Here is a 57,051-nt window from a genome sequence, read left to right as displayed (position 1 = left end):
ACGGAGGACGACGAACTGCTCCGGGAGGCCCTCCTGGAGAACCTCCATCGGCAGCAGCTCAACCCGTTGGAGGAGGCCGCCGCCTACCAGCAGATGCTGGACGACTTCGGCACGACCCAGGCGGAGCTCGCCCAGCAGGTCGGTAAGTCGCGTCCCTACATCGCCAATATGCTGCGTCTGCTCAACCTTTCACCGAAGGTGCAGACGAGGGTCGCGGCCGGTGTGCTCAGCGCCGGACACGCACGCGCACTCCTGTCGATCGACGATCCCGAGGCTCAGGATCGCCTGGCCCAACGGGTGATCAACGAGGGCCTGTCGGTGCGCTCCCTGGAGGAGATCGTCTCCCTGCGGGAGATCCCGGAGGAGGAGAAGCCGCGCCGGGTCCAGGCGGGGAGGATGGAGAATCCTCCTCAGGTCGAGGAGTGGGCGACCCGGTTCGGCGACCGACTCGACACCACGGTGAAGGTGGACATCGGCCGGCGCAAGGGCAAGATCGTCGTGGAGTTCGCGACGGTCGAGGACCTGGAACGGATCATCCGCCAGATCGAGAACTGAGGACGCGAGGCTCGATGTTTCACGTGGAACATCCGGGCCGAGAACGGCGAAGGGCCCGCGGGGTGATCCCCGCGGGCCCTTCGTGTGCTTCCGGCCTCCCGGTCACAGGAACTCGGCGAGCTCCTTCTCCAGGACGCGCTTGGGCTTGGCGCCGATGAGCTGCTTGACGACCTGGCCGTCCTTGTAGACGTTCATGGTCGGCAGCGACATGACGTTGTACTCACGGGGCGTCTGCGGGTTCTGGTCGGTGTTGAGCTTGACGACCTTGAGCTTGGCGCCGTGCTCCTCGGCCAGCTTGTCCAGAACCGGGGCCATCTGCTTGCAGGGGCCGCACCAGTCGGCCCAGAAGTCCACCAGGACCGGAAGGTCGCTGGAGAGGACCTCTTCCTTGAAGTCGGCATCGGTGACGGTCTTGACGGTCGACACTGCTCGGTTCTCCTTGGATCGACGGAAAAGGGTGGGAGGTGGGGGTCAGTTGCCGTGCTCGGCGAGGAAGCGCTCGGCGTCCAGGGCGGCCGAGCAGCCGGTGCCCGCGGCGGTGATCGCCTGACGGTACTGGTGGTCGACCACGTCGCCGGCGGCGAAGACGCCTTCGAGGTTGGTACGGGTGGACGGGAACTCCACCTGGACGTAGCCCTCCTCGTCGAGGTCGATCTGGTCCTTGAAGAGCTCCACGCGCGGGTCGTGGCCGATCGCGACGAACAGCCCGGTGACGTCCAGGGTGTCGCCCTCGCCGGTACGGGTGTTGCGCAGCTTCAGGCCGCTGACGCGGTCCTCGCCCAGGACCTCGGTGACCTCGGTGTCCCAGAGGAAGGAGATCTTGTCGTTGGCGAAGGCACGGTCGGCCATGATCTTGCTGGCGCGCAGCTCGTCACGGCGGTGGATGACCGTCACGGACTTGGCGAAGCGGGTGAGGAAGAGGGCCTCCTCCATCGCGGTGTCGCCGCCGCCGACGACCGCGATGTCCTGGTCACGGAAGAAGAAACCGTCACAGGTGGCGCACCAGGAGGTGCCGCGGCCGGAGAGCTCCTTCTCGCCGGGCACGCCCAGCTCGCGGTAGCCCGAACCGGTGGCCAGGATGACGGTGTGCGCGAGGAAGGTCTCGTCGCCCGCGGTGACCTCCTTGACCGGCTTGGTCAGGTCCACCGAGGTGACGTCCTCGGGGACGAGCTCGGCACCGAAGCGCTCGGCCTGCTTGCGCATGCTGTCCATGAGGTCGGGGCCCATGATCGCGTCGGGGAAGCCGGGGAAGTTCTCCACCTCGGTGGTGTTCATCAGAGCGCCGCCGGCGGTGATGGACCCTTCGAAGACCAGGGGGCGCAGTTCTGCGCGCGCGGCGTACACGGCGGCGGTGTAACCCGCCGGACCGGAACCGATGATGATCACATTACGGACGTCACTCACGCTCGTAGGCCCTTCACAGTCGTTGCCCTGGCCACGGTGGCGTGACCGGAGGGGAAAGATGGTTAGCACAACCGATGGTAGAGGCCCCGCATTCCCGGTCCGACATCCCCGCGGCTTACCCAGGAGGGGTATACCCCTCAGGGGTGGTGGGCACCGCGGTCGAGCGCCGCGCGCGCCACCAGGGCGAGCAGCCCGGCAAGGGCGCCCCAGAGGGCGTTCACGGCCAGGACCGAGACCGGCGCGAAGGGGTGGGTGAGCGGCCCTTGGAGCTCCCCTTGGAGGAGCGGTGACAGTATGGCGCTCGACACGACGGCGAACACCCCGTAGGCCAGCCCGGCGTGGACGAGGGTGAGAAGGGGGCGGGGGACCCGGGCCACCACCACCGCGGTCACCCATACCGCGGTGATCACCACGGTCGTCACCACGGGGATGGTCGGGCCGGGGGAGAGCGCGTCGGCGATCCCCGTGACGTTCAGCAAAGGACGGATCAGCGCCAAGGCTCCGAGCCCCAGCACGAGCGGCCAGGGGATCTCGGACCACGGGCCTCGCGAAGTGGACGGTGTCCGTTCTCCCACGGCTACCTCCCGGGACGGGCGTCGTGACGACGCGATCGGTTCGATGTCGACGACGCTAGGTCGCGGTCTCGACGTCGGCGTCGGATCCCGGGCGCTCACCATTACGTCCGAACGCGTACCGACGCGCGCTCGAAGGCCGGTGGAGCGGACACCCCCGCTTCGTAGAATCGGCGCATGACGGAGCCGCCGCCGGAGCAGTCCACCCGCCACGCCCTCGTCGTCGACCTGCTGTTCGGTTTCGCGGTCTTCGCCGTGGTGGCGATCGCGGTCGGCGCGGATGTCAGCGGGAGGGGGAACCAGCCGCTCGGATACGGGCTGGCGGTGGTCCTCGGCGCCCTCATGCTCGTCCGACGCCGTCGGCCGCTCTTCGTCCTGGCGGCCACCTGTGTCCTGGTCGTCGCCAACTACGTGATCGACCTGCCCACGATCGGCCTCGCGGTCCCCCTGGCCGGGGCGTTGTACTCGGCGGCGGAGGCCGGGCACACCCGGTGGGCGGTCGGAGGGGCGACGGCGCTCCTGTCGCTCTCCACCCTCATCAGGCTGGGGGAGGGACAGGATCCCGCCTATCTCCTCGGCTACGAACTGGCGTCCACCGTCGCGATCATGGGCGCCGCGATCGCGCTGGGGGACGGAACGCGACAACGGCGCGAGGGCGCGCGGCAACGGCGGCGCATCGCCGTGCTGGACGCCCAGGCGCGGGAGGCGGAGGCCGCCGAACGGACGGCGCGCGAACGCACCCGGATCGCCAGGGATCTGCACGACGCGGTCGGCCACCATCTGTCGGTGGTCTCGTTGCATTCGGCGGTCGCCTCGGAGGCGTTGGAGGAGGGCGTGGAGGATCCGTCGGTGGCGAGGGCGGAGCTGGATCACGTCTCCCGGGCCGCCAGAGAGGGGCTGCGGGACCTGCGGGCCACGGTGCGGGCCCTACGCGATCCCGGGGGAGAGGTCGAGCCGGTGGCCGGCCTGGCCCACCTGGAGGCGTTGGCCTCCTCGGTCCGGGACGCCGGGGTCCGGGTGGAGGTGTCCGGTTCCCCGGGGGAGGGGCTGCCGGGGCTGGTCGACGCGGTCGCCTACCGGGTGGTCCAGGAGGCGCTCACCAACACGCTCCGGCACGCGGGGGCCCGTCACGCCCGGGTCCTGATGGCACGGGACGGGGACGGACTCACCGTCACGATCACCGACGACGGAGGATCCGTGCGGACACCGGTACGAGAGGGCAGCGGGTTGACGGGTATGCGGGAGAGGGTGCGTATGGCGGAGGGGACGCTGGAGGTCGGCCCCGATCCGGCCGGCGGGTTCCGGGTACGGGCGAGGCTCCCTATCGGAGGTGGGGCGTGATCCGGGTGCTGTTGGCCGACGATCAGCCTCTGGTCCGCGCCGGTGTGCGGGCCCTGGTGGAACGGGACGGGGACATCGAGGTGGTGGCGGAGGCGTCCGACGGCCGCGCGGCCCTCGTGGAGCTCGACCGCTTCCGTCCCGACGTCCTGTTGCTGGACCTGCAAATGCCGGTCCTGGACGGGTTGGACGTCCTGAGGGAGCTGGAACGCCGACGTACCGATGTGTCGGGTCGCCGACACGTCGACACCCGGGTGGTCGTGCTGACCACCTTCGGTGAGGACGACAACGTGTTCGGGGCGCTGCGTTCGGGGGCCGCCGGTTTCCTGCTCAAGGACGCGGGTCCCGGAGAGCTCAGGGAGGCGGTCCGCACGGTCGCCGCGGGGGAGGCCCTCCTCTCGCCCGGGGTCACCCGCAGGGTCGTCGAACGGCTGGTGGAGGTGGAGCCGTCACCGGGGGCGGACCGGCGACTGGAGGGGATCACCGATCGGGAACGCGAGGTCCTGGCCCTGGTCGGCCGGGGGATGACCAACCAGGAGATCGGCGCCGAGCTGCATCTGAGCCCCGCGACCGCCCGCACCCATGTGGGGCGGTTGCTCACCAAGCTGGGGGTCAGGGACCGTGTGGGGCTCGTCGTGGTCGCCTACGAGAGCGGCCTGATCCGCCCCGGCTCCTAGAGCCGCTCCTCGGCGAGTACCTGTTCGGTGACGTCGCCGCCTCGGGCGCAGGTCGGGTCGAGGACCACCACGGAGGCGCCGTCGGCGTCACGGACGAACAGGACCCAGGCGCGTTCGCCGCTCTCGGATCCCCCCTCCCAGAGGGCGTCGTCGAGCAACGTCACACGGGAACCGGTGGCCTCCTCATAGAGGGTCACGCACTCCTGGGCGCCGGCGGGGAGGTCGGAGGAGAGGGTCTGGACACCGGGTCCCGTGCCGCTCTCGCCCTCCTCGGTCATGGCCAGGACCCGGGAGGCCTGTTCGGCGAGTCGCTCCTCGGTGTAGACCGTGCCGCTCTCCAGGGCCTCGGTGGAGTAGGACCGGGTGATGTCGGGGTCGGATTCGCTCTCCTCCGTCAGGGGAGAGGAGGCGACACCCTGGTCGGCCCGGTCCTCGGAGAGCACGTTGGTGAGGACGGCGGTACCGCCACCGATCACGAAGACGGAGGCGGCGGCGACCATCATGAGCCTGGGCAGTCCGAGGCCGCGTCGTTTCGGGGTGAACGGGACCACCGTGGCGGGCCGGTTCTCCTCGACGGGAGGCGCCTCGTGTTCCGTCTCGTCCTTGGCCTCGTTCGCCGCGCGTTCGGCGACGGCACGGGCGATCCCGTCGTCGAGGAGGTCGGCGACGTCCCGCGGCATCGCGGGGGCGGGTGTCTCAGCGAGCGTTCTGGAGACCCCCGCGAGATCGTCGAGGGTGGTCGCGCAGGTCGCGCAGGTCTCTATGTGGTCGGCGACCGAACGTTCCTCGTCGGGGCCCAGAAGGTCCTCGGCGAAGAAGGCGAGTGCCTCCACGTCTGGATGGGACGTCACGATGGGTTGGCACCTCCTCTCTCAGATGTGACGTCTCGGGGAGATGCGGGGTTCCTTAGATGGGCCAGAGACGGAAGAAGTTTCGCGCGACCTCGGGCACACCGGCTCTTGATGGTGCCCGGGGCCACGTCGAGGATCTCGGCGGCCTCGTCCACCCGGTAGCCGAGCATGTCCACCAGGGTCAGCGCCATGCGCTGGTCCAGGGGCAGGAGCTCCAGCGCCGCGTGCACGTCCAGTCGGGCCTCGGTGCGGGAGGCGTGGTCGGGCGCACCGCCGGTGCGCCCGAGCCGTTCGTTGGAGATGACGTCGAGGGTCTCGTCCTCGGTCGGTGTGGCGGGACGTACCTTCCTGCGTCTGAGCCGGTCGTGGCAGGCGTTCACCACGATCCGGTGCAGCCAGGTGGTGACCTGCGCCTCGCCGCGGAAACGGTCGGCGGCGCGGAAGGCGGACAGGAAGGCGTCCTGGAGGGCGTCGGAGGCCTCCTCCGGATCGCCCATGATCCGGATGGAGACAGCCCAGAGGCGCTCACGGTGTCGGCGAACGAGTACCGCGAACGCCTGTTCGTCACCTTGAGCGTGCCTCGACAACAGCTCCTTGTCGGGAAGCTCCTGGGCCGCTTCCATCAGCGCTGATCACATACCCCGTCACTCGAGAATCTAGAGTCCGCGTACCTCGACTTCGACAATGCTCCCACGGTAGCGACCCTCGTCCGTGGGCAGGGAGGTGAACCAGATCAGGACGTACTGTCCGGAGACGCTCTCGTCGAGGGTGACGACCTGTTCGCCGTTGATCGAACCCTCCCAAGCGACCGGGAGACCGGCGTCCAGGGAGGCGTCGTCGGAGACCGAGTTCGTGTCCCCGACCCTGACCTGGACCCCGTACTCACGGGCGGGCAGGGTCAGGTCCACCTCGTGGACCTCCTGGGAGGAGCCGAGGTCGAGGAGCAGACCGACACCGCTCTTCTCGGTGCCCATGGGGTCGTTGTAGCCCTCGGTGTTCCACTGGGTGGACGGATCGCCATCGTGGGCCCGGGGCGCGTTGGCGTCGTGCTCGGAGCCGTCGCCACCCGGCAACGGGTCGAACCCGGTGGACGAGGAGATCGGCAGGACCTCCAGGTCGGCGCTGTCGACCGTCTCCTCGGTGGTCTCGGATCCGGAGTCGGCCTCGGTCTCGCCCTCGTCGCCGGGGCGCATCATGGAGCCGACGACCCAGGCCCCCGTGACCACGGCGGCGAACAGGAGCAGGGCCAGGGCCCCGATCACCAGTCGCCTGGCGGACGGGCGTCGTTCGCGGTCGGTGTACTCCTCTTCCCGGGCCGGGGCGGGCCGGGAAGAGCTCCGTGCGGGCGCCGAGTCGTTGCGCGAACTGCGTCGGGGGCCGGTGGCGCCGAACTCTCCGGTGCGCCGCGAGGTGCCCTGCTCCGGCGGAGGGGTGGCCTCCGGAGGGGCCACGGGCAGCGGGATGAGCCGCGGTACCTCGGCCAGGGCCGCGCAGAAGTCGGCCGGTGTGGTGATCGGCGGGCCGGGCACCATCTGGCCCGCGAACTGCGGCAGGGCCGCGCGGGTGGTGATGGTGGCGAGCTGGTCGCTGATGCCCTGGCGGAGCTGGCCGGGCGGGTAGGGGCCCATGGGGCCCTGGGGGGCACCGGGCAGACCGCTCTGCGGCCCACCGGGCCAGTGCCCGGTGAGGGCCGCGTAGAGCAGGTTGCCCAGGCCCTGGGTGTCGACGGCCGCGGGGTCGGCGATGTTGCTGCCGAGCAGCGCGGCGTCGACACCGATGCCGGTGACCTTGACGGCCCCGCCGCTGCTCCACATGAGCTTGCCGGGGGTCAGGCACAGGTGGTGGAGACCCCCCGCGTGCGCCGCGGCGATGGCCTCGGCCGCCTCGGCGACCAGACCCGCGGCGCGCTCGGGCTCCATGGGGCCCTGGGCGAGGAGTTCGGCCAGGGAGGAGCCGATGACCCACTCCTCGACCACGTAGGGGACGGGGGTGGTGTCGTCGGCGTCGAAGACCTGGGTGACGCGCGCGTCGGGGATGCGGCTCGTGGCCCTCGCCGCGCGGACGACCTCGGATGTTCGGGGGAAACCCTCGGTGAAGGTCCATACCGCGACAGGACGCGCCAGCGTCTCGTCGGTGGCCTTCCAGCGGGTCGCTCCACCGGTCTCGCTCACCACGTGGTCGAGTCGGTAGCGGTTGGCCAGCTTCGCCCCGGGTTCGATCAGAAAGGTGCTCATGATGGGAGTGACGGGTGCCAGTGCCGTTGGGTCGCGCGTGCTCCTTGCGGGCTCACGCGAGGGGGTCGGCCCTGTCTGCTGTCCCCAGCCTCCCTTCGGGCAGCTCGGATAAACGATGCTCTGGTGGTCAAGCGGTGTCTGTCCATGCTAGGACGCGTGAACAGCCTCTTTGGAGGACATTGGCTACTCATTCACTTTCCGGGGCATATCCGGGTCCGATCGCCCAACGTCGGCCATTCCAGGTGATCAGCGGCGTCGCAGGCGGGTCTTGACCAAATCAAGGAACGCAGTGACTTCGGTCACATTGAGGAACTTGGCGGCAACCACGAACAGTACGGCACCGACCAGCCCCCCGGCCACCATCGCCCCGAGCGCCGGCCACAGCTCACCGGGCAGACCACTGAAGACGAAGATCATCAGGACACCGAACACCGCGGCGGGCACGGCCGCCAGGTGCAGTTTGAACAGGGTCGCCAGGGTGCGGCGCCCGTCCAACCCGTTGAGTCTCTTACGGAGGATGTACCACATGATGATCGAGCCCACGATGTAGTACAGCCCGTAGGGGAGCGGCAGCCACACCACGATGTGCTGCGGACTCTCCGCCAACACGAACAGCAGCGCGATCGCCGTGACCGCGTGAGCGATCTCGGAGGGGATCGAGACCAGCGCGGGCGTCCGCGTGTCGCCCAGCGCGTAGAACACGCGCATCTGGAGCTGGAACAGCGTGAAGGGGATCAACATCACGCAGAAGACCATGAGGATCCGGCCGATCGCGGCCGCGTCCTCGGCGCTGGTGCTGCCCTGCGCGTAGATCATCACGCAGAACGGGACGGCGAAGACGATCATCGCCACCGAGATCGGCACGATCAGGACCGAGGAGAGGCGGAAGCCCCGGGAGAAGTCGCTGCGGACCTGGTCCTTACGGCCGGCGGCGACGTGTTCGCTCATTCGGGGCAGCAGGGCGGTGATCACCGAGACCGCGATGATCGCGTACGGGAGCTGGAACAGCATCGACGCGAACTTGTACGCGGCGATGCCCGAACCGGTGTCGAAGCCCAGCTCGGCCGCCATCGAACCGGCGCGCGTGGCGACGTTGGTGGAGACGAGCGCGCCCACCTGGGCGACCACGATGTAGAGCATCATCCAGGAGGCGGCGCCGGCCGCCTCGCCCAGACCCGAACCGCGCAGGTCCAGGCGGGGACGCCAACGGAAACCGGCCGCCGCGAGCGCCCACACGAGCACGGCGGCCTGGACGACCTGCCCCAGGGCGGTGCCCAGCCCCAGCAGGGCCAGCTCGCTCTGGGTCACCGTGTCGGGGGAGCGTCCCGGGCCCGCGATGGACAGGAACCACACGCAGATGCCGATGATGACGACGTTGTTCAGCACCGGCGCCCACATCGGGGCCCCGAACCTGTTGCGCGCGTTGAGCATCGCGCTGGCCAGACCGCTGGCGCCGATGAAGAAGATCTGGAGCACCAGGTAACGGGCCAGGATCACCGAGACCTCGTACTGAGAGCCGCTGAAGCCGCCCGCGTAGATCCGGATGAACCACTCCGCGATCAGCACGGACACCAGGGTCAGTACGAACAGCGCCAGCAGCATCAAGGTGACGAGCCGCTGCTCTGTCTTGTCGCCGCCGTCGGGGTCCAGCTTGCGCCGCTTGACGAGGAACGGTACGAACACACTGGCCAACAACCCGCCGATGAGCAGGTCGTAGATCATGTACGGGACCATGCCCGCGGTCTGATAGGCGTCGCCCAGGAGCTGGGTGCCGATCGCCGCCGCCAGGACGATGGTCCGGACGAACCCGGTCACGCGGGAGGCGATCGTGCCGACCGCCATGATCGCCGTCGACTTGGCGATGTTGCCCGGCGCGGTGTGGGAGGACCCGCCGATCTCGTCGCCGTCCTCCAGACCGGCACGGTCCGCGGTACCGACGTCACCGATGTCCTCGGGGTTCCGGACGGTCTTCAGACCGGTCTCGGGCGCGGACTCCGGTTCGGAGCGTTCGTAGGCGTCGAGCACGTCCTCCGGCATCACCAACTGGCGACGGGCGGGGTGCTCCGTTCGTTCCGAGGGACCCGGGTAGGGCTCCTCGGTCTTCTCACGGGGGTGGTCGCTGGACACCGTCGGGCGGTCCTTTTCTGGGTGGGACGACTACGTGCTCACCGGCGGGGCGGGGCCGGTGGAGGAGAGGGGCGGTGACTAACGACGCAGCCGGCCTCGGATGAGTTCCACCGCGGCGCTCAGCTCGGGGACGCGCAGTACGCGCGCGGCGACGAGGAAGAGCAGGGCACCGACCGCGCAACCGGCGACGGGGGCGCCGATATAGGTGGCCAGACCGGGACCGACGTAGGTGTCGAAGAGCCAGAGCGCGCCGAAGCCCGCCGCGATGCTCGGGACGACTGCCAGGTGCAGCCGCAACATTGTTCCAATGATGTGCTTCCCGTCAAGCCCCTCGATCCGCCGGCTGAGGACCTGACCGGCGATGGTCAACCCGCTCAGGAACGAGAACATGAAGCCCGCGGCCACACCGACGACCACCATGTCGGGCGGCAGGAGCAGGTAGGCGACCAGCGCCAGACCGCTGTGAACGGCCAGGTTGGCGATACCGATGAGGGCCGGGGTCCTCGTGTCGCCGAGCGCGAAGAAGACCCGCAGCATGAGCTGGAAGACGGTGAACGGCACCAGACCGAGCGACATGACCGCGAGGATCTGGCCGATGGCGGACGCGTCCCCCACCGAGACGGAACCGCGGGCGAAGGCCAGGATCGACAGGGGCTGGGCGAACATCGCGACCGCGAACGCCGTCGGCACCAGCACGAACGCGGAGATCCGCAGCGTGCGGGAGAAGTCCGAGCGGACCGCGTCCCAGTTCCGGTCGTCGGCGTGAGCGCTCATCCGGGGCAGCAGCACGGTGATGAGGGAGACCGCGATGATCGCGTACGGAAGCTGGAAGAGCTGGTAGGCCAGGTTGTAGGCGCTGATACCGGCACCCACGTCCAGGCCCTGCTCGATACCGGCGACGTTGGCGGCGTTGGCGATGTTGGTGGTGATCCACAGACCGGCCTGGGTCAGCAGGGTGTAGAGCATCATCCAGCCGGCCGAGCGCAGCGCCTCGCCGAGCCCGGAGCCGCGCAGGTCGAGGCGGGGCCTCCAGCGGTATCCGGTGCGGGTCAGGGCGACGAACAGCACCACGGCCTGGAGGGCCATGCCGGCGGCGGTTCCGGCGCCGAGCAGGGTCAGCTCGGCGGAGGTGACCGTCTCGGGGGTCCGCCCCGGGCCGGCCACGACCAGGAACATCGCCGCCACACCCATGATCACGATGTTGTTCAGCACCGGGGCCCACACGGCCGCGCCGAATTTGCCTCGGGTGTTGAGCATGGCGCTGAGCAGGCCGCTCAGACCCACGAAGAAGATCTGGGAGAGCAGGAACCGGGCCAGATAGACCGACGTGTCGAACTGGAGGGACGTGAAGCGCGATCCGTACAACCAGATCAGCGCCTCGGCGGCCAGGATCGCGACGGTGGTCACCACCAGTAGCGCGAGCACCATCGAGGTGAAGAGCCGGTCCTCGGTGGCCTTGCCGCCGTCCAGGTCGTTCTTGCGCCGTTTGACCAGGAACGGGATGACCACGGAGGCCATCAGACCACCGATGAGGAGGTCGTTGAGGATGAAGGGGATCGTGTGCGCCGTGTGGTAGGCGTCGCCCAGCAGGTGGGTACCGATGGCTGCGGCCAGCACGATGGTGCGGGCGAACCCGGTCAGGCGGGAGGCCATGGTCCCCACGGCCATGATCGCGCTGGAGCGCATCATGCCGCCGGAGGGCTCCGCCTCGCCCGCGGACTCCTGCACCGGCTCCTCGGCCGTCTCCCGGCGTTCCCCGGCGTCCCGGCGGTCTCCGCCGAGCACGGGGCCGTACGGGTCGGCGGCGGGCTCGGGGAGCTCGCCCTCCTCGAAGGACGGGGTCGGCCCGGGATAGGGCCGGATCGGACCCTCTCCGGGAAGCGGCCCTTCGGAGGCCGGCCTGCGGTGCCTGGGGGCGTAACGAGGCGGATACTCGTCGCCGTTAGGGGAGTCGGTGACCACTGTGGATCAGGGTTCCTTTCGTCCGGCAGGGAAGGAGATCGGTACCGCGGCTCCGTGCGGGGATACGCGGAAAGGGCGGAAAGCCCGGGTCCGGGGACCCGGGGAGGGAAAAGGGGTGTGACACGGCCGACGGGGCGACGTGTCGGAACGTCGCCCCGTCGGCCGCGGTGCCGGCGAGATCACTTGCGCGCGTCGCCGTCGTCGTCGGGCCGGTCCTCGGCCTCTTCGGAACCGTCGTCCCGGGAAGCCGACCCCTCGGTCCCGTCGGACCGTTCGTCGGTCTCGGACCCGGCGGCCTCGCCGTCACCGGCTTCGGCGCCCTCGTCCCGGGGGGTCTCGGCGGAGGGGGACTCACCGTCCTCGTTCTTCTCGGCCTTGGCCGCCTGACGGCGGGCCCACTTGCGCAGCGCCCGAGGGGCGAGCGCCGCGATCAGGATCAACAGGCCGATCCCGCTGATGAGCAGAGCCTGGGTCCCCAGGCCGGTGGCGTTCACCTGGAGCATGGTGTCCTGCGGGCTGATCGGCTCGCCGTCCGCGTTCTGGAGGCTCACGTGCACGGTGGTGCTGCCGTTGATCCGGGCCGAGAGCGGAACGTAGACCGTCGTCTTCGCTCCCGGGGCGATCTCGAAGGAGGACGTGTAGTCACCGATGCTGAGCCGCTCGGAGTTCTCCGAGAAGATCGACAGGTGCACGTAGACGGACTCGTCCTCCAGGTCGTTGGCGACGAGCACACCGGTGATCCCGGTCCGGCTGGCCAGGGTGACCGGCTCGCCCGGGATGATGCGCACGTCCTCCATGCGGCCCTGGACGGCCTGGCTGACGAGGGAACGGGTCGCCCCCGCCAGGGCCTCGCGCTCACGCCAGTACACCGACTCCAGCCGCACCAGTGAGGGGCGGAAGGGGTCGCTGTCCCCGACGAGGATGCTGTTGAACAGTCGGACGTCCCGGCTCACGTCCTCGATCTGGCCGAGGTAGGTCGAGCTGAGCTCCTGCCCGTAGGACTCCTGGGGGTAGTTCAGGTCCTGCCGGGTGTCCTCCCACTCGTCGGGATCGGGGGTCTTCACCCGGTCCAGCCGCTCGGGCGACAGCCAGGGCAGGTCGTCGGTGGCCTTGAGCACCCCGGCGGCGAGTTCGGCGCTGGGGTCCCAGTCCCGTGAGGGGGCGGCGACCACCACGCGGTCCTTCCCACCGTCCTCGCCGGCGATCATCGCGGTCTCGGCGGCGAACCGTTGGAGCGCCAGCGCGGATTCCCCGGGGCCGTGCGAGGGCATGGACAGCACCTCGGTCAGACCGGCGTCGGCGACCAGGGCGAAGGGGTCCACGCCCTCCTCCTCGGCCCCGGTGGCGGGCAGCGGGGCCTCGGCGGTCAGGGTCGTGTCGATCCACGGCTCCGGCGGGAGGGCCTCCTCCGTCAACAGGAAGCGGTCGGCGCCGTCCGAGGAGAACAACTCCTGTACGCCCTCGTCCATCAACCCCTCGGCGGGCAGGGCGAAGCGCTCATCGGCCTCCAGGGCCAGAGAACGTCGCAGGGCCTCCCTGGAGATGCTCAGCGAGGCCTCGGCGTCCGTGCGCATGTCGTTGCGCAGCAGGGACGCCAGGTCCGTGTCGGCGTAGGAGGACGCCACCACGGCGTCGGCCGCGAGCACACCGCGGGCCTCCCGCAGCCATACCTGCGCCGCCTGGTCCGCGGCGCGTTCGTTCCGCTCGGGGTCACTGCCGGCCGGAACCTCCGAGAGGTCCTCGACCACCGTGTGGTCGGCGGCGGCCATCCTGAGGATGTCGTCCATGGTCCCCGGGTCGACGGCCCAGGTCACCGGGATGCCCTCGGTGCGTTCGGGCGAACGTTCCTTCTCGCCGCCGCCCTGATCCTCGTCCTCATCGGACTCCTCGTCCTCCGGCGACGCGGAGGCCTCGTCCCGAGGCTCACCGCTCTCCTCGGGAGAGGGGGAGGAGTCGCTCGGCTCCTCGTCGGGAGAGGGTGATCCGGCCTCGGGGGACGGATCCTCCGCCTCCTCGGACGGGTCCTCGTTCAGCCCGAGCTCCTTGACGAGGTCCTCGTCCCCGACGTCGAAGGAGAGCGGAACCTGGGCCCCGGCCTCCAAGAGTCGACCGAGCCGCCCCTCGGCGGTCACGGAGTCGTGGAGACCCTCTCCGAGGAAGGTGTCGTCGTCCGCCCGACCCGGATCGTCCATCAACGGCCAGACCCAGGCCAGATCGACGGGGTCCACGTCCTTGTCGTCCTCGCCCATGTAGGGGAGGAAGGTGTACTGAGTGCCCAGCAGCTCTCCGTCACCGCCGACGGCCTCCACCACCAAGGGGTAGACGCCGTAGGACCCCAGCTCGAGATCCTCCACCGGGGTGCTGAGCGAGTACTCGATGGTGCCGTCGGGCTTCAGCTCGCCCTCGAACTCCTTCTTCGGACCCCGTGAATCGGGTTGGAGGCCCTCGCCCGAGGCGAACCCGTCGAGTTCGTCACGTGAGGTGAAGGCGTTCTTGGAGTAGCGGATCCGGACGGTGACGTCCTCCACGGAGGCGCCCGTGGTGTTGGTCACCTCACCCGAGACGCGCAGGGTGCTGTCCTCGTCGAGCGAGGAAGGGGTGATCCGTTCCACGGCGACCGGAGGGGCCGACTCCTCGTTCTCGGGCTCCGCGGAGGCGGGCGAGAGCGTGGCCGGTATCGGGAGCAGCGCGGCGGCCATGGTCATGACCGCGGCCACGGGAGCAGTTCGACGCAACGCTTGACCGGTTTCCTGATTCGGGGCCAGATGTCCATCCCGCCGGGGATGTGGATGTGACAGGGCGGGGACGGAGCGGGGTGCCCGCACGGCGCGCTCGGCGGAAGCGGGGCAGGTGGCCTCGGGCTGACCGTGACAAGCCACCACTGCACCCGAAGATACCGCGTTCCCCGAACCCCGGTCCTGGCGCGGCCCTCGCCCTGGCGTGTGGTGAGGCCAGCCTTTCATCCGCCACGGGGTCCACGCCAGGGTCTCCACACCCTCCGCCGAAGGTCGGAGACGATTCGCGGTTTGCCCGCGCGGCCACTTAATCTGCGTTGTGTGCCGAACACAGAGTTTTCGAGTAACGACACCGCACGTGACGAGCGCATCGGAAGGAGCTCGGTCGTGGACGAGCCGACCGGTGAGCAGCGCGCCGCGATCACCGCGCTGATCGACTCGATGCGTACGGTCTCAGAGGAACTCGGCGACCGGTTCGCCGCGCACGACCAACAGCTCGCCCTCGTCGGCGGTCCGGTCCGTGACGCTCTGCTCGGCCGCGCCTCCAACGACATCGACCTCACCACCGACGCCGTCCCCCAGCGCATCCTCGAACTGGTCGACGGCTGGGCCGACTCGGTGTGGACGGTCGGCATCGAGTTCGGCACCGTCGGTCTGCGCAAGCGCGGCGACCAGTTGGAGATCACCACCTATCGCAGCGAGGCCTACTCGCCCAAGTCGCGCAAGCCCGAGGTGTCCTACGGCACCGACATCCGCGACGACCTGCTGCGCCGGGACTTCACCGTGAACGCGATGGCGGTCCGGTTGCCGAGCGGAGAGTTCGTCGACCCCTTCGGGGGTCTGGCCGATCTGCGCGCCAAGGTGCTGCGCACCCCCGGAAGGCCGGAGGACTCCTTCAGCGACGACCCGCTGCGCATCATGCGCGCGGTCCGTTTCGCCGCCCAGCTCGACTTCACGCTCGCCCCCGAGGTGGCCGAGGCCGCGCGCGACATGGCCGACCGGCTCACCATCGTCTCGGCCGAGCGTGTCCGCGACGAGCTCACCAAGCTCCTGCTCAGCCCGAACCCGCGCCGGGGCATCGAACTCATGGTGGACCTCGGCATCGCCGAGCACGTCCTCCCGGAGATCCCCAAGATGCGGTTGGAGATCGACGAGCACCACCGGCACAAGGACGTCTACGAGCATTCGCTCACCGTTCTCGACCAGGCCATCGATCTGGAGCGTTCGCGCGGACACGAGCCCGACCTGGTGCTGCGTCTGGCCGCGCTCCTGCACGACATCGGCAAACCCAAGACCCGCGCCTTCGAAGGCGGCAACCGGGTGACCTTCCACCACCACGAGGTGGTCGGCGCCTCCATGAGCCGTAAGCGGCTCACCGCGCTGCGCTTCCCCAAGGACGTCGTCGGTCAGGTGGGCCACCTGGTCGCCCTGCACTTGAGGTTCCACGGCTACGGCAAGGGGGAGTGGACCGACTCCGCGGTGCGCCGCTACGCCCGTGACGCCGGAGACCAGCTGGAGCGGCTGCACATCCTCACCCGCGCCGACTGCACCACTCGCAACCGGCGCAAGGCGGCGGCCCTCGCCCGCTCCTACGACGACATCGAACGTCGCATCGAGACCCTCGCCGAACAGGAGGAACTGGACCGTATCCGTCCCGACCTCGACGGCAACGAGATCCAGGAGATCCTCGGCGTCGGCCCCGGCCCCCTGGTCGGCAAGGCCTACCGCTTCCTTCTCGAACTGCGCCTGGAACACGGTCCGATGGAGAAGGAGACGGCCGAACGCGAGCTGCGCTCCTGGGCCGCCGACCACCTGGAGCGTTAGCCCCCCTCACTACAGCCCGGGTTTGACCGCGGTGACGGCCATGGCCATGCCGAAGACCCGGAGCGGGGTGCCCTCCAGCCCGTCCGCCACGTGCTGGAGGGCACGGGGGCGGCGGTCGAAGGGCGGCATCAGATAGTCGATGGCGCGTACGCGAAGGCCCGCGCCGCGCAACAGCCCGCCCATCTCCTGCGTGGTGAAGGCGCGGGCGTCCGACATCCTGTCGTGCAGGGGGCGCACCCAGGGCAGGAAGGGCGCGGTCAGGGCCGAACGGCGCCGCGCGCCCCACAGCACCCCGTGGGTCTCGAAGGGGAACCAGCGGTTGGGGGTGGTGAGGGAGAGGGCGCCTCCCGGTTTGAGCACCCGGCGGATCTCGGAGAGTCCCTCCTCCAGGTGGTCGAGGTGTTCCACGACCTCGAAGGCGGTGACCCGGTCGAAGGTGTTGGCGTCGAAGGCCAGGGAGTCCACGGACATCTTGTGCACGCCGACCCGGTCCTCCAGTTCGGTTCCGGCGATGCGGTCGGAGAAGGACTCCAACCGTCCGGGTTCGACGTCCACCGCGTCGACCCGCACGTATCCTCCGGCGAGTTCGACGGTGTAGGTGCCGTCTCCGCAGCCGACGTCGAGCAGTCGATCGCCGCGGACGGGGAGTTGTCGGCGCACCGTCTCGATCCGCTTGGCGACCCCGCGTTCCCCGAAGGAGCTCGAAGGGGCGCCGAGTCCGTGGTCACCGGTCATGGCCACCGTTCCCGCTCGTGGATGGGTTCTCCCGGGGGACACTACATCAGGTGACGCTCCGGTCACCGAACGATGGGGCGATATGTCGACCCATGGCGGGGGTCTCCCCGTCGACCCCGGTCTCGGCCGATCACGCGGGGATCGGGAGAATACCCCGGTGAGCACCACCATCTGGTATCTGGAGACCACCGACCCCGACGAGTTGCGTCCGGGGCGCGATCCGGGGGGTCACGTCGCCCTCGTCCACGCGGAGCTCCCCTCCGCCGAGCTCTCCCGTTTCCTCTACTCCGAGGTCGGCCGCGACTACCAATGGGTGGATCGCGGCTCCTGGGGGATCGACGAGTGGCGTGCCCGGACGGAGGATCTCCGTGTGGAGACCTGGGTCCTGTACGAACGGGGGACCCCGGCGGGCTACGTCGAGCTGGAGGGGCAGGACGCCGGGGACGTCGAGATCGTCTACTTCGGTCTCCTGCCCGGGTTCCTCGGACGCGGCCTCGGCGGCCACATGCTCACCGAGGCGCTGCGACGCGCCTGGTCGATGGGGGAGCGGCCGGCCGGTCACGAGGCGACCCGCCGGGTGTGGTTGCACACGTGCTCCCTCGACGGGGAGCACGCCCTGGCCAACTACCGGGCACGAGGCCTGCGGCTGTACCGGGAGACGACCGAGCCCTGATCAGGGGATCCGGGTCACCTCGTGGCGGTTCTCGCGGCGGGCGCGTACCGTCCAGGCCGCGCCCATCGACAGGAAGGCGATCACCATCGCCGCGACCACGGGAGCACTGGTCCCCGACGGGGGGATCAGAGCGGCGGCCAGCGCCGCGCCCAGGACGAAGGTCGCGTTGAACAGGACGTCGTAGACGGAGAAGACCCGGCCTCGGAAGGCGTCGTCGACGTGGCGCTGCACCAGGGTGTCGACGGTGACCTTCACCCCCTGGGACACGAACCCCAGGACGAAGGCGGCCACCGGGAACAGGGCGGGGGAGAAGGGCAGCCCGAACACCAGCAGTGCCGTCCCGGCGGCGAAGAGCAGGGAGGCGATCCAGGCGTTCTCCCCGATCCGTGAGGTCGCCGACGGGGTGGCCACGGCCCCGAGGAAGAACCCGAGGGCGAGCAGTCCGGCCGCCACGGAGAAACCGGCCATCCCGGCGACCCCGCCACCGGTGAAGGTGTTGTTGTACAGCAGCAGTGTGATCAGGGTGGAGATCCCGAACAGGACCCGGTGGCCGCCGATGGTGAGCAGCCCGACCCGGGCGGGCACCCGCTCCCAGACGTGCCGGACCCCCGAGGTCATACCGACCACCACGTTGCGCAGGGCGGCACGGACCTCCTCCGGCTCCTCGTCCAGGTGCGGACCCAGTTCCCCATAGCGCAGGGTGAGCGAGACCAGGGCGGCCCCGACGAAGCCCAACGCGGCGACGAACAGGATCATCCCGGTGCCCAGGGCCCGTTCCCCGCCGATCATCCCGATGGCCAACCCGACCCCGGTGCCCAGGGAACTGGCGACGGTGCCGCAGGTGGGGGTGACGGCGTTGGCCATCATCAACCGGTCGCGCGGGACCACGTAGGGCAGGCCGGCGGAGAGCCCGGAGAGCAGGAAACGATTGACGCTCAACACCAGGAGCGCGGCGATGAAGAACGCGGGTCCCTCGCCGTGGGCGATCAGGAGCGCGGTCACCGTGGCCAGGGCCGCTTTGATCAGCGAGGACAGGAAGAGGACCTGACGCCTCGGCATGCGGTCGATGAGTACCCCGGCGAACGGGGCGACCACGGAGAAGGGGAGGAGCAGCACGGCGAACGCCATGGCGACCTCGCCCGCGCCGGTGTGCTGCTCGGGGTTGAAGAAGACGAAACCGGCCAGACCGGCCTGGTAGATCCCGTCGGAGAACTGCGAGACCAACCGGGTACCGAACAACCGGCGGAAACGTGGGCCCCGCAGGACCTCGCGCAGATCACCGAAGAAGGACACCGACACAGGGTAGAGCGTGCGCCGGATGAGGAACGCCCGGGGCCGGAGACGGCCCCGGGCGGAGGATCAGACGTTCTCGCCCTCGATGAAGCGCTCGACACGGTCGTGCGCCTCGGCGTCGCTGTACTGCTCGGGCGGCGACTTCATGAAGTAGGAGGAGGGGGCCAGGATCGGTCCGCCGATACCGCGGTCCTTGGCGATCTTCGCGGCGCGGACCGCGTCGATGATGATGCCCGCGGAGTTCGGGGAGTCCCAGACCTCCAGCTTGTACTCCAGGTTCAGCGGGACGTCGCCGAAGGCGCGACCCTCCAGACGGATGTAGGCCCACTTGCGGTCGTCCAGCCACGGCACGTGGTCCGAGGGGCCGATGTGCACGGAACCGGCGTTGAGCTCGTGCGGGATCTGCGAGGTGACCGACTGGGTCTTGGAGATCTTCTTGGACTCCAGGCGCTCGCGCTCCAACATGTTCTTGAAGTCCATGTTGCCGCCGAAGTTGAGCTGGTAGGTGCGGTCGACGACGACGCCGCGGTCCTCGAACAGCTTGGACAGCACACGGTGGGTGATGGTCGCGCCGATCTGCGACTTGATGTCGTCGCCGATGATCGGCACCCCGGCCTTGGTGAACTTCTCGGCCCACTCGGGGTCGGAGGCGATGAAGACGGGGAGCGCGTTGACGAAGGCGACACCCGCGTCGATGGCGCACTGGGCGTAGAACTTGTCGGCCTCCTCGGAACCCACCGGGAGGTAGGAGACGAGGACGTCGGCCTTCGAGGCCTTGAGCGCGGCGACCACGTCGACGGCGTCCTCGGAGGACTCCTGGATGGTCTCGCGGTAGTACCGGCCCAGACCGTCGTAGGTCGGGCCCCGCATGACGGTCACACCGGTCGGCGGGACGTCGCAGATCTTGACGGTGTTGTTCTCGCTCGCGACGATGGCGTCGGACAGGTCATGGCCGACCTTCTTGGCGTCCACGTCGAAGGCCGCGACGAACTCGATGTCGCGCACGTGGTACGGGCCGAATCGGACATGCATCAGACCGGGCACCCGGGACTCCGGGTCGGCGTCCTTGTAATAGTGCACGCCCTGGACGAGCGACGCCGCACAGTTGCCGACGCCCACGACGGCTACACGTACCGAACCCATTGGTCCTTGCTCCTTCTTCTTGGTGAACATGGATTCCACAGCGCATGGCGACGGGCCCGCGCCGAAGCGGTCCGGGGCTCGTCGTCCTGCGTCCGTATCCCGTATGTGGTCAGCAGCGCACACGGCGGTTCTGTTCCCCCTCATGGTGGTCGACCACGGGGGGTGAACTGTGAATGTCCGGCTGGTTTGTTCTGCTATGACTCTATCTTTGCCTGTCATGTGAGCCGTCTCCGGCGGGGTGCGGCGGAAACGTGATGTTCACACGAGGGTAAGAATCCCCGCGGTCTCCCGGCCGGCGCGCGGCACCGGTCCCGACCTCGCCGGTCACCGAAGGCCCCGCCCCCTCTCGGGTAACGGGAGTGTCCGCTATCACAACGGCGCCCGCGAAAGTTCGCACCACCTCTGAGCAGCGGGGATGTGTGTATTCCGGTGCAAGGTGACGATCACGGTGAAAGCACGCGATACTCTCGCGCGTGGGTTGTGCTCTACCGTTCGGTCGCTCTAACGTGACCTTTGCTTTGCGTGTGCGGCCGGTAGGAACCCGGAACGAAGCCACCGCCGCGGCGACGTTCACGTCGGCTCGAAGCGCCGATGACAGGGGCAAACGCACCCGCAGGCCAACGACCAGGAGGAAGTAGCGGCCAACGTCTTCGCGACCTGTTGAAAACCTTCGACCTCAAGTGGGCGTCTCTTTATCAAGCCTTGAACGACAGGCGTAGCGGTGGAGACAGGCCACACCGGCCCGGACCCTCGCCGGTATACCGCGACAGGTCGCGAACCACCGATCCCCCAGGGGGACCGTCCCCCGTTTCCACCAAGGAATCGTCAGGCCGACCGGCCGTGAGAGGCAATCGAGGACCACGTGAGTACCGAACGACGACGGAGTGCCGACGGCGGCCGTCGCCGGGCCAACGGCCCGGACGACGGTCCGCGCGGTAACGGCGGAAGGCGCAGGGCCGACGGCCCGCCACGGGAAGAACGTGCCGGTGGGCGTCGCCGTCCCGACCCCGAGGACGAAGGCGGCTTCTGGGGGAACGACGAAGCCGAACCCCGGCGCAGGGCCCGCCCTCCCGAGGCCGGCGCCCGCTCCGAAGGACGCCCGCGCCCCGAGGGCGGACGCCGCCGCGCCGACGGCGAACGGCCCCGTGACCCCGAAGGCCGGCGCCGTCGTCCCGACGACGGGGACCGGCCGCGCCGCCGTCCCGACGGACAGCGCCCGCGCCGCCCCGAGGACGGCGACCGCCCCCGCCGCCGTCCCGACGACCCCCGGGCGGGAGGCCGCCGGCGTGCCGGTTCCGGGCCCCGTGACCCTCGCGACCGTGAGCACGGTGCCCGCTCCGAAGGAGGCCGGGGTTCCGGCAGAGGCGGACGCGGCTCCGGCGGTGGAGGCGGCGGACGGCGACGCCCCCGCGACAAGGAACCGGACGACCGCCCCTGGATCAAGCGCTTCCTGTCCAAGGCCTGGAAACCCGCGCTGGCCTTCTGCGGCCTGATGATCATCGGCGGCGTGGCCGCCTTCGTCATCCTCTACGCGATGGCGCCCGATGAAAGGGACCTGACCGAGAACGCGGAGAAGACCGCCTCGGCCACCCAGATCTACTGGGCCGGCGAGGAGGGCGAGGAGGAACTCGCCGTCACCACCGGTGAGGTCAAGCGCGTCTCCATCACCCGCGACGACATCCCCGAGGAGGTCGTCAACGGTGTGCTCGCCGCCGAGCAGCGCACCTTCTACGAGGACCCGGGCATCAATATCCGCGGTATCGGCCGCGCCATCCTCAGCCGAGGCGAGGACGGTGGCGGTTCGACCATCACCCAGCAGATGGCCCGTAACTACTACAGCGACCTCGACGGGCAGCCCCCCCTGACCCGGAAGATCCGCGAGATCTTCATCGCGATCAAGCTGAACCAGCAGCTCACCCACGATGAGATTCTCACGACCTACCTCAACACGATCTACTTCGGTCGCGGCGCCTCCGGTATCGAGATGGCCTCCCAGGAGTACTTCGGCAAGAGCGTGAGCGAGCTCGACGAGGCCCAGGGCGCCTACCTCGGCATCATCATCCAGATGCCCAGCAACTTCGAGGGCACCGAACTCGGCCCCTGGACCCAGAACTACCTGGAGAACGAGCGCTGGCCCTACGTCCAGAACCAGCTCGCCCAGATGTACGAGGAGACCGGCGGCGAACGCGGCCTTCCCGAGTCCGAGGCCCAGAACCTGGAGATCCCCGAGACCCTGGAGTACAACCCGGAGGAGGCGGCCGATCCCCAACAGGGCTACGTCCGTCAGGCCGTGATCGAAGAGGTCGAACGGCGCTACACCGAGGAAGGCGTGACCGGCGCCAAGATCGCCACCGAGGGTCTGGTCATCAAGACCTCCCTGGACAAGGAGCTGATGGACGCGGCCGAGGAGGCCTTCAGCGTCCTGCCCGAGTCCGCCGCCGACGACACCATGCGGAGCCTGACCTCGGTGGACCCCTCCACCGGTGAGATCGTCGCCTTCAACGGCGGCCCCGACGTCGCCACGGTGATCAACAACTCCCTGGTCCACCAGACCCAGGCGGGTTCGGCCTACAAGCCCTACGTCCTGGCGCGCGCGCTGATGGACGGCATCGGCCTGCGCAGCCAGTTCGACGGCGACAACGCGCGCGAGTTCCCCGGACTGGCCAGCCCGGTGCACAACTCCAACAACGTCGACTACGGTCCGGTCGACCTCATCCAGTCCACCGCCGACTCGGTGAACACGAGCTTCGTGGAACTGGCGATCGAGGTCGGCGAGACCCGCGTCGACGAGCTCGCGATCGAGATGGGCGTCGATCCGGCCCGGAGCACCACCTCCACGGTCGGTCCGCTCGTCGCCCTGGGCACCCACCAGGTGAACTCCCTCGACATGGCCAGCAGCTACGCGACCTTCGCGGCTCAAGGGCGCCACTTCCCGGCGCACATGGTCACCGAGGTCCAGACGGCCGACGGCAAGGTCCTCGAACCGGACGACAAGACCGAGCTGGAGACCGGGACCGAGGTCCTCCCCGAGGGGGTCGCGGCCGACGCCACCTACGCCATGCAGGAGGCCGTGCTCAACGGTGGTGCGAGCAGAGCCGCGCTCGACGACGGACGGCCGGTGGCCGGTAAGACCGGTACCTCCTCCGACGCGGTCTCGGCCTGGTTCTCCGGGTACACCCCCCAGCTCTCCACGGCCGTGGGGCTGAGCCGCCACAGCGGCCAGCCGCTGGACTTCGGCACCGATTTCGGCGATGTCTACGGCGGTACCACCTCCGCGATGGTCTGGAAGGCCTACATGGAGGTCGCCATGGCCGGCCAGGAGCACCAGCAGTTCCCGCCGCCCCAGTGGGTCGGCGAGGACCAGAGCTTCCTGCCCACGCCGCCGCCGAGCGAGGAGCCCAGCGACGAGCCCAGCGACGAGCCCAGCGAAGAGGTGAGCGAGGAGCCCAGCGACGAGCCGAGCGACGAGCCCAGCGACGAGCCGGAGGAGTGCGATCCCTGGGAGGTCGGTTGCGAGGACGGCGGGGAGACCGACAACCCCGATGACTGTGGAAACTGGCCTTGGACCCCGCCCTGTGAGGAAGAGGACGACGGCGGTGACAACGGTGGCGAAAACGGCGGCCCCGGACAGCCGGGGAACGGCCCCGCGGGGCTGATCCGACCGCGCGAGTGATCCGGCGGACCCGGCGATGATGAGGGCCGGTGCCTGAGGGGAGACCCTCCGGCACCGGCCCTTCGCCGTTCCCAACGGGGGCAACACCGGTGGTACGCCGCTGCTGGTAATCTTGGCTCCCGTATGGCTCAGAGCCTGTGCGGCCGCCCCACTCCGAACGGGGCGGTGAAAACCCCGGGCTCCTGCCCTCCTGCCATGGAGATTCCATGGCCGCGACAGTCCAGAGGAGGAACGTACGCCTATGCGTCGTTACGAAATCATGATCATCCTCGACCCGAACCTCGACGAGCGCACCGTCGCCCCGTCGCTGGAGAACTTCCTCGGCGTCGTCCGCAACGACGGCGGCTCGGTCGAGAAGACGGAGATCTGGGGCAAGCGTCGTCTCGCCTACGACATCGAGAAGAACTCCGAAGGCATCTACGCGGTCATCGACCTGACCGCCGAGCCCGCCACGGTCAAGGAGCTCGAGCGTCAGCTCGGCATCGCCGAGGCCGTGCTCCGCACCAAGGTTCTGCGTCCCGAGGTTCACTAGGCACCCCGGTGCCCGTCCCCCTGTCCCTGTTTCTGTCCTCGGTGACGAGGATGATGCGGGGACAGGCGTAACCGCCTGAACCGAACTATCTCGAACCGGAGCCGATCATGGCAGGCGAAACCCAGATCACGCTCGTCGGCAACCTCGTCGACGACCCTGAACTGCGCTTCACGAACAGTGGAGCCGCGGTCGCCAGCTTCCGTGTGGCCTCGACGCCCCGCACCTTCGACCGTCAGTCGGGGGAGTGGAAGGACGGCGAGTCCATGTTCCTCACCTGCTCGGTGTGGCGACAGTACGCGGAGAACGTGGCCGAAAGCCTTCAGCGCGGCATGCGCGTCATCGTGCAGGGCCGTCTGCGGCAGCGTTCCTATGAGACCCGCGAGGGCGAGAAGCGCACCGTTTTCGAGGTCGACGTCGAAGAGGTCGGTCCGGCCCTGCGCAGCGCCACCGCCAAGGTGACCAAGACGCAGCGCCAGGGCGGCGGCTTCGGCGGCGGCGGTGGCGGTTTCGGTGGCGGCCAGCCCCAGGGCGGCGGCTACGGGAACCAGGGCGGCGGCTTCGGCGGCCCGCAGGGTGGCCAGGGCGGCCGCAGCGGTCCCCCGGCCGACGACCCGTGGGCGACCAACGGTGGTGGCGGCGGAGGCTTCGGCGGCGGAGGCTTCTCCGACGAACCGCCGTTCTAGACCGGTACCACCACACCCGACCCGGCGGTCCGGAACCGCCGAGTCATCTCTTCCATGTCCCAGCCCATCCCCGGGAGGACCCCGGGGCTCTTGCGAAGGAGCACCACGATGGCTAAGCCGGCAGCGCGCAAGCCCAAGAAGAAGGTTTGCCTCTTCTGCCAGGAGAAGCAGTCCTACATCGACTACAAGGACACCACGCTTCTCCGCAAGTTCATCTCCGAGCGCGGCAAGATCCGTGCCCGCCGCGTCACGGGTAACTGCACCCAGCACCAGCGCGACGTCGCGACCGCGATCAAGAACGCGCGCGAGGTGGCCCTGCTGCCCTACACCAGCACCGCTCGCTAGCGGCGATATCCGAGGGAGGTTTTAGTCGTGAAGCTGATTTTGACCCACGAGGTCAACGGTCTCGGAGCCCCCGGCGATGTCGTCGAGGTGAAGAACGGTTACGGTCGCAACTACCTGCTGCCCCGAGGGTTCGCCATTCGGTGGACCCGTGGCGGTCAGAAGCAGATCGACCTGATCCAGCGTGCCCGCAAGGCGCGTGACATCCGCACCCTGGACGAGGCCCAGCAGGTCGCCGGCCAGGTCGGTGCCCTGACCGTGCGCCTGAAGCAGCGCGCCGGCGAAGGCGGCCGTCTGTTCGGTTCGGTCACGCCCGCGGACGTCGCCGAGGCCGTCAAGGTCGCCGGCGGTCCCGAGCTGGACAAGCGTCGTATCGAGATCAAGAACCCGATCAAGTCGGTCGGCGCCCACAAGGTCCAGGTCCGCCTGCACCCCGAGGTCGTCGCCACGATCAAGCTGGACATCGCCGGCGTCTGACCACGGACCCGGTGACCGGCCACGGTCTCGCGGCCCCGCCCCTCCTCTGGAGGGGCGGGGCCTTCGTCGTTCACGGGACACGCCCGGTCGTACATCCTCTTTGATTACTGTTTGTAACCTATCGTGTTCTCTGTGTCGTGTCGCCTTCCGCGACGCTCCGCACGGAGAGGACAACATACCGATGGCCGTTGAGAAACGATCCGAGACCGACCACCCCCTGGCGGTGGACCGAAGGACGATGCTGCGCGGCACGGCCCTGGCCACCGGAGGCGTACTCCTCGGTGGCGCGCTGGGGATCTCCGCGGTGGGATCGGCGGCCGCCGCGGCCGAACCCAGGCTGTACACCCGATCCGACTGGAAGGCGCGCGCGCCCAAGTCGCCGATCTCGATCCAGTCGCAGGCCCCGACCCACATCGTCGTCCACCACACCGCGACCGGGAACGCATCGGACACCTCCGCGAGCCACGCCGCCGCACTGTCGCGCTCGATCCAACGCCACCACATGGACAACAACGGCTGGACCGACACCGGACAGCAACTGACGATCAGCCGAGGCGGCCACATCATGGAGGGCCGCGACAACTCCTTCAAGGCGATCCGCGACGGTGGCCACGTCATCGGCGCGCACACCGCGAACCACAACTCGCACACCATCGGTATCGAGAACGAGGGCACGTACTCGTCGGAGACCCCGCCCGCCGCCCTGATGTCCTCCCTGGTGGAGACCTGTGTCTGGCTGTGCGCCGTCTACGGGTTGGACCCCCGGGAGGCGATCGTGGGCCACCGCGACTACAACTCCACGAACTGCCCGGGCGACAAGCTCTACTCGATGCTCCCCAAGCTGCGCGACGACGTCGGAAGCAGGCTCAGGAAGCAACTCGGGGACATGAGCCGCCAGGCTACGCGGGGCATCGACCCGTCCCGCCTCCCGGGCTTCCCGGAGGCGCCCTCCAACGAACGCGTCGCCGCCTTCTACCACGGTCCCACGCTCGGGGACCTCGACACCGGGCGCTGAGTCGCGGGGGCCGGGAGACCGGCCCCTCCCCACGCCTCAGGGCGTCAGCCCCGGGTGGCCCCGGTCACCAGCCAGGCGGTACCGCGGGCCCGCAGGCCCAGGGTGACCGCCCGCGCCACGATCCATACCGAGAAGGCGACCCAGAGACCGACCAGCCCCCAGGTCTGGGAGGTCGCCAACGACGGCAGGACCAGGGCGAACGGGAGGAAGATCAGCATCGTCCACAGAGAGGCCCAGGCCAGGTAACGCTGGTCGCCTGCGCCCATCAGAACCCCGTCGAGCACCATCGTCACCCCGCTGAGCGGTTGGATCAGCGCCACGACCACCAACGAGGCCGTGATCAACGAGGCCACCTTCGGATCCGAGGTGAAGGGAAGGTGGGCCCAGGGCAGGACCAGGAACACCACCACGGTGAAGGCCAGTCCCGCCAGTACACCCCACTCGACCATGCGACGGGTGGCGGCCCGCGTGCCGCGCACGTCCCCCGCCCCCAGATAACGCCCCACGATCGACTGCCCCGCGATGGCGATGGCGTCCATCGCGAACACCAGAAGCGCCCACAGGTTGTAGCTCACCTGGTGCGCCGCGATCGACTCGTCGCCCAGCCGGGCCGCCACCGCCGTGGTCACCAGCGCCACCACACGCATGGACACACTGCGCAGGAACAACGCGAACCCGGCCGAGGCCGAGGCGCGCAGCCCCGCCACGCTCGGAGCCAGGGAGACACCCTCCCGCCGGGCCGACCGGGCGATGGACGCCACGTACCAGAACGCCCCCGCGCCCTGGGCCAGCACCGTCGACCACGCGGAACCGGCGATGCCCCAGTCCAGCACCAGTACGAAGGTCGCGCAGAGCACCGCGTTGCCGATATAGGAGGCGACCGCCACCACCAACGGGGTACGGGCGTCCTGAAGGCCGCGCAGCACACCGGTCCCGGCCATGATGATCAGCAGGAACGGCGTGCTCAACAGACTGATCCGCAGATAGGTCAGCGCGTAGGGCGCCACCTCGGGGGAGGCCCCGAGGAGGTCGATCATCCAGGGGCCCAGTGGCCAGCCGATGCCGATCGCGACGACACCGAGGATCACGGCGAGCCAGAGGCCGTCGATCCCGTCACGCATACCGCCGGGGATGTCGCCCGCGCCGAACTTGCGGGACACGGCCGCGGTGGTCCCATAGGCGAGGAAGATGCACACCGCCGCGAGGGTCAGCAGGACCTGGCCCGCGACGCCGAGTCCGCCGATCGCCTGGGTTCCGAGACTGCCGACGATCGCGGTGTCGGTCAGGAGGAAGAGCGGTTCGGCGATGAGGGCGAAGAAGGTGGGGACGGCGAGAGCGAAGATCTCGCGGTCGTGGCGATGCCGGAACGGAGCGGCGGAGAGCAGAGTGGCCATGACGGGGCAACAGTACCGGACAGACGTTCGATCGGGTGGGTGAAGTTTTCCACAGGAGGTCGTAAGCCTGTGGATAACCTGTGGAAAGTCCCTCTGTGAGACATCTTGCGCGTCTTGGTCGAGAACTGCGTTTTCGCAGTTCAAAGCGGGTATAGCTGGCACAGGGAAAAGTTATCCACAGGTGATGTACACAACCTGTCCGCACAATGCCCCACAGGGCTCCGGATGTGATGGTAAAGGGCTTTCCACAGGGTGCCTCCACGGCCTCCTCCGTCTCCGGGATGGGGCATCCTGGAGAGGACGGCCCGAACCGGGGTCGGCGCACGTTGCCGGTGTGGGGGAGAGTTCGTGAGTGTCGCTGAGCAACCACCTGAAGAAGGCGGATACGAGCGCACCCCACCCCATGACATCCAGGCGGAACAGAGCGTCCTGGGCGGCATGCTCCTGTCCAAGGACGCCATCAGCCAGGTCGTGGAGATCATCCGCTCCGCGGACTTCTACCGCCCGGCCCACCAGATCATCTACGAGAGCGTCGTCGACCTCTTCTCCCGCGGCGAACCGGTCGACGCCATCTCGGTCAACGCCGAACTGACCAAACGCGGCGAGGCCGCCCGCGTCGGCGGGGCCCCCTACCTGCACACCCTGACCGAGGCCATCCCCACAGCGGCCAACGCCGGTTACTACGCCAAGATCGTCTCCGACCGCGCCGTCCTGCGACGCCTGGTCGAGGTGGGCACCCGTATCGCGCAGATCGGCTACTCCGGCGACGGCGAGGTGGACGACCTGGTCGACCACGCCCAGGCCGAGATCTACAAGGTCGCCGAGAAACGCACGGGCGAGGACTACGTCGTCCTCGGCGACATCATGCCGGGCGCCCTGGACGAGATCGAGGCGATCGGCGCCAACGACGGCAGCATGACCGGTGTGCCCACCGGCTTCGCCGACTTCGACGCCCTCACCAACGGCCTCCACCCCGGCCAGATGGTCATCATCGCCGCCCGCCCGGCCGTGGGTAAGGCCCTGGCCCTGGACACGCCCCTGCCCACCCCCGACGGGTGGACCACGATGGGCGAGGTACGCGTGGGGGACGAACTGGTGGCGGCGGACGGGACACCCACCCGGGTGGTGGCCGCCACGGAGGTGATGCGGGACCGTCCCTGCTACGAGGTCGTCTTCGACGACGGAACCGTGGTGGTGGCCGACGCCCTGCACCAGTGGGTGACCGACACCCGGGCCTCGCGCAGAGCAGCTCAGGAGGCTCGTGCCCAGGGGGTCGACCCCAAGGTCCGGCCGGAGGTACGGACCACCGAGGAGATCGCGCGCACCCTCCGTCTGGAGACCGCCGATCGCAGATTGAACCATTCGGTGGCCAACACCGCTCCCTTGGAACTTCCGGAGCGGGATCTTCCACTGCCGCCCTATTTCCTGGGGGTGTGGCTCGGTGATGGGGCCTCCCACGCCGCCAGGGTCACCACCGACGATCCGGAGGTCCTTCTCAACATCGAGGCCGAGGGTCTGGTGACCAAACCGGTGGGGAACGAGACCCGGAGCCACGGGATCTTCCTACCCTCGGAGGAGGTCGAACCGGCTCGAAAGAGCTGCGTCGTCTGTGGTGAGTCCTTCGTTCCGAAGCTCCCTCACGTGCGCACCTGTGGTCGATCGTGCGGAGGAAAGGCCCGTTTCGTCTCGGAACCGGTTCCGCACACCGCCTGTCCCGACTGCGGACGCCCCTGTTTCTCCAGCACGAGGTGCCGCCGATGCGTCGATCATCATGGCAGCGTCCAGGCTCTCCTTCGAAGCGTCGGGGTACTGGGGAACAAGCACATCCCGGTCGAGTACCTGCGGTCCTCGGTGGCCCAGCGGCGGGCCTTGATGGCCGGCCTTCTGGACAGTGATGGAACCGTCAACGCGGGTGGTTCGGTGCAGTTCGCGGTCACCGATGAACGCCTGGCGCTGGATTTCCGGGAGCTGGCGCACGGCCTGGGGTACCGCACTGGTCTGTCGACCAAGACCGTGGCCGGTCGGAGTGAGAGGTCCTCGACCTGTTACACGATCACCTTCGGTTCGACGCGGGAGGTCTTCGGAATCGAACGCAAGAAGGCCGCGCACCGTGAGCGTTCCGCGCACCGTTCGCACGCGCGGATCGGTTCGAGGTTCATCACCGAGGTGCGTCGGATCGACAGTGTGCCGGTCCGTTGCGTGCAGGTGGACCATCCGGATCACCTCTTTCTGGCGACCCGTTCGATGGTGCCCACCCATAATTCGACCCTGGCCTTGGATTTCGCGCGTGCGGCGTCCATCAAGCACGAGATGACCTCGGTCTTCTTCAGCCTGGAGATGGGGCGCAACGAGATCGTCATGCGTCTGCTCTCGGCGGAGGCGAGGGTGCCGCTGCACACCATGCGGTCGGGGTTGATGACCGACGACGACTGGGCCCGCCTGGCCAGACGCATGGGCGAGGTGGCGAGCGCGCCGCTGTTCATCGACGACTCCCCGAACATGTCGATGATGGAGATCCGGGCCAAGTGCCGACGGCTCAAGCAGCAGCACGACCTCAAGCTCGTGATCGTCGACTACCTCCAGCTGATGAGCTCGCCGGGCAGGGTGGAGAGCCGTCAGCAGGAGGTCTCGGAGATGTCGCGTTCGCTCAAGCTCCTGGCCAAGGAACTGGAGGTACCGGTGGTGGCGCTCTCCCAGCTCAACCGTGGTCCCGAGCAGCGTACCGATAAGCGCCCCCAGGTCTCCGACCTGCGTGAGTCCGGATCGATCGAGCAGGACGCGGACATGGTGATCCTGCTCTACCGCGAGGACGTGCACGACAAGGAGTCGCCGCGCGCGGGCGAGGCGGACATCATCGTGGCCAAGCACCGTAACGGCCCGACCGCCGACGTGACGGTGGCCTTCCAGGGTCACTACAGCCGTTTCGTGGACATGGCGCCGAGCTGATCCCGATCTCGTGACGAGTCGTTCCTCTGGTCCGGCTCCAAACGGGTGTTTCGACCGAAGATGGACACCATGCCTTCAAGCGGATGATTCACCCTTTTGATCTGGGATGATGTGATGTGAACGTGTGCGGGGCGCGGCCTTTCCAGGCCGCGCCCTGCAATATTGGTCGCTCTGTAATTCTGTTTATGTGATGGCCGAAAAGTCGACAAAGAGATTTGTCGATGCGGTGCTCCCTGTCTTCGAGGTCAGGACACCGGGAGTCGTTCCGCCGGCTCTCGAACGAGCATCCGGTTCAGGCTCCGGTCCACGGCCTCCAGGTCGGGGGAGCCGAGACTGTCGTACATCAGGTGCACGAACGCGTCGGAGATTCCGCAGAACCGGGAGATCCCGTCCCCGAGCTGGATCTCCAGGGACCGGTCGAATCCGTGCTCGGCGTAGGAGCTCGCGGATCCGCCGGCCAGGCCGATCCAGAGCATCCGTTTGCCGTGGAGGGTGCTCGGTTCGTAGGCGAACCCCCGGTTCCACACCCGGTCGATCCAGCCCTTGGCCATGGCGGGCAGGGAGAACCACCAGACCGGGAAGACGACCACGATCAGGTCGGCGGCGGACACGCGGGCCATGTGCTCCCGGGTTTCGGGCGTGTACGCCTTGTTCGGGTCGGTCCAGTCGGGTTCGTCCTCAGGAGGCAGGACCGGGTCGAAACCCTCTCCGTGAAGGTCGAGGGGGTCCACGGTGTATCCCTCGTCGGTCAGCCGTTCGGTGACGCGTTCCGCGACCGCGGTGGTGAGGGAGTCGGTTCTCGGGTGGGACCGGACGACGAGTGCGTGCATGACGGGGCTCCTTCGAGTCGCCGGGGCGGGGTCAGAGACGGACGAGCATCTTTCCGGTGTTGGCACCGTCCAGAACTCCGAAGAACGCCTTCGTGGCGTTCTCGAGGCCGTCGAGCACGGTCTCCCGGGTGCGCAGGGTGCCGTCGAGCAGCCACGGCATGGCCTTGGCGTGGAATTCGGGGAACCGGTCCAGGTAGTGGCCGACGATCATGCCTCGCAGGCTCAACTCCTTGGTGGCGGCCCGGTACAGGTCGGGTCCGGCGAGAGGGCCGGTCGCGTTGTAGCCGCTGATCGCGCCGACCAGGGCCACGCGGCCACGCGGGTTCATCGCCTCCAGGGCGGCGTCGAGGTGGTCGCCTCCCACGGAGTCGAGGTAGACGTCGATCCCGTCGGGGGCGGCCTCGCCCAGGCTCTTCGCGAGATCGCCCTCTCGGCGGTCGATCGCCGCGTCATAGCCGAACTCGGTGGTCAGAAGGGCCGTCTTCTCCGGGCCGCCGGCCGAACCCACGACACAGGCGGCGCCCAGACGGCGGGCGATCTGTCCCGCGACGCTTCCCACGGCGCCCGCGGCGGCGGAGACATAGACGGTGTCGCCCTCGTTGACGGGGGCGATCTCGGTGAGCGCCAGGTAGGCGGTCAAGCCGGTGGTACCGAGCGGCCCCAGATGGGCGGAGGCGGGGACCGGGTCGATGTCCACCACCACGGCGCCCGTCGCGTCGACCACGGAGTGCTCGCGCCAGCCGAGGAAATGGGAGACGTGCGCGCCCACCGGGATCGAGTCCGCTCGGGAGGCGATGACCTCGCCGATCGCGCTGCCCTCCAGTGGGGCGCCGAGTTCGAAGGGAGGGATGTAGGAGGGAGCGTCGTCCATGCGGCCCCGCATGTAGGGGTCGACCGACATCCAGGTGTTGCGGACCAGGATCTGTCCCTCGGCGAGTTCGGGGATACGGACCTCGGTGAGGGTGAAGTGCTCGTCGCCGGGGGCGCCGACGGGGCGGGCGACCAGGTGGATCTCGCGGGTGGTGGTGGGCAGGGAGTGCATGGTGTGCGCCTTTCTCGGGTGTCCTGTCGACACCTTCGAATCTAGGAGCGCACGATCTCCCGTCCCAGGTCCGCGGGCGCCACGAACCGGTCCGTACGTGTCAGGCGTCGTCGTTCCCGGCCGGGGGAGTGGCCGCTCCAACGGTGGAAGGCCTTGCGCAGCGCGCGGTCGTCGGTGAATCCCAGTCGGGCGGCGATCGTGTCGACGGGGAGGTCCTGGGCCAGGAGGCGGCGGGCCCGTTGGTATCGGGCCGTGTCCACCTCCGCCCGCCAGGTCGTCCCGTGCTCGGAGAGTTTGCGTTGGAGGGTGCGCGGGCTCAGGACGAGTCGGGCGGCCACGGCGTCCAGGGTCGGAGCACCCAGGTCGAGCTCGCTCTCCAAGGCGATGCGGAAGTGCTCCCGCCAATCGGGGAGGGGGCGTGAGGTCTCCAACAGCATTCCGGCGTGGTCGCGGAGCAGCGCGGCCAGGCGGGGGTCGGAGTCGGGCAGGGGGACGTGCGCGTCCTCTGCGGCGAAGAGGATGGTGTCCCTCTCGGCCTCGAACTCGATGCGGTCGGTGCCGAAGGAGCGGACGAGAGGTCCGTGGTGCGGAGGGGCGGCGTGGCCGAAGGTGACCTTGGCGGGCACGATGTCCCGGCGGGTGGCCTCGCGTGCCCGACGTAGGTAGTAGGCGAGGACGTACTCGTGGACGGCGGCCGAGGTACGGGGGTCGTCGATGGTCGTGCGGTATTCGATCTCGACGGCACCATCGCGGTCATGGACCTCGAAGTGCTCCTCGGCGGCGGTGACGACACGGTGGTAGGGGAGGCTTTCGGAGAGGGCGTCACCGAGGTCGACCCCGTTGACCAGGAGGTAGTCCCAGGCGGGCATGCTGCCCAATCGGGCGGACTCGGCGACGCGTAGCCCCGCGGTCCCTTCGGGGATGGAGTAGGCCAGCAGCTCCCACAGGCGGCCCAGAGTGGTCAGGGGGATGCGGAGACGGTCGTCGTCGAGTGATGTCGCGCCGGGTAACGCGGTGATGAGTGGTGCGGACACCCCGGAGGCCAGCGCGGTGTCGCGGACCAGGCGGACCAGGGCGGTCGAGGACGTTCCATCGATCATGGAAGCATCCTATTCTTGCCTTTATCGTGCGGTTTTGTCCTTGGGGGGCGTCCTTCGTGGACTGCTTTCCCAGGTATCGGTCGCTCTATTTTCTGATTTATGTGTAGACCGAAAAGTCGACAAGGGGATTTGTCGACGAGACATCCGTGAGGGCCCGCTTCCTGCGCGGCGCGTGCCCGGTGAGGCTCCGCCGCGTCGTCCGGCCGGACCTCGTCGATCCGATGCCGCTGTCCTCCCATGAGCGAGACGGCGTCCTGGCCCAGGGGGTCGGGCCGGTTTCGGACAGTGGGTCGCTGATTCATGGGTGTCCGAAAGGGGTCGGTCGCCGTGGGAAGGCGAGGGTCGTCCTGGCCGCGAGGTGGGGGCACCGGCCGAGGGTGGCGCGCCGTGAGGGCGTGGGCCGGGCCGAGGTCGATGGGTGGGTGTCCTGTATGTCGGCTTCAGGGAGAGTCGGTGCTCTATAAATAAGACGATACGGTTCGTTTATTTATCATTCAGGGAGGAGGGATGAGACGGGTATCACCCTTGATGTCACTTCAAGAGGGGTGATCTGGACGTCCGTATTCGTCATTCATGTCGCGCCGATTGGTCGATGCGAGTGGAGTCGGGCATGACGAAGGGCCGCCCGCGCGATGCGGACGGCCCTTCGGGGATCGTTGCGATCTAGAGCCAGCGCGCCTCGGGGCGCGTGCGGCCGTTCTCGTCGGTGATCAGAACCCAGTGCATGATCGGGTGCTCCGTGGTGGTGGCGTCGGCGTCCTCGCGCGGTCGGGGGACCAGCGCGGGCTCGGGGGCCAGGCCGGAGAGGCGGCGGCTCGCAGCGGCGGAGCGGGTGCGCCGACGGTCGGTGGACGTGCGAGAGAGGTGCGGCGCGTGCTCGGTCCTGCGTGCCATGTAGCCCTCCTCGTTTCCTGTGTGGATGACCCATGTTAACCATCTGTTCACCTTTGAGTCAATTGGATTCGGGGTGATGTGCCCGATCTCGCAGGTGTGTCGGGAGGGCGTGGAGTTCAAGGTGAACAGAAGGTGAACAACCGGGTAACCGAGGCGTACTCGTGGAGCGGTGATCCGAACCCGGGTCCGTTCGGTGCCCGGTTCTCGGAGGGGGACGGAGCGCATACGAAAGAGCACCCGTCGACATGACGGGTGCTCTTCGACGACTGTCGTATCGGGTGCCGTACTCGGCTACTCCTTGAAGATCAACCCCACGACCTCGAGGTAGAGCTGCTCGGGATAGGGAATGAAGTCGATCCGACTGAGCGCCTGATCCTGACCGGCGGACTCCATGACGAAGGTGCCGTACCCGAGGAAGCGTCCGATCAGGGTGCGCTCGAACCTCATGTCCGTCACCTTGCCCAACGGCATCATGTTCACCTGGCGGGTGATCAGTCCGGTGGTCAACAGCAACCGCGCCGAGGTGATGACGAAATAGTCCACGGACCACTCCGCCACCCGCCAGACGAACCACACCAGCACCAGTAGCCAGAGCCACCAGATGACGGCGAGGGTGGCGGTGCTGTTGCCGCCGATCGTCCGACTCAGGATCCCGGCGAGGATCAACGCGGCCAACACCGTGGCCACCGGGCCGATGAGGACCGCGGGGTGGCGTCGGATGGTCACCACGTCCTGCTCGTGCGGCAGGAGGTAGCGGTTGACCGACGCCGGTGCCGCGTTGCTGGACGCTACGAGCCTCATGGCACCCGCTCTCTCACGCCTACGGCAGTAGTGCGTTGACGAAGCGGGACATCGACTCCGCGCCGCCCATCAGGCCGCCCAGGGCGCCCTGGATGACCCCGGCCGCGCTTTCCGGTTGCGTGAGCAGATAAAAAGCCACGAAACCGATGAGCGCGTAACCGCCCCATTTCTTCAACTTCGCCACGACTGACTCCCCTTGGAATCCACCTGACCCACCGACCCAGCAGTGATTGTTCCATCGACCATCATGCCCGTAAAGCCTCGGGCGCACCCTCGGCGTGGCGTTATGTCGGACCTTCCACGCTTGTGGTCTGTGTCCGGTTTCGGTGATGTTGTTAACCCTGGTAATGGCAGCCCGGAAAGGATCCCTCTCGCGACCCAGGTCAGGTGTGGTGTCGAGGAGCGGGAGGGTGATTCCGGAAGGGCGAGTCGGTACCGCACCGCGGACCCGGAACTCGGGAAGAGGGGTGTCGGGCGCGTGCGCGCCGGGTCATCCCGGTCTTCCGAAGTTCCGGGGTGGTGCAGGGCCGAAAAGGAAACGCCTGGGGTCAGTGTTGTTCGGCGAAGGCCAGGGCCAGCACCTGGAGGTGCTGTCGGGCGATCCGCTCGACGAGGTCGGGGGTGGCCCGCCCGGTCACGTCCTTGGCCCCGTGGTGCGCGGCGTCCACGCAACGGGACACGGTGGAGGAGTGGTGGACGTTCGAGAACTCCGAGGCGAGGCGGCTGACGACTCGGCTGAAATGAGGGTCGTGGGCGGCCTGGGTGGTCGAGGTGGAGGGGGTCTCGGGCATCTCACTCCTTCGAGGGCTGTGCGGCGGGTCGGCACGTTGCGTGCGCGCTCGGGGGCTTTGCGTAGCGACCGAGGGGTCGCCTGAGTGCCGCTCCGAAAGCGGGCGGCTAGGTGCTGATATCGGTGGCGGATCCCCTGGGGGCGGTTTCGGTCTGGCTGATCTACCCGGTTACGGGTGGCCAAGAACTATGATCACCCTAATCTGTTACGTTCCAATCTCGAAATGAATTCGGCTAATGCGGCATCGTGTCTCCCGGTGACCGGACGAGCGGGCTCGACCTGGAGGGACGTCGGTCGGGGAGGCGGTCATGAGGGACCAATGCCCGATTTTCGGACGATCATTCACCCCGAGCCGAAAAGAACCGAAAAAGCGTCCAGCCGGTGATCCGGCTGGACGCTCAGGGAAGGGTTCGGCGGGGGCGCCGCGCCTCGGTGGGGTTCAGGAGCAGCCGTACAGGCGGTCTCCGGCGTCTCCCAGTCCGGGGAGGATGAAGCCGTTCTCGTCGAGGCGTTCGTCCACGGCCGCGGTCACCACGCGCAACGTGGCCCCGTGGTCCTCCGGGAGGCTCTCGGCCAGCTTCCGCTCCACGGCGGTCAGGCCCTCGGGGGCCGCCAGCAGACAGATCGCGGTGATGTGGTCGGCGCCGCGCTCGACCAGAAGCTTCAGGGCGGCGGCCAGGGTGCCGCCGGTGGCCAGCATCGGGTCCAGTACGTAGCACTGGCGACCCGACAGGTCCTGCGGCAACCGGTCGGCGTAGGTGGCGGGCTGAAGGGTCTCCTCGTCACGGGCCATGCCGAGGAAGCCCACCTCGGCGGTGGGCAGCAGACGGGTCATGCCGTCGAGCATGCCCAGGCCGGCGCGCAGGATCGGCACGACCAACGGCGTCGGCCGGGAGAGCTGGGTGCCGGTGGCCTCCACGAGCGGGGTCCGGATGGTGACCTCTGTCACTCGAACATCGCGGGTCGCCTCGTAGGCGAGCAGGGTCACCAGCTCGTCGGTCAGCCTCCGGAAGGTGGGGGAGTCGGTCCGCACGTCGCGCAGGGTGGTCAGTTTGTGCGCGACCAAGGGGTGGTCGACGACCAGGGTTTCCAAAACGTTCTCCGGGTGAGCTGGGACAACAGGACGTTGAGCGTGTGGAGGGGACGCTTCGAGTCTAACCGCGCGTATCCCCCGAACCGGGGATTCTCGACGCGGTCGGAGGAAGGGTGAGGAGGTATCGGCTCTCGGAGGAGAGATACAGGTGGGAAACGGGTTCGCTGGTGGGGGCGCGGAGGAACGGCCTGTCGTGAGAACGTGGGTCCGGTCCACGTTGGACGAGCGGCGGCGGTGGCGCACGGGTGATCGTTACGATGGCATTCGCGCGGGCGTTCCGGATCCTCTCGTCCGCGCCGATATACCGTCCGGGTTGGGGTGACGATGACAGTGCTCGATCATGGTGACGACGACTCGGGTGACTTCGCGGCCGTCGCGTACAGGGAAGAGGAGTACTGGGATGTCGATCTTCTCCCCGTCGCGCTGACACACGATCTCAAGGGCCTGATCCACGCCCTGCGCCAGCAGCCGAGCATCAGCGGTTCCCTCGGTCTGGTCTCCGTCGGAGACGACTTCTTCATCATCGTCCGGGTGTACGGCGAGGAGGTCTCCCTCTTCCTGTCCGATGTGACCGCGTCCGTGGACTGGCAGGTGGCCCGGGACGTCCTCGACCACCTGGACATCGACCTTCCCGACGATGACGACCTCGACCAGGTGCTGCCGGCGGGGGATCTGTCCGTCGTGGCCGACCTGGGTCTGGACGAGATGGAACTGGGCGCCCTGGCGGGCGATCTGGACCTTTACCCGGACGAAGTGCTCGCCAGCGTCTCCGAGCGTCTGGGATTCGCCCAGGCCTTTCAGCGTGTCCTCGACGGGATGGGGTAAGGACGCCTCGGAAGCGACCTGGAGAGACGGGAGGGTGCGCGGTGTCGACCTTCGCAGCGGTCTTCGCTCCCGATGGCGGGACGTGGCGGGGAACCGAGGTCGATCTCGGCGATGCGGATGCCATCGACGACATCACCGACCTCATGTTGGACTTCGGGACGGAGTCGGGCAGTGACATGACCCTGCTCCTGATCGAGGCGGACGACGAGTGGTTCGCCGTCGTCAGAGTGGACGAGACGGGATCGGATCCGAGGGTCTACCTCTCCGACGAACGGGTCGTCCACGACCATCCGGTGGCCGGGATATTGTCCGAGGCCGGTGGGCTGGGCTCTCCGGCCCCGGTCGAGAGCGCGGGGGCCCGCCCGGACCCCCGTCCGGACGGCGACGACGACCTGTTGAGCGATCTGGGGGTGGACGGGGAGGAACTGCGGTCCCTCTCCGTCGGCGGCGGTGTGCTGCCCGGCGATGTGCTCGCCGTGGTGGCGGAACGCTCCGGTTTCGCCGACCTCCTCGACACGATGCGGCTGTGATCGGGTGAGCGGCCTGCCCGAACTCGACCGTGAGGCCGCGGACGAGGCGATGCGCGAGGCCCTGGCCGAGGCCGAGCTGGCCTTGAGGACCGGCGACGTTCCGGTCGGAGCCGTCGTGCTGGGTCCCGACGGGGCGATCCTCGGGCGAGGGCACAACGAACGCGAGGCCACAGGGGACCCGACCGGACACGCCGAGGTGCTGGCGTTGCGCGCGGCCGCCGAACGTCGCGGCGAGTGGCGACTGTCCGGATGTTCCCTGGTGGTCACCCTGGAGCCCTGTGTGATGTGCGCCGGCGCCACGGTGCTCTCACGCGTGGACCGCCTGGTCTACGGGGCCCGGGACGACAAGGCGGGGGCGGTCGGTTCCCGGTGGGACCTGGTCCGCGACCCGCGCCAGAACCATCGTCCCGAAGTCGTTCCCCCGGATCTGATCAGCGAGGACGTCGCCTTCAGGTGCTCGGATCTGCTCAGCCGGTTTTTCGCACGGCGACGTATCCGGTAGAGTACCTCTCGGTGGATTCGCCTAGTGGCCGATGGCGCCCGCCTCGAAAGCGGGTAAGGGGCAACCCTTCGAGGGTTCAAATCCCTCATCCACCGCATGTGGCCGCCTCCGGTTCGTTCCGGAGGCGGCCTTTCTCATGTCCGGGGCCGGTCGGTGTCCCGGTCCAGTTCGTCGATGGCCTTGTCGAGCCAATCCACCCAGAACAGTTCCAGATCGATGCCGCCCTGGAGCACCAGCCCCTGGGCCCGGTCGCGTTCGGTCCCACGGTCCCGGGCGGTGTCGCGCCTTTGGAACTCGCGGTACTCGGCGAGCCGGGCGGCGTGCAGTTCCCGATGCCTGCGCAGTTCGGCCACGAAGTCGGGTCCCACGCCCACGACGCCGGTCGCGCGCAGGCGCAGCATCAGGGGGTCGCGGAGGGCGCGCGGCTCCTCGGTCTCGGCCACCCAGCGTTCGAGTTCGCCCCGTCCGGCGGCCAGCACCTCGTACTCCTTGCGACCGCCCCGGGCGGGGACGTCGGTCGGCAGCGCGCGGATGAGCCCGGCCTTCTCCAGCTTGCCCAGTTCGCGATAGATCTGCTGGTGGGTGGCGGACCAGAAGTAGCCGATGGAACGGTCGAACCGTCTGGTCAGCTCCAGCCCCGACGAGGGCTTCTCCAGCAGGGCGGTGAGGATCGCGTGGGGCAGGGACATGAGCGCATTCTAGGAAGGATCGGCGCGGCCGGACCGGTTCTCGGCCCGACCGCGCCGACGACGGCTACAGGGCGGCGGCGAGTTCGGTGCCCTGCTTGATGGCGCGCTTGGCGTCCAGTTCGGCGGCCACGTCGGCGCCTCCGATCAGGCGCACGGCGTGCCCGGCCGCGATGAGCCGGTCGGCGAGGTCGCGTCGGGGGTCCTGGCCGGCGCATACGACGATGGTGTCGACGTCGAGCACGCGCTCCTCGCCGTTCACGGTCAGGTGCAGGCCCTCGTCGTCGATCCGCCGGTAGTCGGCCCCCGCGACCATCTCGACGCCGCGGTGACGCAGTTCGAGACGGTGGATCCAACCGGTGGTCTTGCCGAGGTCCTTGCCGACCTTGGTCTCCCTGCGCTGGAGCAGGTGGACCCGGCGGGGCGGGGCGGCCCGGGAGGGGCCGGTCAGCCCGCCGCGCTCCCGGTAGTCGGTGTCCACGCCCCACTGGCGGAAGAAGGCCTCGGGGTCCTCCCCGGCGTTCTCCCCGGTGTCGGTGAGGAACTCGGCGACGTCGAAGCCGATCCCGCCGGCGCCGATGATCGCGACCTTCTCGCCGACCGGGGCCCCGCCGCGGAGCACGTCGACGTAGCCGACCACGCTGGGGTGGTCGATGCCGGGGATGTCGGGGGTGCGCGGGCTCACCCCGGTGGCGAGGACGATCTCGTCGTAGCCGCCGAGGTCGTACTCGGTGACGGTGGTGTTCAGCCGCACGTCCACACCGTGCTTGTCGAGCTGGACCCGGTAGTAGCGGAGGGTCTCGTCGAACTCGCCCTTGCCGGGGACCCGGCGGGCCATGTTGAGCTGGCCGCCGATCTCGGACGCGGAGTCGAACAGGGTCACGCTGTGGCCGATGGAGGCGGCGGAGACCGAGAAGGCGAGCCCGGCGGGTCCGGCGCCGACCACGGCCACGTTCTTACGGACCCTGGTGGGGGACAGGATCAGTTCGGTCTCGTGGCAGGCGCGCGGGTTGACCAGGCAGGAGGTGATCTTGAGGCTGAAGGTGTGGTCCAGGCAGGCCTGGTTGCAGCCGATGCAGGTGTTGATCTCCTCCGGGGTGCCGGCGGCGGCCTTGGCCACGAAGTCGGCGTCGGCGAGCATCGGGCGGGCCAGGGAGACCATGTCGGCCTCGCCCTCGGCGAGGATACGCTCGGCGACCTCGGGGGTGTTGATGCGGTTGACCGCCACCACCGGTACCGACAGTTCCTTGCGCAGCCGGGCGGTGATCCAGGTGTAGGCGCCGCGCGGGACGGAGGTGGCGATGGTGGGGACGCGGGCCTCGTGCCATCCGATTCCGGTGTTGACGATGTCGGCGCCGGCGGTCTCCACTCGGCGGCCGAGCTCGACGACCTCGTCATAGGTGGAGCCGTCGGGGACGAGGTCGAGCATGGACAGGCGGTAGACGATGATGAAGTCGGTGCCCACGCGTTCACGGACCCGGCGGAGGATCTCCAGGGGGAGCCGGACGCGGTTGTCGAAGGAGCCGCCCCAGCGGTCCTCGCGCTTGTTGGTGGCGGGCGCGATGAACTGGTTGATGAGGTAGCCCTCGGAGCCCATGATCTCGACGCCGTCGTAGCCGGCGGCGCGGGCGAGTTCGGCGCAGCGGGCGAAGTCCTCGATGGTGCGCTCGATCTCCTCCTCGGTCAGGGCGTGGGGGACGAAGGGGCTGATCGGGGCCTGGAGGGCGCTGGCGGAGACGGACTCCTCGCTGAAGGCGTAGCGGCCGGTGTGCAGGATCTGCATGGCGATGCGGCCGCCTTCCCGGTGGACGGCCTGGGTGATGAGGCGGTGCTGTTCGACCTCTTCGCCGGTGGTGAGCTTGGCGCTGCCGGTGAAGGTGGCCCCCTCGGGGTTGGGGGCGATGCCTCCGGTGACGATCAGGCCGACGCCGCCGCGTGCGCGTTCGGCGTAGAAGGCGGCCATCCGCTCGAAGCCGTTGGGGGCCTCCTCCAGGCCCACGTGCATGGATCCCATGATCACGCGGTTCTTGAGGGTGGTGAAGCCCAGGTCCAGGGGTTCCAGAAGGTGCGGGTAGTCGCTCATCGTCTCTCCTCGCGCGGTGCCTCTCGGTCGGTGTCCGGCCGACCTCATCTCATTATGCAACAAGTTGCAAAACACAGGAAAGGGCGCCTCTCAAGGAACGGAGGTCCACCGTGTCGGTGTGAGGGATCTCGGTGATTAGAACCTTGGCGTTCTATGATGCCTGTAGCATAATGACTGTGTCATGGAACGTGATTCTGCTTGACGAGGTGCACGACTGGCTCATGATTCTGGCCAAGGAGGATCCGAGAACGGCCGATGGCGTCGTCGCGGCGATCGACACGTTGGCGGAGGTGGGGCCGACGCTCGGCCGCCCCTTCGTCGACGTCATCAATCACTCTCGAATCCACAACCTGAAGGAGCTGCGCCCCCGATCCACCGGGAACGCGGTGGTTCGGGTGTTGTTCGTCTTCGACCCGGACAGACAGGCCGTCCTGTTGGTCGCGGGGGACAAGACGGGGCGTTGGAAGCAGTGGTACGACAGGAACATCCCTCTGGCGGAGATCCGTTATCAGAGGTGGTTGGCCGGCGGCTACTCGGAAGAGAGGGGATGAGCGCCTTGGCGAGAACCTGGGGTGAGAGTCGTGCGGAGGTCATCGCGGCCGGTGGGCTCGATGAGGAACGCATCACCGAACTCGGGCGGAGGATGCGGGCGGCGGAGCGTGCCTATCGCCTGGCCGAGATCAGGCGTCGGCATGGCATCGACCAGACGACACTGGCGGAGAAGCTGGGGGTTTCGCAGTCGAGGGTGTCCCGTATCGAACGGGGAGAGATCGACCGTTCCGAGCTTGCCACCATCAAGAGCTATGTCGAAGCCCTCGGTGGAACGGTGGAGATCGTGGCCCGGTTCGGGGACGAGGCGCTGCGCGTGGGATGAGCCCGGTGTGGCGATGCGGGTGCTGACGGCGAGGCGCTCCTAGCGTTGACCTGGGGCGACGCAGAGTCCCCCGGCCGCCTCACGCTCCCGGGAGGGTTCGTCTTGAGTAGGAACACCGTCGCCGAACAGCTCGTCCGCACCCTGATCTCCGCCGGGGTCACCCGGATCTACGGGGTGGTGGGGGACAGCCTCAACCCGGTGGTCGACGCCGTACACGAGATCGACGGCATCGAGTGGATCCACGTTCGCAACGAGGAGACCGCCGCGTTCGCCGCATCCGCCCAGGCCCAGGTCGACGGCGGGCTCGCGGTGTGCGCCGGATCCTGCGGCCCCGGCAACACCCACCTGGCCCAAGGCCTCTACGACGCGCAGCGCAGCGGCGCCCCCGTCCTGGCCCTGGCCTCGCACATCCCCTCCCACCAGATCGGCACCGGCTTCTTCCAGGAGACCCACCCCGAACGGCTCTTCGCCGACGTCACCGAGTTCCGTGAACTCGTCGCCCACCCGAAGCAGATGCCCCGGTTGGCCCGGATCGCGATCCAGCACGCCCTGGGCGCCCCCGGAGTGGCGGTCCTCGTCCTGCCCGGTGACATCGCCGGGGAGAAGGCCGTGGGTCCGGCCGACACCACCCCCGTCACCGCGGGGAACGCCGTCTCCCAGCCCGCGGAGGAGGACGTGGAGGCGCTCGCCCGCCGGATCGAGAGCGCCGACCGGATCTCCCTGTTCTGCGGGGCCGGCGTCCGAGACGCCCACCCCGAGGTGATGGACCTCGCCGAGAGGCTCAAGGCACCGGTCGGGCACACACTGCGCGGCAAGGAGTGGATCCAGTACGACAACCCCTACGACGTCGGCATGATCGGCCTGCTCGGCTACGGGGCCTGTTACGACGCGCTCCAAGGGGCCGACCTCACGATCCTGTTGGGTTGCGACTTCCCCTACGACGACTTCCTGCCCAAGAGGAACGTCGTCCAGGTGGACCACGACCCGCGCCGGCTCGGCCGCCGAGTCCCCCTCGAACTGGGGGTCCAAGGCGACGTCGGCGCCACCCTGCGCGCCCTCCAGGGGAGGATCCGGGAACGGACCGACGTCCGCTTCCTCGACGAGATGCTGCGGCGCCACGAGCGGGCCCTGACCAAGGTCGTGGACGCCTACACCAGGAACATCGAACACCACACGCCGATCCACCCCGAGTACGTGGCCGGGATCCTGGACGACGTGGCGCCCGACGACACCGTGTTCACCGTCGACACCGGCATGAACAACGTCTGGGCGGCCCGCTACCTCACCCCGAACGGGCGCCGTCGCGTGATCGGGTCCTTCACCCACGGCACCATGGCCAACGCCCTGCCGCACGCCATCGGCGCCGCCTACGCCGCCCCCGAACGTCGGATCGTGTCGATGTCGGGCGACGGAGGTCTGAGCATGCTCCTGGGCGAGCTCATCACGGTCGTCCAGCACCGTCTGCCCATCACCACGGTGGTGTTCGACAACTCCTCGCTCGGCATGGTCCGCCTGGAGATGATGGTGGACGGCATGCCCGCGTTCCAGACCGACCATCCGCCGGTGGACTACGCGGCGATCGCCGAGGCCATCGGTATGCGGTCGATCCGGGTGGAGCGCCCCACCGACGTGCGCGCCGCCTTCGAGGACGCCCTGTCCGCGGACGAGCCGGTGCTGGTGGACGTGGTCACCGACCCCAACGCGCTCTCGGTGCCCTCCCGGATCACCGCCGGGCAGGTGACGGGCTTCGCCCTGTCGGCCGGACGCACCGTCCTCCAGGGCGGGGTCGGGACCATGATCGACATGGCCCGCTCCAACCTCCGCAACATCCCCCGCCCCTGAGAGGCGTGGGCGGGGTGCGGAAACGACGAAGGCCCCGACCGGTCTCCCGGTCGGGGCCTTCGCTCCTGTGGCGGAGGATAGGGGATTCGAACCCCTGAGAGGTTGCCCTCAACACGCTTTCCAAGCGTGCGCCCTAGGCCACTAGGCGAATCCTCCACGGACAACTCTACAGGCTTCCGGGGAGTGCTTCGAACGGGTTCCGTCGATGGGAGGGGCGGCGCGGGGTACACGGCGCCGGGGTTGCGGGGGTCCCCGGTTCGGATACACTCGAGGCAGACCCCTCGTGCGGCGTCACCCTATGAACCTCCCCAGGGCCGGAAGGCAGCAAGGATAAGTAGGCTCTGGCGGGTGCGCGGGGGGTCCTTTCTGTTTTCGGGGGTGCTCATCCCGAATCCACCCCTTCCGGTTTCCCGGACCTGGCGTGAGTTGTCACCGCCGGCGGGTTGAATGGGACCGTGGCAGGGACCAGGGGAGTGATCACACCGTGAGCATCGCGCTGTACCGCAAGTACCGTCCCGCGACGTTCGGCGAGGTGCGCGGGCAGGAGCACGTGACCGACCCGCTGCGCCAGGCGCTGCGGAGCGGACGTATCAACCACGCCTACCTCTTCAGCGGGCCGCGTGGTTGTGGCAAGACCACCAGCGCGCGGATCCTCGCGCGTTCCCTCAACTGCGCGGAGGGTCCCACCCCGGATCCGTGCGGCACCTGTGACTCGTGTGTGTCGTTGGCCCCCGACGGCGGCGGCAGCATCGACGTGATCGAGATCGACGCCGCCTCCCACGGTGGTGTCGACGACGCTCGTGACCTGCGTGAACGCGCCTTCTTCTCGCCGGTCAACTCGCGCTACAAGATCTACATCATCGATGAGGCGCACATGGTGACCCGTGAGGGTTTCAACGCGCTGCTCAAGCTCGTCGAGGAGCCCCCGCCGCACCTGAAGTTCGTGTTCGCGACCACCGAGCCCGAGAAGGTCATCGGGACGATCCGTTCGCGCACCCACCACTACCCCTTCCGGTTGATCCCGCCGAGCACCCTCAAGGAGCTCATGGAGGACCTCCTCAAGGAGGAGGAGGTGACCTACGACCCGGCCGCGCTTCCCCTGGTGGTGCGCGCGGGGGCGGGGTCGGCGCGCGACACCCTGTCGGTCCTGGACCAGCTCATCGCCGGTTCGGACGAGGGCGGCATCACCCGCGAGGGCGCCGTCTCCCTGCTCGGCTACACCGACTCCAGCCTTCTGGGCGAGATGGTCGACGCCCTGGGCGCCCGGGACGGCGCGGCGGCGTTCGGCCTGGTGGACCGGGTGGTGGAGGGTGGTCACGATCCGCGTCGCTTCACCACCGATCTGCTGGAGCGCTTCCGCGACCTGGTGGTGCTCTCGGCGGTGCCGGACGCCATCGACAAGGGTCTGGTGAACGTCTCTCCGGAGTCGGTGGACCAGATGAAGGAGCAGGCCGCCCGGTTGGGTCCGGCCGAGCTGTCCCGAGCCGCCGAGGTGCTCAACCAGGGGCTCACCGAGATGCGCGGTGCGACCGCGCCGCGTCTGCTCCTCGAACTGCTGTGCTCGCGGATCCTGCTGCCGGCCACCGACGGGGACCAGGGTGTCGCGCTGTTGGCCCGGTTGGAGCAGATGGAACGTCGAGTGGCCTCGGGCGCGATCGCCCCGCAGGCCTCGGCTCCCGCCCCGGCCCCGGCGGCTCCGGCCCCCGTGCGTCAGCCCTCTCCGCCTCAGCCCGCGGCTCCCGCCCCTCAGGCCGCGCCGCCTCAGCGGCCGGCCCGCACGGAGGCCCCCGAACCCGCGCCGCGGCAGGCCCCCCGGCCTTCGCAGCCCGCCTCTCGGAACGAGCCGTCGGGGTGGGACGCCCCGGCCCCGGCTCCGGCCGAGCCCCGTCCGGCGGCGCCCGCCTCCGGTGGCCCGTTGGACCTGGGACGTCTCCAGGGGGCCTGGCATCAGGTGATGGAGGCGGTCAAGGGCCGTCGCCGGTTCACCTGGATGATGCTGCACGGCGGCGACGTGCAGCCGGTGGGCGTCGAGGGCAACACGGTGCTGCTCGGTTTCTCCAAGCCGAACGAGGCCAAGGGCTTCACCACCAGCGGCAGCGATCAGGTGGTGGCGGGCGCGATCCAGCAGGTGCTGGGCGCCGAGGTCCGTGTGGCCCCGGCGGGTGTGGGCGGTCCGCCGGCTCCGCCCCGCCGCCCCGAACCGGCTCCGCGCCCGGCGGAGCCCTCGGGGTGGGACGCGCCTCCGGTACGGAACGAACCCGCCCCGGTCCAGGCCCGTCCGGAACCGGCTCCGGAGCCCGAGCGTCCTGCGGGGCCGCCGCCGGAACGGCTGCTCAGCGACCGTCCGGAGCCTCCGCCGGACCCCTATGAGGACGCCGCGGCCGCCCCGCCGCCCGAGGACCACGGGCCCCCGGCCCCCGTTCGGAACGCCGGCCCCGGGAACGGGCGTCCCGAGGAGAGTACGCCCCGTGAGGAGCGGCCCGCGAACGCTCCGGCCCCTCGTCCGGCCTCCGCCGGCGCGGCCTCGGCCGGCCCCTCCTCTTCCGGTGGGTCCGGGAACGGGGGCGGGGGTGTCTCCCTCATCGAGACCGAGCTGGGCGGCAAGTTGATCGAGGAGATCGAGCACGAGCCTTCCGAAGGGTTCTAGAACCCTCGGGGCGGGGCCGGGCCGACCGCGTGGATATACGTGGCCGGCCCGGCCCCGCTTCTTTATCGGAGGGCATTCCCCCTGGTGGGGGTGGTTCGAGCGGTGTTCACGGAGCGGCCCCGGAAAAGGAGGGGACGTTTCGTTCCATCCGGGCTAGGATCGAGATGTTCCGCTAAAACAAGACGAGACGACTCGTTTCTTTATCTTGAGGGGGTCGTGTTGGCGAAGAACAACAGCCTGCTCGGTGTGGGCGGTCAACGCTCCACCGTTTCCCGTTCCGCACTGCGCGGTGGTCAGGCCGGAGGCAAGGGCGGCGCCGACGGCGACGCCCGCGAACGCAAGCAGGACCTCCTGCGCCGGCTTCGGGAGAAGCAGGAACAGCGCACGGACGAAGGCGCCGATAAGCAGGCCTGAACACGTCGCGACGGCCCCCGCGCCTTTCGGGACGGGGGCCGTCGTCGTTCCACGGGCCGCTCAGGCCGGCGAGTCGACCGGCCAGGAACGACCCTCGGGGGAGTCCAGCCACACCCGCTGTCCGCCCGAAGGCGTCACGGTCAGCCCGAACCGCTCCGGTTCCGGCTCTCCCAGGTCGCCCCAGAGCTCCAGGGCCTCCTCCACCTCGTCCCAGATGCTCCTGGGACCGCCCTGCTCGACCATCCACGAGGTGCCGTACGGGTAGATCCGGACCCAGGATTCGCCCTCCCGGTCGCACAGCCACATGCCCGAACCGGTGCCGATCCAGCGTCTGCGCATCCGCCAGTCCGGGACCAGCACCGACAGGGCGAAGGCCGAGGGGAAGGCCATGAGCGGGGCCACCGGGTCGGCCTGGGTGAGTCGGTACTCATCCGGCTGTCGGCCCGTGTCCCGGATCGGAGGCCGGATCGAATCGGGGGTGCGCAGCGGGACGAAACCCACCCCGGAGCGGAAGCGACCCGAAGCCGCTCCCTCCTCGTCGAACTCCAGACGCATCAGTACGCCCGCGTTCTCCAACAACCCCCACGGGCACACCACCAGGCCGCCCGGACGGATCTGCTCGGCCCAGGCCCGGGGCACCCGTTCGATCCCGCAGACGCTGATGATCCGGTCGTAGGGCGCGCCCGCCGGGTAGCCGTGCAGGCCGTCGGCCAGATGGGTCGTGGGGGAGAGCCCGGCCCCGCGCAGCGCCTTGCGCGCGGTCTCCAACAGCCGTTCGTCGATCTCCACGGAGGTCACCGCGTGGCCTCCGAGCCGGTGGGAGAGCAGGGCGGTGTTCCAGCCCGTGCCGGTCCCCACCTCCAGGACCTCCAGACCCTCGGAGAGGTCGGCCATCTCCAGGACGCGGGCGAGCACGGTCGGCGCCGAGCTGGACGAGGTGCCGCCCTCCTTGACCGCCTTGCTCCGGCTCCGTGTCCCGGAGTCGTCCACCCGGGTGACGATGGCGTTGTCCGCGTAGACGGCGGCCAGCCACCGGTCGGGGTCGGTCTCGGCGTTCAACGTGTCGCCCCGGGTGGTCGACACACCGCTCTCCGGGATGAACAGATGGCGGGGCACGGCACGGAAGGTCTCGACGAGCGCGGTGTCCGTCAGCGTGCCGTCCGCGATTATCGCCTCGATCAGAGCCGAGTTGCGCTCCTTGGCGGTCAACACGTCCTCAGTCCCCCGGTCTTCGCTGGTCGGGGGCGGTGTCGATGACACCGCCGGGAGTGATCTCCTCTTGCCGACCATTATTTCAACCCGTGTCCCGCCGTGCCCCGTTCTTCGTCCTTGCGGCTGGTGAAATCAGGACAACGGTGCCACCAAGTCCGCCCGACGGGAGAAGCGGTCGGGGTAGTCGACGTAGCCGTGGGGGCCGGACGTGTAGTGGAAGTCCTTCTCCGCGATGGGCTCCCAGGGGAACCCGTCGGCGATCCGCTCGACCACGTCGGGGTTGGAGATGTAGGGGCGGCCGATCGAGACCAGGTCGGCCCTCCCCACGGCGATCAGCGCCGCGGCGCCCTCCTGCGTGGTCTCCACGTGTTCCCCCGTGTTGCCGACGAGGGTGCCGTTCCAGTGGCGGCGGGCCTCGTCCAGGGCCGGGTGGTCCCGGACGTCGGCCACGTGCAGGTAGGCCAGGCCGAGCGGGGACAGGGCGGAGAGCAGGGAACGGTACACCGGGGTCGGGTCCGCCTCCACCATCTCGGCCTCCGGGTTTCCGGGCGAGAGCCGGATCCCCACCCGGTCGGCCCCGACGGCGTCGGCGGTCGCCTCGGCCACCTCCACCGCGAACCGGATGCGTCCGGCGACGTCGCCGCCGTAGCGGTCGGTGCGCAGGTTGGTGTTGTCGGCCAGGAACTGGTGGATCAGGTACCCGTTGGCGCCGTGGAGCTCGACCCCGTCGAACCCGGCGCGGACGGCCGCCCGCGCCGCCTCGGCGTGGTCCTCCACGGTCCTCTCGACCTCCTCGAGGGTCATGGCCCGGGGGACGACCGGTTCGACCTTGCCGTCCAGGGTGTGCACGAGGGCGGTCCTGCCCACGGCGGAGGGCGCCGTGGGGACACCGTGGTCGGGCCGGTTGTCGGGGTGACCGCCGCGTCCGGCGTGCATGATCTGCGCGAAGATCCGCCCCCCGGCCTCGTGCACGGCGGTGGTGACCCGGCGCCAGCCCTCGACCTGGGCCTCGGTGTGCAGTCCGGGTTCGGTGAGATACTGGCGGCCCTCGACGCTGGGCGTGATGCCCTCGGAGACGATCAGTCCGGCCCCGGCCCGCTGGGCGTAGTAGGAGACCATGAGGTCGCCGGGCACCCCGTCGCGGTCGGCGCGAAGACGGGTCATCGGGGCCATGAGGACCCGGTTGGGAAGGCGGATCGGGCCGAGCTCGTAGGCGGTCAACAGCGGGTTCGTGAGATTCCGTGCGGTGCTCATGGCAGGAGCGTAGAATCTGACACCCATGTGAGATTCAAGCCTTTGTGGCCGGTGTCACCCGGTCGGGCGAGACGGGGAGGCGCCGATGCGGATCGGGGAACTGTCCAGACGGACCGGGGCCAGCCCCCGCTCCCTGCGTCATTACGAGGACCAGGGGTTGATCTCCTCCCGGCGGAGCCCGGGCGGACACCGCGAGTACGGCGAGGAGACCTTGGAAAGGGTCGACCGTGTACGCGGGCTCCTCGGCGCCGGCCTCAACCTCGCCACCATCCGCGACCTTCTGCCCTGCCTGTACGCGCGAGAACGCGGAGAGCCCGCCCCCGACCTCCTCGACCACCTGTGCGCCGAACGCGAACGGGTGACCCGCTCCATCCACGAGTTGGAGCACATGAGGGAGGCCCTGGACAGCGTCATCCACCGGAGCGCGGACGTCGGAGGGACACTCGTCGGAGGATCGCGGGTGGAGGCAGCGGCTACCCTCGCAGACAAGTGACACCAGCATCGACACCCAGCACCACGCGTGTGACGAGGAGACGGCCGTGAACCCTGGCGGAATGGACATGCAGGCCCTGCTCCAGCAGGCCCAGCAGATGCAGCAGCAGCTCGTGGAGGCCCAGCAGGCCCTGGAGGAGAGCGAGGTCGAGGGCACCTCCGGTGGCGGCCTGGTCAAGGTCAAGCTGAGCGGGCGCGGTCAGGTCGAGGACATCACCGTCGACCCCAAGGCCGTGGACCCCGAGGACGCCGAGGAGACCGCCCAGACCATCGCCGACCTGGTCCTGGCGGCCATCCGTGACGCGGAGGCCCAGGTCGAGCGTCTCCAGCAGGAGAAGATGGGCCCGCTGACCCAGGGCATGCCCGGTGGCGGCGGCATCCCCGGCCTCCCCGGGTTCTAGCCGATACCCGAGGCCGGCCGGTACGCGTCGTCCCGGTGGGAGAGAACCGGGACGACGCGGACACGACACGCGCACCCTCGGCCCAAGAGGTCGCCGGCCCCCGATACGGTGGAGGGCGAGGGGCGGAGAACGCCCCGCCGGGGCCCTCGCCCCGGCTTCGACCAGGCGGGTAGGCATGTACGAAGGCGCGGTACAGAATCTGATCGACGAGCTCGGGCGGCTGCCCGGCGTCGGTCCGAAAAGCGCGCAACGCATCGCCTTCCACCTGCTGTCCGCCGAACATGCGGACGTCAAACGCCTGGTCAACGCGCTCGTGGAGGTCAAGGAGCGAGTCCGCTTCTGCTCCATCTGCGGCAACGTCGCCGAAGAGTCCGAGTGCCGTATCTGCCGTGACCCCCGCCGCGACGCCGCCGTCATCTGCGTCGTGGAGGAGTCCAAGGACGTCGTCGCCATCGAGCGGACCCGGGAGTTCCGGGGCCGTTACCACGTGCTCGGGGGCGCCATCAGCCCCATCGAGGGCGTCGGCCCGGACGACCTGCGGGTCAAGGAACTCATGACCCGTCTCGCCGACGGCACGGTGACCGAGCTGATCCTGGCGACCGACCCGAACCTGGAAGGGGAGGCCACCGCGACCTACCTGGCGCGGCTGGTCAAACCGATGGGTCTGAAAGTCACCCGCCTCGCCAGCGGGCTGCCCGTCGGCGGCGATCTGGAGTACGCCGACGAGGTCACTCTCGGACGGGCCTTCGAAGGCCGCCGAAGCCTGGAGTTCTAGGTCACATTTCCCCGTGATACGGGCGAAATATGAGTAACCTCCGCCTTAACGGGTAGGTCCGAGCGCTGGCGTGTCAAGACGCCACGCCCCTTCCATCGCAGGTCGGAGCGGGTGCGGTGTGCGTCCCTGATTACACTCCATTGTTAATTGTCTTGATCCCAACTCCTCAGGAGCATCGATCGTGGCCCTAATCGTGCAGAAGTACGGTGGGTCTTCCGTGGCCGACGCGGAAGCCATCAAGCGAGTAGCCCAAAGGATCGTGGCTCAGAAAAAGGCGGGACATGACGTCGTGGTCGTCGTCTCCGCGATGGGCGACACGACCGACGAACTGTTGGACCTGGCGGAGAAGGTCTCCCCGATGCCCCCGGCGCGCGAGCTCGACATGCTCGTCACCGCCGGAGAGCGCATGTCGATGGCGCTGGTGGCGATGGCCATCGAGAACCTCGGCTACGAGGCGCGCTCCTTCACCGGCTCCCAGGCCGGTGTCATCACCACGTCGTTGCACGGCAACGCCAAGATCATCGACGTGACGCCCGGGCGCATCCAGGAGGCCATCTCCGAGGGTTCGATCTGTATCGTCGCCGGGTTCCAGGGTGTCTCCCAGGACACCAAGGACATCACCTCCCTGGGTCGTGGCGGTTCGGACACCACCGCCGTCGCCCTCGCGGGCGCGCTCAACGCCGACGCCTGCGAGATCTACAGCGATGTGGACGGCGTGTTCACCGCCGACCCGCGTGTCGTGCCGACCGCGCGGCGCATCCCCCAGGTCTCCTACGAGGAGATGCTGGAGATGGCCGCCAGCGGCACCAAGATCCTGCATCTGCGCTGCGTCGAGTACGCGCGTCAGTACAACATCCCCCTGCACGTCCGTTCGTCCTTCAGCCAGAAGACCGGAACGTGGATCGTCTCGGAAGTCGAGGAAAGCGAAGGCATGGAACAGCCGATCATCTCCGGGGTCTCCCACGACCGGAGCGAAGCCAAGATCACCGTCGTCGGCGTCCCCGACAAGGTCGGTGAGGCCGCCACGATCTTCAAGGCGCTCGCGGACGCCGAGATCAACATCGACATGATCGTCCAGAACGTGTCGGCGGTCTCCACCTCCCGCACCGACATCTCCTTCACCGTGCCGAAGGACTTCGGCAAGCAGGCCGTCTCGGCCCTGAAGAAGGTCGAGGAGCAGGTCGGTTACGACTCCCTGCGCTACGACGACAAGATCGGCAAGGTCTCGCTGATCGGCGCCGGCATGCGCTCCTACCCGGGTGTGACCGCCCGCTTCTTCGACGCGATCGCCACCTCCGGCACCAACGTCGAGATGATCTCCACCTCGGAGATCCGCATCTCGGTCATCGTCGAGGAGGACCAGGTCGACGCCGCGGTCCAGGCCGCGCACAGTGAGTTCCAGCTCGACGCGGACCAGGTCGAGGCTGTCGTCTACGGAGGTACCGGCCGATGAGCAACCGTCTTCCCACCCTCGCCATCGTCGGCGCGACCGGTGCCGTCGGCACCGTCATGCTCGACATCCTCAGCAAGCGTGAGAACGTGTGGGGCGAGATCCGTCTGATCGCCTCCCCGCGCAGCGCCGGCAAGGTCCTGCGTGTCCGCGGCGAGGACGTCGTGGTCCAGGCCCTGGCCCCCGAGGTCTTCGACGGCGTCGACGTCGCCATGTTCGACGTTCCGGACGAGGTGTCCAAGGAGTGGGCGCCGATCGCCGCCGCCCGCGGCGCGGTCGCCGTCGACAACTCCGGCGCCTTCCGCCTGGACCCCGATGTCCCCCTGGTGGTGCCCGAGGTCAACGCGGACCAGGTCCGCAACCGCCCGCGCGGCATCATCTCCAACCCCAACTGCACGACCCTGTCGATGATCGTGGCGATCGGTGCCCTGCACCGCACCTACGGCGTCAAGGAGCTCGTGGTCTCCTCCTACCAGGCCGCCTCCGGCGCCGGCCAGGAGGGCATCGACGTCCTGCGCGACCAGATGGCCAAGGCCGGCGGCGACCGTTCCCTCGGCGACACCAAGGGCGACATGCGCGAGGCCGTCGACGAGCTGGGCCCGTTCCCGGCCCCGCTGGCCTACAACGTCGTGCCGTGGGCGGGTTCGCTCAAGGACGACGGCTGGTCCTCCGAGGAGCTCAAGGTCCGCAACGAGTCCCGCAAGATCCTGGGCCTGGAGGACCTGCGCGTCTCCGCGACCTGTGTCCGCGTCCCGGTGATCACCACGCACTCGCTGGTCGTGCACGCGACCTTCGACCGGGAGGTCACCGCGGACGCCGCCCGTGAGCTCCTGGGCGGGGCCGAGGGTGTCGAGGTCCTGGACGACCCGGCCAAGGGCGAGTTCCCGACCCCGAACGACGTGGTCGGCACCGACCCGACCTGGGTCGGCCGTATCCGCCAGTCGCTCGACGACCCGAAGTCGCTCGACCTCTTCCTGTGCGGGGACAACCTGCGCAAGGGCGCCGCGCTGAACACCGCGCAGATCGCCGAGGTCGTCGCCAAGGAGTTCACCCAGGCCTGACCCGGTCGTCTCGCGTGTGAAGCGGTAAGGGCGGTGGCCCCTCTCCCAGCGTGGGGGAGGGGCCACCGCCTTCGTCGTTTCCGTTTCGTGGTCGGGGCCGCCGCTATCCGCGGATACGCGGGCGGCCGAGGGACAATTTGTAGAGGAGGCGGCACTGTTCGGCCGCGCCGATGAGGTCGGAGGTCTCCACGGGCCGGTCACCGCTGAAGTGGGTGCGCTCGACCACGAGGACGGGTACCCCGGGGGCGGAGTCCAGGAGGATGGCCTCGGAGTCGTGCAGCGCGCGCACGCCGACCTCCTCCACGACCCGGTCCACGGGGTAGCCCGCCGCGCCGAGCCGTTCGAGGGGACCGACGTCGGCGGCGTCGAACGGTGTGCGCAGGGTGCCCGCGGTGAGGACCGCGGGTTCCCAGGAGCGGTGCAGGGTGACCGGTCGGTCGGCGGAGAGCCCACGTGAGGTGGTGCGGTACACCGGGTCCCCGTCGCGGAGCCGCAGCCGTGCGCCGAGACGGCCGGAACAGCGTTCCTGTTCGGTGCTGATCCGCTCACGTCCCAGCCGCCCCAGGCCGGAGCCCGAGGTGGCGTCGGTCCGGGACAGTCGGAAGATCTCGGGGACGGTGCGGACGAAGTAACCGGAGCCGGGTCGGGACTCGACGAGGCCCTCGGTCACCAGGAGCCGCAACGCGGTGCGCGAGATCTGCTCGCTGACCCGGTACGTGCGCGCCAGGCTGGTGCGGGAGGGAAGCCTGGCCCCCGGTGCCATCTCTCCGTCGAGGATGGGTCGGCGTAGTTGTTCGGCCAGCCAGAGATATCGGGGTTGCCTGGCCACCGGTCACCCGACCTTCGAGGTCGGCGGCCGATACGCCCGAGCCGTTCTCGAAGGGGGTCGGTGGTCGAGGATGTCAGGGGCCCGGTGGTCGCCGGTGCCGACGCCGGGCCTGAGGGAGGGAGTGAACCTGCCAGATCGCCGAAGCTCGCCCATGGTTCCAGTAAAGCAGCGGAAAAGCCTGGTGGGGGGTGCTCTCGGAAAGTGATCGTCCCTGCTCGGGTCGGGGGGCGGTGGTGGACACGGGTGGAACGTGGCCGGGGAAACGCCCGAAACCAAAGGAATGTACGCTCCTGACCACCCCGATTATTACCCTATGTATTGAGGCAACTACGCATTGCTTGGGGGAGTCATGTTCACGAACCTGTCGGAGCTGTCGCGTCTGGCGGAACCGGGTGGCCGGGAGATCACCTGGCTGGGCGGTATCGCCGGCGTCCTCGTCCTGATCGTGTTCCTGGCCGTCCTGGTGCTGGTGATCGCGGCGATCGTCTCGACGTTGATGGACGCCGACACCTCCGGCGGCGGAAAGCTGCTCTGGGTGGTCCTCATCCTCTGGTTCCCCCTGTTCGGGGCGATCGCCTGGTTCGTGGTCGGGAAGAAGGGCCACCTCAACCGGCTCCTCGGCATCGACAAGGGGAAGGCTCGACACACGATTCCCACCAGTGTCGGCCAGCACAGCAACGTCGCGCCGCCCGACCAGACCGGGCTCGGCAACGCCTGACGCGACTCGCCCGGGCGAGCGTGTAGAGGCCCCGGGGCGGAGGGAGGCCTTCGCCCCGGGGCCTCGTCGTGTCGGCGTGTTCTGTCCACAGCCTGTGGGCAGAACACGCGGAGTCTTGACGCACCCCTGGCCGAGCTGCCGGTGGAGGCGGATCAGGGCGGTCGGTTCACCTTGACCTGCCGCGTCCCCGGGTGAAGGCCGGTTTTATCCGGCGGCCGACAACACGACGCCCCCGGCTGGTGCCGGGGGCGTCGTGGGTTCTGGTGGTTCAGGCCTGCTCGATGTGGGTGGTGGTGAGCAGGGCGGTCCATTCCTCGGTGGGGAAGGAGAGGTGGCCGAGGTCCCTGTTCTGGGTGTCTCGCATGTGCACGATGGTGGGCGTCTCCCGGACCTCGACGCAGTTATTGGTTCCGCCGCTGTACGACGACTTGTGCCACTGCTGATTCATGCCTTGTCCAACCTCTTGATCTCTTCTCGGACATGCTCCAGGGAGCTGTCCGGGGCCGGCGCCACGGCTTGGAGCGCGGCGAACAGCATCCGGCGGCGTGCCACCTCGTCGGCCTCGGTGACGGACTGTCCTTCGCGGGCGTTCTCCACGTACCCCGAGTCTGGATTGTCCTGCGTCACGAGCACGCTGAAAGCTCTAGCGTTTCCTGGGTGCTTAGAGCTCATCTCAAAAGTCCTCGCTGTGCTTGGCCAGATGCTTGTAGCAGATGAGGAT

Annotated in this window: 54 protein-coding genes, 2 tRNA genes and 1 other RNA gene (1 of these 57 only partly in view); 28 read left to right on the top strand and 29 right to left on the bottom strand. The window is 68.9% G+C overall.

Annotated elements, in window-relative coordinates; all coding sequences use genetic code 11:
* Positions 1-555 carry the 3' portion of a ParB/RepB/Spo0J family partition protein gene (locus D451_RS0122620; RefSeq protein ID WP_017536083.1) on the top strand. The gene continues 429 nt to the left of window position 1, outside the view, so only the last 555 of its 984 coding nucleotides appear in the window; its start codon lies off the left edge, out of view; its stop codon occupies positions 553-555.
* A gap of 102 nt (positions 556-657) precedes the next feature.
* Here the strand turns inward: D451_RS0122620 and trxA are convergent, their stop codons facing one another.
* From trxA to D451_RS0122605, 3 genes are all read right to left on the bottom strand, one after another.
* Entirely contained in the window at positions 658-981 is a 324-nt protein-coding gene (gene trxA, locus D451_RS0122615) for a thioredoxin (protein WP_014912343.1), read from the bottom strand.
* Positions 982-1,026: 45 nt separating this feature from the next.
* Positions 1,027-1,959, bottom strand: coding sequence for a thioredoxin-disulfide reductase (gene trxB / locus D451_RS0122610; RefSeq protein WP_014912754.1), 933 nt, complete (start codon positions 1,957-1,959; stop codon positions 1,027-1,029).
* 137 nt (positions 1,960-2,096) lie between these two features.
* The gene (locus tag D451_RS0122605) at positions 2,097-2,534 is read right to left on the bottom strand and encodes a hypothetical protein (RefSeq protein WP_026125281.1); all 438 of its coding nucleotides are present in this window, start codon (positions 2,532-2,534) and stop codon (positions 2,097-2,099) included.
* Between the two features lie 174 nt (positions 2,535-2,708).
* On the opposite strand from D451_RS0122605, the gene D451_RS0122600 reads away from it, so the two are divergent.
* Positions 2,709-3,872 carry a sensor histidine kinase gene (locus D451_RS0122600; protein WP_017536081.1) on the top strand — a complete coding sequence of 388 codons (1,164 nt, stop codon included), beginning with the start codon at positions 2,709-2,711 and terminating at the stop codon, positions 3,870-3,872.
* The gene (locus D451_RS0122595; RefSeq protein WP_017536080.1) at positions 3,869-4,546 is read left to right on the top strand and encodes a response regulator; all 678 of its coding nucleotides are present in this window, start codon (positions 3,869-3,871) and stop codon (positions 4,544-4,546) included. Before D451_RS0122600 ends, D451_RS0122595 begins: the two co-directional genes overlap by 4 nt.
* Here D451_RS0122595 and D451_RS0122590 read toward each other — a convergent pair.
* From D451_RS0122590 to D451_RS0122565, 6 genes are all read right to left on the bottom strand, one after another.
* Positions 4,543-5,397, bottom strand: coding sequence for an anti-sigma factor (locus D451_RS0122590; protein ID WP_081616119.1), 855 nt, complete (start codon positions 5,395-5,397; stop codon positions 4,543-4,545). The genes D451_RS0122595 and D451_RS0122590 overlap by 4 nt on opposite strands.
* Positions 5,394-6,020, bottom strand: coding sequence for an RNA polymerase sigma factor SigM (gene sigM / locus D451_RS0122585; protein WP_014912916.1), 627 nt, complete (start codon positions 6,018-6,020; stop codon positions 5,394-5,396). Before sigM ends, D451_RS0122590 begins: the two co-directional genes overlap by 4 nt.
* A 33-nt stretch (positions 6,021-6,053) precedes the next feature.
* Complete coding sequence (locus tag D451_RS0122580; protein ID WP_017536078.1) at positions 6,054-7,631, bottom strand: protein kinase family protein; 1,578 nt, start codon at positions 7,629-7,631, stop codon at positions 6,054-6,056.
* A gap of 246 nt (positions 7,632-7,877) precedes the next feature.
* A complete protein-coding gene (gene murJ, locus D451_RS0122575) occupies positions 7,878-9,668 on the bottom strand; it encodes a murein biosynthesis integral membrane protein MurJ (protein ID WP_234305899.1) in 1,791 nt (596 codons plus the stop codon).
* Between the two features lie 168 nt (positions 9,669-9,836).
* A complete protein-coding gene (gene murJ / locus D451_RS0122570) occupies positions 9,837-11,720 on the bottom strand; it encodes a murein biosynthesis integral membrane protein MurJ (RefSeq protein ID WP_017536077.1) in 1,884 nt (627 codons plus the stop codon).
* A 179-nt stretch (positions 11,721-11,899) separates the two neighbouring features.
* Positions 11,900-14,425 (bottom strand): DUF6049 family protein, encoded by a 2,526-nt coding sequence (locus tag D451_RS0122565; protein WP_193789626.1) that lies wholly within the window; start codon positions 14,423-14,425, stop codon positions 11,900-11,902.
* Between the two features lie 351 nt (positions 14,426-14,776).
* Here D451_RS0122565 and D451_RS0122560 point away from each other — a divergent pair, with 351 nt between their 5' ends.
* Positions 14,777-16,279, top strand: coding sequence for a CCA tRNA nucleotidyltransferase (locus tag D451_RS0122560; RefSeq protein WP_026125280.1), 1,503 nt, complete (start codon positions 14,777-14,779; stop codon positions 16,277-16,279).
* Between the two features lie 9 nt (positions 16,280-16,288).
* Here D451_RS0122560 and D451_RS0122555 read toward each other — a convergent pair whose 3' ends face one another.
* Positions 16,289-17,014, bottom strand: a complete 726-nt coding sequence (locus D451_RS0122555) for a class I SAM-dependent methyltransferase (RefSeq protein ID WP_014909823.1) — start codon at positions 17,012-17,014, stop codon at positions 16,289-16,291.
* A 157-nt stretch (positions 17,015-17,171) separates the two neighbouring features.
* On the opposite strand from D451_RS0122555, the gene D451_RS0122550 reads away from it, so the two are divergent.
* Positions 17,172-17,687, top strand: a complete 516-nt coding sequence (locus D451_RS0122550; RefSeq protein WP_017536075.1) for a GNAT family N-acetyltransferase — start codon at positions 17,172-17,174, stop codon at positions 17,685-17,687.
* Here D451_RS0122550 and D451_RS0122545 read toward each other — a convergent pair whose 3' ends face one another.
* Both D451_RS0122545 and D451_RS0122540 read right to left on the bottom strand, forming a co-directional pair.
* Entirely contained in the window at positions 17,688-18,980 is a 1,293-nt protein-coding gene (locus D451_RS0122545) for an MFS transporter (RefSeq protein WP_036568564.1), read from the bottom strand.
* Between the two features lie 66 nt (positions 18,981-19,046).
* The gene (locus D451_RS0122540) at positions 19,047-20,123 is read right to left on the bottom strand and encodes an inositol-3-phosphate synthase (protein ID WP_017536073.1); all 1,077 of its coding nucleotides are present in this window, start codon (positions 20,121-20,123) and stop codon (positions 19,047-19,049) included.
* 862 nt (positions 20,124-20,985) lie between these two features.
* On the opposite strand from D451_RS0122540, the gene D451_RS0122535 reads away from it, so the two are divergent.
* From D451_RS0122535 to D451_RS0122510, 6 genes are all read left to right on the top strand, one after another.
* The gene (locus D451_RS0122535) at positions 20,986-23,796 is read left to right on the top strand and encodes a transglycosylase domain-containing protein (RefSeq protein WP_017536072.1); all 2,811 of its coding nucleotides are present in this window, start codon (positions 20,986-20,988) and stop codon (positions 23,794-23,796) included.
* Between the two features lie 241 nt (positions 23,797-24,037).
* On the top strand, positions 24,038-24,328 hold the full coding sequence (rpsF, locus tag D451_RS0122530) for a 30S ribosomal protein S6 (RefSeq protein WP_014910833.1): 291 nt from the start codon (positions 24,038-24,040) through the stop codon (positions 24,326-24,328).
* Positions 24,329-24,435: 107 nt separating this feature from the next.
* Entirely contained in the window at positions 24,436-25,011 is a 576-nt protein-coding gene (locus D451_RS0122525) for a single-stranded DNA-binding protein (RefSeq protein WP_017536071.1), read from the top strand.
* 108 nt (positions 25,012-25,119) lie between these two features.
* Positions 25,120-25,356: a 30S ribosomal protein S18 gene (rpsR, locus tag D451_RS0122520; protein WP_013155832.1), complete on the top strand. Its 237-nt coding sequence runs from the start codon at positions 25,120-25,122 to the stop codon at positions 25,354-25,356.
* 27 nt (positions 25,357-25,383) lie between these two features.
* On the top strand, positions 25,384-25,830 hold the full coding sequence (rplI, locus tag D451_RS0122515; RefSeq protein ID WP_014908814.1) for a 50S ribosomal protein L9: 447 nt from the start codon (positions 25,384-25,386) through the stop codon (positions 25,828-25,830).
* A gap of 181 nt (positions 25,831-26,011) precedes the next feature.
* Positions 26,012-26,845, top strand: coding sequence for a peptidoglycan recognition protein family protein (locus tag D451_RS0122510; RefSeq protein WP_017536070.1), 834 nt, complete (start codon positions 26,012-26,014; stop codon positions 26,843-26,845).
* 44 nt (positions 26,846-26,889) lie between these two features.
* On the opposite strand, the gene D451_RS0122505 is transcribed toward D451_RS0122510, so the two are convergent.
* Positions 26,890-28,239 carry an MATE family efflux transporter gene (locus D451_RS0122505; protein ID WP_017536069.1) on the bottom strand — a complete coding sequence of 450 codons (1,350 nt, stop codon included), beginning with the start codon at positions 28,237-28,239 and terminating at the stop codon, positions 26,890-26,892.
* 348 nt (positions 28,240-28,587) lie between these two features.
* On the opposite strand from D451_RS0122505, the gene dnaB reads away from it, so the two are divergent.
* On the top strand, positions 28,588-31,185 hold the full coding sequence (gene dnaB, locus D451_RS0122500; RefSeq protein WP_026125279.1) for a replicative DNA helicase: 2,598 nt from the start codon (positions 28,588-28,590) through the stop codon (positions 31,183-31,185).
* Positions 31,186-31,430: 245 nt separating this feature from the next.
* On the opposite strand, the gene D451_RS0122495 is transcribed toward dnaB, so the two are convergent.
* From D451_RS0122495 to upp, 8 genes are all read right to left on the bottom strand, one after another.
* Entirely contained in the window at positions 31,431-32,015 is a 585-nt protein-coding gene (locus tag D451_RS0122495) for an NAD(P)H oxidoreductase (protein ID WP_017536067.1), read from the bottom strand.
* A 31-nt stretch (positions 32,016-32,046) separates the two neighbouring features.
* Positions 32,047-33,057: an NADP-dependent oxidoreductase gene (locus D451_RS0122490; RefSeq protein WP_017536066.1), complete on the bottom strand. Its 1,011-nt coding sequence runs from the start codon at positions 33,055-33,057 to the stop codon at positions 32,047-32,049.
* 41 nt (positions 33,058-33,098) lie between these two features.
* Entirely contained in the window at positions 33,099-34,157 is a 1,059-nt protein-coding gene (locus tag D451_RS0122485; RefSeq protein WP_017536065.1) for an AraC family transcriptional regulator, read from the bottom strand.
* Positions 34,158-34,820: 663 nt separating this feature from the next.
* On the bottom strand, positions 34,821-35,051 hold the full coding sequence (locus tag D451_RS0122480; RefSeq protein ID WP_014911583.1) for a hypothetical protein: 231 nt from the start codon (positions 35,049-35,051) through the stop codon (positions 34,821-34,823).
* Between the two features lie 291 nt (positions 35,052-35,342).
* Positions 35,343-35,852, bottom strand: a complete 510-nt coding sequence (locus tag D451_RS0122475; RefSeq protein ID WP_014911622.1) for a PH domain-containing protein — start codon at positions 35,850-35,852, stop codon at positions 35,343-35,345.
* Positions 35,853-35,871: 19 nt separating this feature from the next.
* Positions 35,872-36,036, bottom strand: a complete 165-nt coding sequence (locus D451_RS28345) for a hypothetical protein (protein ID WP_014913358.1) — start codon at positions 36,034-36,036, stop codon at positions 35,872-35,874.
* Positions 36,037-36,400: 364 nt separating this feature from the next.
* On the bottom strand, positions 36,401-36,643 hold the full coding sequence (locus tag D451_RS0122465; RefSeq protein ID WP_017536064.1) for a three-helix bundle dimerization domain-containing protein: 243 nt from the start codon (positions 36,641-36,643) through the stop codon (positions 36,401-36,403).
* Positions 36,644-37,081: 438 nt separating this feature from the next.
* Positions 37,082-37,735, bottom strand: a complete 654-nt coding sequence (gene upp, locus D451_RS0122460) for a uracil phosphoribosyltransferase (RefSeq protein WP_014911495.1) — start codon at positions 37,733-37,735, stop codon at positions 37,082-37,084.
* 324 nt (positions 37,736-38,059) lie between these two features.
* On the opposite strand from upp, the gene D451_RS0122455 reads away from it, so the two are divergent.
* The 4 genes from D451_RS0122455 (at position 38,060) to D451_RS0122440 (ending at position 39,687) form a co-directional block, all read left to right on the top strand.
* A complete protein-coding gene (locus D451_RS0122455; RefSeq protein ID WP_036568550.1) occupies positions 38,060-38,560 on the top strand; it encodes a tRNA adenosine deaminase-associated protein in 501 nt (166 codons plus the stop codon).
* Between the two features lie 41 nt (positions 38,561-38,601).
* Positions 38,602-39,090: a tRNA adenosine deaminase-associated protein gene (locus D451_RS0122450; RefSeq protein ID WP_017536063.1), complete on the top strand. Its 489-nt coding sequence runs from the start codon at positions 38,602-38,604 to the stop codon at positions 39,088-39,090.
* 49 nt (positions 39,091-39,139) lie between these two features.
* Entirely contained in the window at positions 39,140-39,592 is a 453-nt protein-coding gene (locus D451_RS0122445; protein ID WP_036568561.1) for a nucleoside deaminase, read from the top strand.
* A 10-nt stretch (positions 39,593-39,602) separates the two neighbouring features.
* Positions 39,603-39,687, top strand: a tRNA-Ser gene (locus tag D451_RS0122440).
* 39 nt (positions 39,688-39,726) lie between these two features.
* On the opposite strand, the gene D451_RS0122435 is transcribed toward D451_RS0122440, so the two are convergent.
* The gene (locus D451_RS0122435; protein WP_014909631.1) at positions 39,727-40,281 is read right to left on the bottom strand and encodes a PadR family transcriptional regulator; all 555 of its coding nucleotides are present in this window, start codon (positions 40,279-40,281) and stop codon (positions 39,727-39,729) included.
* A 64-nt stretch (positions 40,282-40,345) separates the two neighbouring features.
* The gene (locus tag D451_RS0122430) at positions 40,346-42,361 is read right to left on the bottom strand and encodes an NADPH-dependent 2,4-dienoyl-CoA reductase (RefSeq protein WP_017536061.1); all 2,016 of its coding nucleotides are present in this window, start codon (positions 42,359-42,361) and stop codon (positions 40,346-40,348) included.
* Positions 42,362-42,549: 188 nt separating this feature from the next.
* Between D451_RS0122430 and D451_RS0122425 the strand changes: the two genes are divergently transcribed.
* The 3 genes from D451_RS0122425 to D451_RS0122415 all read left to right on the top strand — a co-directional run bounded on the left by D451_RS0122425 (position 42,550) and on the right by D451_RS0122415 (position 45,077).
* A complete protein-coding gene (locus D451_RS0122425) occupies positions 42,550-42,912 on the top strand; it encodes a type II toxin-antitoxin system RelE/ParE family toxin (RefSeq protein ID WP_014910997.1) in 363 nt (120 codons plus the stop codon).
* On the top strand, positions 42,909-43,235 hold the full coding sequence (locus D451_RS0122420; RefSeq protein WP_014908786.1) for a helix-turn-helix domain-containing protein: 327 nt from the start codon (positions 42,909-42,911) through the stop codon (positions 43,233-43,235). The genes D451_RS0122425 and D451_RS0122420 overlap by 4 nt, the downstream gene beginning before the upstream one ends.
* Before the next feature lie 102 nt (positions 43,236-43,337).
* Positions 43,338-45,077 (top strand): pyruvate dehydrogenase, encoded by a 1,740-nt coding sequence (locus D451_RS0122415; RefSeq protein WP_017536059.1) that lies wholly within the window; start codon positions 43,338-43,340, stop codon positions 45,075-45,077.
* Between the two features lie 68 nt (positions 45,078-45,145).
* Here D451_RS0122415 and D451_RS0122410 read toward each other — a convergent pair.
* Positions 45,146-45,233 (bottom strand) — tRNA-Ser (locus D451_RS0122410).
* Positions 45,234-45,349: 116 nt separating this feature from the next.
* Here D451_RS0122410 and ffs point away from each other — a divergent pair.
* The 3 genes from ffs (at position 45,350) to D451_RS0122400 (ending at position 48,138) form a co-directional block, all read left to right on the top strand.
* Positions 45,350-45,445: signal recognition particle sRNA small type (ffs, locus tag D451_RS27505), an RNA gene on the top strand.
* Positions 45,446-45,561: 116 nt separating this feature from the next.
* Positions 45,562-47,724, top strand: a complete 2,163-nt coding sequence (locus D451_RS0122405; protein WP_017536058.1) for a DNA polymerase III subunit gamma and tau — start codon at positions 45,562-45,564, stop codon at positions 47,722-47,724.
* Between the two features lie 219 nt (positions 47,725-47,943).
* Positions 47,944-48,138, top strand: a complete 195-nt coding sequence (locus D451_RS0122400) for a DUF6243 family protein (protein ID WP_036568558.1) — start codon at positions 47,944-47,946, stop codon at positions 48,136-48,138.
* Between the two features lie 60 nt (positions 48,139-48,198).
* On the opposite strand, the gene D451_RS0122395 is transcribed toward D451_RS0122400, so the two are convergent.
* Together D451_RS0122395 and D451_RS0122390 are read right to left on the bottom strand one after the other, a co-directional pair.
* The gene (locus D451_RS0122395) at positions 48,199-49,347 is read right to left on the bottom strand and encodes an rRNA adenine N-6-methyltransferase family protein (protein WP_026125277.1); all 1,149 of its coding nucleotides are present in this window, start codon (positions 49,345-49,347) and stop codon (positions 48,199-48,201) included.
* A gap of 135 nt (positions 49,348-49,482) precedes the next feature.
* Positions 49,483-50,604 carry an alkene reductase gene (locus D451_RS0122390; protein WP_017536055.1) on the bottom strand — a complete coding sequence of 374 codons (1,122 nt, stop codon included), beginning with the start codon at positions 50,602-50,604 and terminating at the stop codon, positions 49,483-49,485.
* Positions 50,605-50,689: 85 nt separating this feature from the next.
* On the opposite strand from D451_RS0122390, the gene D451_RS0122385 reads away from it, so the two are divergent.
* From D451_RS0122385 to D451_RS0122365, 5 genes are all read left to right on the top strand, one after another.
* Positions 50,690-51,097: a MerR family transcriptional regulator gene (locus D451_RS0122385; RefSeq protein WP_017536054.1), complete on the top strand. Its 408-nt coding sequence runs from the start codon at positions 50,690-50,692 to the stop codon at positions 51,095-51,097.
* A gap of 61 nt (positions 51,098-51,158) precedes the next feature.
* Positions 51,159-51,497 (top strand): YbaB/EbfC family nucleoid-associated protein, encoded by a 339-nt coding sequence (locus D451_RS0122380; protein WP_014910247.1) that lies wholly within the window; start codon positions 51,159-51,161, stop codon positions 51,495-51,497.
* Between the two features lie 175 nt (positions 51,498-51,672).
* Positions 51,673-52,272 (top strand): recombination mediator RecR, encoded by a 600-nt coding sequence (recR, locus tag D451_RS0122375; protein ID WP_014912795.1) that lies wholly within the window; start codon positions 51,673-51,675, stop codon positions 52,270-52,272.
* A gap of 181 nt (positions 52,273-52,453) precedes the next feature.
* Positions 52,454-53,725, top strand: a complete 1,272-nt coding sequence (locus D451_RS0122370) for an aspartate kinase (RefSeq protein WP_014910675.1) — start codon at positions 52,454-52,456, stop codon at positions 53,723-53,725.
* Positions 53,722-54,783, top strand: coding sequence for an aspartate-semialdehyde dehydrogenase (locus D451_RS0122365; RefSeq protein ID WP_017536053.1), 1,062 nt, complete (start codon positions 53,722-53,724; stop codon positions 54,781-54,783). The genes D451_RS0122370 and D451_RS0122365 overlap by 4 nt, the downstream gene beginning before the upstream one ends.
* A 103-nt stretch (positions 54,784-54,886) precedes the next feature.
* On the opposite strand, the gene D451_RS0122360 is transcribed toward D451_RS0122365, so the two are convergent.
* Positions 54,887-55,612, bottom strand: coding sequence for a GntR family transcriptional regulator (locus D451_RS0122360; RefSeq protein WP_014912880.1), 726 nt, complete (start codon positions 55,610-55,612; stop codon positions 54,887-54,889).
* Between the two features lie 349 nt (positions 55,613-55,961).
* Here D451_RS0122360 and D451_RS0122355 point away from each other — a divergent pair, with 349 nt between their 5' ends.
* Positions 55,962-56,330 (top strand): PLD nuclease N-terminal domain-containing protein, encoded by a 369-nt coding sequence (locus tag D451_RS0122355; protein ID WP_017536052.1) that lies wholly within the window; start codon positions 55,962-55,964, stop codon positions 56,328-56,330.
* Between the two features lie 268 nt (positions 56,331-56,598).
* On the opposite strand, the gene D451_RS0122350 is transcribed toward D451_RS0122355, so the two are convergent.
* On the bottom strand, positions 56,599-56,778 hold the full coding sequence (locus D451_RS0122350) for a DUF397 domain-containing protein (protein WP_017536051.1): 180 nt from the start codon (positions 56,776-56,778) through the stop codon (positions 56,599-56,601).
* Entirely contained in the window at positions 56,775-57,002 is a 228-nt protein-coding gene (locus tag D451_RS27500) for a Scr1 family TA system antitoxin-like transcriptional regulator (protein WP_275040962.1), read from the bottom strand. The genes D451_RS0122350 and D451_RS27500 overlap by 4 nt, the downstream gene beginning before the upstream one ends.
* Between the last annotated feature and the right edge of the window lie 49 nt (positions 57,003-57,051).

It is taken from the genome of Nocardiopsis alba DSM 43377 (assembly GCF_000341225.1).
GTDB classification, from domain to species: domain Bacteria; phylum Actinomycetota; class Actinomycetes; order Streptosporangiales; family Streptosporangiaceae; genus Nocardiopsis; species Nocardiopsis alba.
The sequence above is the reverse complement of the archived record's forward strand: the minus strand, read 5'-3'. Positions and strand labels throughout refer to the sequence as shown.

Bases quoted from the DNA above. Each gene is read 5' to 3' on its own strand.
- D451_RS0122420 (WP_014908786.1), top strand. From the start codon at position 42,909: ATGAGCGCCTTGGCGAGAACCTGGGGTGAGAGTCGTGCGGAGGTCATC.
- D451_RS0122600 (WP_017536081.1), top strand. From the start codon at position 2,709: ATGACGGAGCCGCCGCCGGAGCAGTCCACCCGCCACGCCCTCGTCGTC.
- D451_RS0122580 (WP_017536078.1), bottom strand. From the start codon at position 7,631: ATGAGCACCTTTCTGATCGAACCCGGGGCGAAGCTGGCCAACCGCTAC.
- sigM (WP_014912916.1), bottom strand. From the start codon at position 6,020: ATGGAAGCGGCCCAGGAGCTTCCCGACAAGGAGCTGTTGTCGAGGCAC.
- D451_RS0122365 (WP_017536053.1), top strand. From the start codon at position 53,722: ATGAGCAACCGTCTTCCCACCCTCGCCATCGTCGGCGCGACCGGTGCC.
- murJ (WP_234305899.1), bottom strand. From the start codon at position 9,668: ATGCCGGAGGACGTGCTCGACGCCTACGAACGCTCCGAACCGGAGTCC.
- D451_RS0122390 (WP_017536055.1), bottom strand. From the start codon at position 50,604: ATGAGCACCGCACGGAATCTCACGAACCCGCTGTTGACCGCCTACGAG.
- rpsR (WP_013155832.1), top strand. From the start codon at position 25,120: ATGGCTAAGCCGGCAGCGCGCAAGCCCAAGAAGAAGGTTTGCCTCTTC.
- D451_RS0122430 (WP_017536061.1), bottom strand. From the start codon at position 42,361: ATGAGCGACTACCCGCACCTTCTGGAACCCCTGGACCTGGGCTTCACC.
- D451_RS0122455 (WP_036568550.1), top strand. From the start codon at position 38,060: ATGACAGTGCTCGATCATGGTGACGACGACTCGGGTGACTTCGCGGCC.
- D451_RS27500 (WP_275040962.1), bottom strand. From the start codon at position 57,002: ATGAGCTCTAAGCACCCAGGAAACGCTAGAGCTTTCAGCGTGCTCGTG.
- recR (WP_014912795.1), top strand. From the start codon at position 51,673: ATGTACGAAGGCGCGGTACAGAATCTGATCGACGAGCTCGGGCGGCTG.
- D451_RS0122510 (WP_017536070.1), top strand. From the start codon at position 26,012: ATGGCCGTTGAGAAACGATCCGAGACCGACCACCCCCTGGCGGTGGAC.
- D451_RS0122555 (WP_014909823.1), bottom strand. From the start codon at position 17,014: ATGACCGGTGACCACGGACTCGGCGCCCCTTCGAGCTCCTTCGGGGAA.
- D451_RS0122475 (WP_014911622.1), bottom strand. From the start codon at position 35,852: ATGAGGCTCGTAGCGTCCAGCAACGCGGCACCGGCGTCGGTCAACCGC.
- D451_RS0122445 (WP_036568561.1), top strand. From the start codon at position 39,140: ATGCGCGAGGCCCTGGCCGAGGCCGAGCTGGCCTTGAGGACCGGCGAC.
- D451_RS0122485 (WP_017536065.1), bottom strand. From the start codon at position 34,157: ATGATCGATGGAACGTCCTCGACCGCCCTGGTCCGCCTGGTCCGCGAC.
- D451_RS0122435 (WP_014909631.1), bottom strand. From the start codon at position 40,281: ATGTCCCTGCCCCACGCGATCCTCACCGCCCTGCTGGAGAAGCCCTCG.
- D451_RS0122540 (WP_017536073.1), bottom strand. From the start codon at position 20,123: ATGGGTTCGGTACGTGTAGCCGTCGTGGGCGTCGGCAACTGTGCGGCG.
- D451_RS0122525 (WP_017536071.1), top strand. From the start codon at position 24,436: ATGGCAGGCGAAACCCAGATCACGCTCGTCGGCAACCTCGTCGACGAC.
- D451_RS0122350 (WP_017536051.1), bottom strand. From the start codon at position 56,778: ATGAATCAGCAGTGGCACAAGTCGTCGTACAGCGGCGGAACCAATAAC.
- D451_RS0122380 (WP_014910247.1), top strand. From the start codon at position 51,159: ATGGACATGCAGGCCCTGCTCCAGCAGGCCCAGCAGATGCAGCAGCAG.
- rpsF (WP_014910833.1), top strand. From the start codon at position 24,038: ATGCGTCGTTACGAAATCATGATCATCCTCGACCCGAACCTCGACGAG.
- D451_RS0122490 (WP_017536066.1), bottom strand. From the start codon at position 33,057: ATGCACTCCCTGCCCACCACCACCCGCGAGATCCACCTGGTCGCCCGC.
- D451_RS0122495 (WP_017536067.1), bottom strand. From the start codon at position 32,015: ATGCACGCACTCGTCGTCCGGTCCCACCCGAGAACCGACTCCCTCACC.
- D451_RS0122385 (WP_017536054.1), top strand. From the start codon at position 50,690: ATGCGGATCGGGGAACTGTCCAGACGGACCGGGGCCAGCCCCCGCTCC.
- D451_RS0122565 (WP_193789626.1), bottom strand. From the start codon at position 14,425: ATGACCATGGCCGCCGCGCTGCTCCCGATACCGGCCACGCTCTCGCCC.
- D451_RS0122505 (WP_017536069.1), bottom strand. From the start codon at position 28,239: ATGGCCACTCTGCTCTCCGCCGCTCCGTTCCGGCATCGCCACGACCGC.
- D451_RS0122355 (WP_017536052.1), top strand. From the start codon at position 55,962: ATGTTCACGAACCTGTCGGAGCTGTCGCGTCTGGCGGAACCGGGTGGC.
- D451_RS0122480 (WP_014911583.1), bottom strand. From the start codon at position 35,051: ATGGCACGCAGGACCGAGCACGCGCCGCACCTCTCTCGCACGTCCACC.
- D451_RS0122465 (WP_017536064.1), bottom strand. From the start codon at position 36,643: ATGCCCGAGACCCCCTCCACCTCGACCACCCAGGCCGCCCACGACCCT.